This window comes from Hoyosella subflava DQS3-9A1, from assembly GCF_000214175.1.
Lineage (GTDB): Bacteria > Actinomycetota > Actinomycetes > Mycobacteriales > Mycobacteriaceae > Hoyosella > Hoyosella subflava.
In genome coordinates this window covers 3,897,744-3,955,414 of sequence record NC_015564.1, presented here as the reverse complement: position 1 = coordinate 3,955,414, position 57,671 = coordinate 3,897,744, and the positions used below count along the sequence as shown (strand labels likewise).

Genomic DNA, 57,671 nt, shown 5'->3' with positions numbered 1-57,671 from the left:
TGACGGATCTAAGATGAGGCGTGCGACTTCGTATTCGTCCTTGTAGGCCATCAGTTTGTATAGGTTGCGCACCACTGTCTCGGTCAGCACTCCTGCATGACCGGTGGTGGACTCCTCCGCGGTGCGGACTCGTTCGATGAACGCGGCGAAAAGCCTGGCGTAGTCGGTGTTCTGGTAATCAATCAGCTCGGCAATACGCCGCTCGACGATCTTACCCAGCTCTGAGCCTGTATTGGCCTGGACGATGCGCGCGATTTCTTGGACGTCGGCGGTCGGGCGGGTGGGCTCGCTGTTGGCCTTGCGGGTCGCGTTGATGGTCCTGGTCAGTGCCTCGGGATCGGCGACGACCTGGCGGCCGCGGCGGAATGCTTGCAGGTTCGTCTCGACCGCTGCGCCGTTTAGGGTGATGGCGTTTTCGATCGACTCGGCGCTGATCGGAAGCGATCCGGTCTGGTAGGAAGCTCCGACGAGGAGCATGTTTGTGAACTGCTCGTCACCGAACAGCTGGAGAGACAACTCTGCCGGGTCGAGATAGATGGAGCGGGACGCGGAGTCGTCGATTGCGTCACGGATAGTGCCCGGTGCAGGGAACGTCACTGAGGTGTCCACGACCATTTGTCCGGTCGGCACTTCGGTGGTTGAGACGACCGCGACTGTTTTGCCGGAGTCGGCAACCCGGAGGTTGTTGGGGTCGGTTGCCACTAGCGAATCGCAAGCCAAGTAAAGGTCACACCGTCCGGCTCCGATCTTGGGGGAGTGGTCCGAGTACGTGGAGGTAAGTTTGAGGTCCGAGATGACGGCTCCGCCCTTCTGTGCAAGTCCGGTCTGGTCGAGACTGCGCACAAACCAGCCGTCGAGGACGGCGGCGGTACCGAGGATTTGCGACACGGTCACCACGCCGGTGCCGCCAACGCCCATGATCCGCATACCAAAGTCATCCGCCCGCGTAGCAGAATTCGGTTCGTCCACGACGGAGGCGGGGATCTCAGGCACAGGATCGCGCTCTTCTGCGGTGCCCGGGGTGATCGTCACGAATGAAGGACAGTCGCCCTTGAGGCAGGAGTAGTCGAGGTTGCAGGACGACTGGTGGATCGTGGTTTTCCGACCGAACTCGGTCTCCGTCGGCTGCACAGACAGGCAGTTGGATTTCTCGCCGCAGTCACCGCACCCTTCGCAGATGCGCTCGTTGATCATCACCTTGGAAGTCGGGGTCTCAACCTTTCCGCGCTTGCGCTTACGCCGTTTCTCGGCCGCACATTCTTGGTCGTGGATGAGGACGCTGACGCCGGGAACGCTGGCCAGTTCCTGCTGTACCTTTACGAGGTCGTCACGGTCTCGGACCTCGACGTCTCTTGGTAGCTTGAATGCCTTGACCCGGTTGCGGTCTTCCGTGGTGACGACAATTTTCTTAGCGCCTTCGGACTTCAGCAGTCCAACGAGCCGGTCAAGTGGCATGGCGCCGACCGGGTCCTGGCCGCCGGTCATGGCGACGGTGGCGTTGTACAGCAGCTTGTAGGTGATGTTCTCGCCGGAGGCCACGGCGGCTCGAAGTGCCAGGCTTCCGGAATGCATGAAGGTGCCGTCGCCGACGTTCTGGACGAAGTGGTTCTCCTCGAGGAACGGGGCCATGCCAACCCACTGGGCGCCTTCGCCGCCCATCTGGGTCAGTCCGATGACCTCACCCACCTGCTTTTCGTCCATCAACATCACCATGGCGTGGCAACCGATGCCGCCGCCGATGAGGGTGTCGGGAGCGACCTTGGTGGAGGCGTTGTGTGGGCATCCGGAGCAGAAGTAGGGGGTTCGGGTGATGATCGGCAGCGAGATTCGGGAACGCTTCGGTCGCTCACGCCACTGGATGACCGGCTCGATCTGGAGCTCGTCGCCCAGTCGTCGGGCGAGGGCACCGGTGATGAGGTCGGCGTCGAGCTCGCCGAAATCGTTGACGAGTTTCCGTCCGTTCGGATCGGTCTTGCCCAGGACCCGTGGCGCGCCGGGCAGACCGTAGAGAATCTCGCGGATGGCCGATTCGATGAATGCTCGCTTTTCCTCCACGACGATGATCTCGTCGAGACCGTCGGCGAAGGACCGAACAATCTCCGGGTCGACCGGGAAGATCATACCGAGCTTGAGGATGCGGATGCCGTAACGCCGTAGGTCCGACTCGTCCAGACCGAGCACGGTGAGGGCTTCACGAAGGTCGAGGTAGGTTTTCCCGGCCGCGACGATACCCACTCGGTCGTCAGGCCCTCGTTGCACGATGTCATTGAGGTTGTTGAGCCGGGCGTACGCCAGGGCGCGGGGCAGACGGTCATGCAGCTGACTGCGCTCGAGTTTGATCAGGTTCGGCCCGGTAAGGTTCGCGTCCGGCCGGAAGGTACTCGCACCCAGGTCGCCGAATGTGGGCACGATCCGATCGGGATGAACGGTCGCGCTGCCGGCACCGTCCGCCAGAGCAGTGACGATCTTCATCCCTGACCACAGCCCGGTGAAACGGGAAAGATACGGTGCATGAATGCCGTAGTCGATAGCCTCTTGAGGGTCGGCGGGGTACAGAGTGGGAATCAGAAGGTCCGCCATCGCCACTTCGGAAGAACAGGCCAAACTGGAGGACTTGCCGCCCGGATCATCACCCACCAGGGCGACGGCACCACCGTTGGGATCGGTACCGACAAGATTGGCGTGGCGGATGGCATCAGAGGCCCGGTCTAGTCCAGGAGATTTCCCATACCAGTAGCCCGTGACCCCGTCTCCGCGCATCCGGCCAACCTGGGGGACCATCTGCGTGCCGAGAATCGACGTCGCAGCGAGCTCTTCGTTGACGCCGGGACGATGGACGATGTCGTAGCCGTCGAGCAGCCTGCGGCGGCGGACGATTTCAAGGTCGTATCCGGCCAGGGGCGAGCCCTCATAACCAGAAACAAAAGTGGAGATGTTCTGTCCGCGGCGTCGGTCGAGGACCGCTCGGTCCCGCAGGATGCGCACGAGTGCTTGAATACCGGTGAGGTAGATCGAGCCATCTTCGCGGACGTACCGGTCGTCCAGCGTGAAGTCCACAGACGATATCGACGTTCTCACCGGCGGGACGTCCGCGCGGCGAGCAGGCGTTTTCGCTGTGGGCGCGGAGGAAGTCGTAAGCGACATGAGTTTTCCTTCTACGGTTGATGCGTGTCAGGCCGGGTTGGGTCCCGGTCCGAGACCGGCGATGAGCTCTTCGAGCGAGCTGGCTGCATCGATGCGGTCGATGAAGGCGGACTCGTCCCGCTGCGCGGCGAGGCAGTGATCGACTACATCTGGTACGGCGGCGAACGGGATGATGCACACCCCGTCTCGGTCGGCGACGATGTAGTCACCGGGAGTGACAGCGTGGTCCCGAAGTGACACAGTTCCGTTGAGTTCAACTAGGTCATAGCGGTACCGGGCGGCCATCGGGCGGCGGGTGGCGCTCCAGACGGGCAGCCCGGCCTCCTCAATCGAGGCGGTGTCGCGGATCGGCCCGTCGACGATGCAGCCGACGATGCCGGCCTTGACCGCCCACCGCGCGGAGAGCGCACCGACCACTGCTCCGGAGCGTGCCCCGGAGCAGTCAAATACAGCAACGTCACCGGCCTGCCCCAGTCCATACAGGTCGCGGTCGCCGAAGACAGTGCCCTCTCCGTTCTCCCGGTTTCGGGCAGGAGAACCGGGGAGAGGCCGGTAGCGGAGGGTGACGGCCGGCCCACAGACCCGGTTGTCGGGCAGAATCGGGCGCAAGGACTCGGTATCGATATCCGCGCCCACGCCCAACTTGTCGAGGGCGTCGGCGACGGCCGCCGACATGTCGTCGAGTGCGAGCAGGGTGGTCGCGTGGTGCTCGTCGTATCGTGGGACATCGACGCGGCAGATCTTGGACGCGGGAACCGCCCCGGTCAGGCGGGCGGAGACGTCAGCCACGGTCGGCTCCGGGGGCGGGGACACGCCACGCGGTCGGCAGAGTGGAGCGTCGGTGGCTTTCGTAACTGTTGATGAGATCCACGTGTTCGAGGGTTAGAACGATGTCGTCGAGGCCGTTGAGCAGGCGCCATCGGGTATGTCCGTCGAGGACGAACTCGTACGTCGCCCCGTCGACCCGGATCTCCAGCTGTGCGAGATCGACGGTGATCTCCTCGTGGGGATGAGTTTCGAGAGACCTCCAAATCTGGTCGATCACATGTTGCGGTTGTTCAATTGTGAGCAGACCGTTCTGGAGTGAGTTTCCGCGGAAGATGTCCCCGAAGCGGGGAGCGATGATGACGCGGATCCCGTATCCCTGTAGGGCCCAGACTGCCCACTCGCGGGACGATCCTGTGCCGAAGTCCTCACCAGCGACGATGACGGACGCACCTCGGTACTCCGGGCGGCTAAGCACGAAGTCGGGGTTCGCTCGCCAGTCGGCGAACAGCGCATCGCCGAGGCCGTCCTTGCCGGTTCCCTCGCAGAATCGCGCGGGGAAAATCTGGTCGGTATCGACGTCGGTCACTCGCAGAGGAGCGCCGATGCCGGTGTGGGAGATGAACTTTTCCATCACTGGTCCTTGATGTTTATGGGATCGGTGATACGTCCGGTGACCGCACTCGCTGCGGCGACTGCCGGGGACACCAGGTGTGTGCGAGCGCCCTGCCCCTGGCGGCCCTCGAAATTGCGGTTGTTGGTAGAGGCCGACCGTTGACCGGGGCGCAGGCGGTCTTCGTTGACGGCGACGCACATGGAACAGCCCGAATGTCGTAGTTCCACTCCTGCCTCGGCAAAGACCTGGTCGAGACCCTCTTCGACTGCCTGCCTGCGCACCGCCTCTGAGCCGGGGACGAGGTAGACCTGCACTGTCGGTGAGACCTTGCGGCCCCTCCATACGTCTGCGACCGCCCGTAGATCTTCGATTCGGCCATTCGTGCACGAACCGATAAAGATCGAGTCGATCATGATTTCATCGGTACGATCACCAGGCTGTAGGTCCATGTACTGCAGGGCTCTTTCCGCCGCGGACACGGCCACGGGTGAGTTATAGGAGTTCGGTGTTGGCACGGCTTCGCCGAGGGGAACGGATTGCGCGGGAGTTGTGCCCCACGAGACCCGTGGACGCACGGCCGAACCGTTGATCCGCACCTCCTTGTGAAATACGGCGTCGTCGTCGGTCCGGAACGTCCGCCAGTACTCGACCTCCTCGTCGAACGCGGGGCCGCTCGGAACGTGGGGGCGTCCACGGAGATACTCGATGGTCATCTCGTCCGGGGCGACCAGGCCGGCGCGGGCGCCCGCCTCGATCGACATATTGCAGAGGGTCATCCGTCCCTCCATCGACAAAGAACGGACCGCCTCTCCTTGATATTCGATGACGTGCCCCTGACCCCCAGAGGTGCCGATGTGGGCGATTATCTCCAGGATGAGGTCCTTGGCGGTGACGCCCGGCTGGAGCCGGCCGTCGACCGTGACGCGCATGTTCTTCATTCGGACCATGGGCAGCGTCTGTGTAGCCAGGACATGCTCGACCTGACTGGTGCCGATGCCGAACGCCAGGACACCGAACGCCCCGTGGGTACTGGTGTGGGAGTCACAACACACCAGAGTCATCCCGGGCTGGGTTAGACCCAGCTCGGGGCCGATGACATGGGCGATTCCACGTTGCGGATCACGCAGGGAATACAGCTCTATCCCGAACTCGCGGCAGTTCCGCTCCATCAGAGTGATCTGGGCTTCGCCGGCCGGGTTCGTCATCTCACGTAGCAGATCGTCGGTGGGATTCTGGTGATCGATGGTCCCCAATGTCAGATCAGGTCGGCGCACCGCCCGTCCTTGCGTGCGGAGGTTCTCAAAGGCGACCGGGGTGTTGACCTCGTGCAGCAGATGCATGTCGATATAGACAACATCGGGTTCGCCATCGGCCTCGCGAACGAGGTGGTTGTTCCAGATCTTGTCGGCAAGTGTGTTCCCCATAGTTCGGCTCGCTCTCTTCTGCCCAGGCGGTACTGGCCATCTGTGTGACACACAACATACGAGCCTATGTGCCGGGTGTAGAGTCTGCGTGTGGAGATTGCTACCACATGCTCAGAACAGCTCCGGTAAACGGCTGCCAAATGCGCATATGGAGCAACTTTGCCCACTCGGGACCAACCTTTGGGAGTGCTAAAGTGCTGGATTTTGACAAGCTCGACCTGGACCTGCTTCGACTGATCGTGGAGGAGCCACGCGCCGGCGTGCGGGAGTACTCGCGACGGCTAAACATTGCACGTAATACCGCCCAGTCCAGGATCAACAAGCTTGAGAGTTCCGGGGTCCTCGTGAGTTGGCGTCCTCAGATCGACCTCGCCCCATTGGGGTACACCGTCATGGCGTTCGTTCACGTCCACATCGCGCAAAGCCACCTGGAGCCGACGCTGGATCGGCTGACTCGGATTCCGGAGCTGATCGAGGCGAACACCGTCTCGGGTGATGGGGATCTGCTATGTCGGTTCGTGGCCAGAGACAACTCACACTTCGGGGAAGTGCTCCAAGAAGTGAACGGAACCGAGGGTGTTCTCCGCACCCGTTCGGAGATCGTGCTCAGTCGAAGGGTGTGGCCACGCTCAATCCCGATAGTGGCGAAGTTGCGAACGGATCAAAATTCGGGGCGGATCAATGGCTGATCGAGGACCCTTCAATCGAGTTGCCGGTACAGTAAATCCGTGCGTCGTGATGCCAACTGCTCAAATTGAGCCGTCCCCCTGAGCCGCCTTTGAACACCTGGTGGATATTTCCTGGAGCGCGCTTGCCGGGGAGTGTGAGCTATACAACAGTCATCTGACAGTGATGAAGTTCACACGCCGAGAGGCGCTGGCCGTTCCAGGTAGGAGCCCCATGACCACCCAAGCACCAGATCCCGTCGCAACATCCACCCGGGAGCAATCTGATCCTGAGGCATCTTCCGGCACGGGAGGCAAGCCACCGACCGCCGACCGCCGGAGGCGGTGGCCGGTCATTTCGGGTATGCCGGCCGAGTACTTCCTAGTCCTCTTCGCCGTCATTGTGGTCGCTAGCCTCACTGGCACCCTCCCGACCTCGCTGATTGCCGGGTTTGCGGCCGCGATCGCCTTCGCCGGAATCCTTATGTGGATCGGACAGAAGGTTCCTTATCTGAGGGACTTCGGCCTTCCAGTCATTCTCTGCCTGTTTGTTCCGGCAACTCTCGTCTACTTGGGTGTGATGCCCGAGAGTACGATCGCCTTGTTCGACGCGTTCGTTGACGAACAAGGCGCGATGGACTTCATCCTCATTGTCATCATCGTAGGTGCCATCTTGGGGATGCCCAGAAAGTTGATCGTCAAAGCCGGGGTACGCTTCATCGTCCCCGTTATCGGAACGATCGCAGCAACGCTCCTACTGATCGGCCTCGTCGGCGCCGCAATCGGCTACGGATTCGGTCGGGCAATGTTGCTCATTGCTGCGCCAGTGATGGCCGGAGGACTGCCCATTGGGGCGATCCCCATGAGCGAGATGTATGCGCAAGCTGTCGGCGGAACGCCTGACGACTTCTTCCCCGCCCTGCTCAGCGCAGTCTTAGTTGCCAACATCGTCTGCATCTTCGCTGCGGCGATCTTCAGCGGAGTCGGTAAGCGACGCGGCAGGACGTGGGTCGGCTTCAACGGCAACGGCCAGCTCCTCCGAGTCAAGAGCAACGCTGCAGACCTCAAGCAACCCGCTCCAGTCACCACGGCAACCTTCACTGGCCTTACGCAGGGGCTGCTCATCGCCGGTGCCATATTTATCGGCGCTACTATGCTCTCGGCGCTGGTTCCAAATATTCATGCCTACGCCTGGGCTGTCCTGGTCACTATCGTCCTGAAAATCGCCAAACTCTTGCCGCTCGAACTCGAGACGGCCAGCTCGCACCTCGGTGACTGGTTCGTCACCGGCCTCGTTCCGCCGCTGCTAATTGCCTTGAGTACCACGAAGATCACCATCGCCGACGTCATTGCCGTCCTCGGCGACGGACAGTTCGTTTTCCTCATTGTCGCCGCGGTCGTGATATCCGGGCTCGCTGCAGGCTTGTTCGGCCTTCTAGTCAAGATGTACTTTATTGATTCCGCAATCGTTCCCGGCCTCATCATGGCAGACACCGGCGGTTCCGGTGACCTAGCAGTCCTGTCTGCGTCGGAGCGAATGAACCTTCTTCCCTTCGCGACGATCGCGACCCGGTTTGGAGGAACGTTGACACTGCTTCTCGTATCGCTTCTGACGCCACTGCTAGCAGCCACACTGCTCTAACCCCAGCCTCCCGCTGGACGCTCCGAGTGAGCGGTGCCCGGGTCTCTCTACAATTTGCGTGCTGTGGCCTCAAACTGCGGACCTGAAGCGTGGACTCAGCTCCAACCATCTTACGTTCCAAATGCCTTGTGCTCGATGCGACGTCGCGGCTCTTCGAGGTAGGCGGTGCCTCGATCACCTCGTCGGGGCTCGCTCTGGATCGCCACACGACCATGCCGATGAATAGCTGGAAGTGTTGTACAAACTCTGGGAGGGGTCATGGGAAGATGACGCGGTCGTGACGAGACCGTGAGCGTTACGGTGACGATCGCGGCGAAATTCTCGAGTTCGACCCCGAGTTTGGTTACGTAGCACAGGGTGTGGACGTCCGGCTGCGAGCTGCCGACCGGATTGACCGCTTCAGCACTTCACACGGGCAACCGATGTGCACAGCGCACGGCGCGCAGTCATCGACTTTTACCGTGAGTACTTTCCTAACGAGGCGTCCGAGGTGGAAAAGCTCGAAGCGATCGACTCGGATCCGCATTCGTGGCTGCGCGGGGTGGTGACTCCCACGGTCCGCAGGGCTGTCGGCACGACGAGCGGCGGCCATGCGGTGGCAGCTATTGGAGATGCGGCCATCGCGTTCGATCCGCTGGCGGGGCAAGGGGCACAGAACGCTATCGTGCAGGTCGCTGCTTTTGTTGCTGCGGCAGCCTCACACAAGGGCGAGTTCAGCGCCGACTGGCTCCGGGAGCAATTCGACAGACACTGGGAGGAGCGAGGCAATGCCTCGGCGGAAGTCACCAGGCTTTTCCTGGGCGATAGGAAGTACGCATCTCATTCAGAGTTGCTCTTCCCAGCCGCAGCTGTGAGCGAGCGTGTGGCGGCGGCGCTGTTTGGGTTCCTGTCTGAGCCGGACCGGCTCAAAGCCCTCAAGGACCGAGAAGATGTGCTGGCCCTCAACTCTGAGATAGCAGGTGAACCCAGTGACGAAGTCCTCTCACGCTTCGCGCCAAGCAGTGGATTCACCGCGTCACCGCTGGCTGCGGCGCGAGTATGAGCCGTCGTCTCTGACGAAAGAATGCGCCCCCGCACGGTATCTGGTGTGCGGGGGCGATTAATCGGTCCCAACCACGGGCATGCAGCAGGAGACAGGGTTGTCGTCAGAATGATCGGTATCCGCATCCAGTTTGTGGGAAATCTTCCCGCATCGGTTTGTGGAATGCTTTCCCACACCCGTATGCTTCCGATTCATGAAAATGAGTCGGAAGGGTGGCCGCTGGTCGGTCACCGCACGGTTAGTCGCTGTAGTCCTCGGTCTTGGGCTGGCCGTTTCCGGCTGTACCAGTGCGCATCAGAACGAAGGGGCAGCAGCTGGCTCCGTCGTCCGCGTGGGCATGTTCCCGAACGTCACGCACGCACCCGCGCTCGTTGGCGTGGAGAATGGCCTTCTCCAAGATGCGCTGGGCGACGACGTAGAACTCGAAGTGCACTATTTCAATGCGGGTGGCGAGGCGGCGCAGGCGCTCCTGGCTGGTGCGATCGACCTCACCTACATTGGGCCCAACCCGGCGATCAACGCCTTCCAGCGCTCAAACGGAGAAGCGGTGCGCTTGGTCTCCGGCTCCACCTCTGGTGGTGCATTCTTCGTTGTACGGGACGGCATCGACGGCCCGGAAGACCTTCAAGGTGCGACACTTGCTTCGCCGCAGCCGATTGGGAACACGCAGGATGTCGCGCTGCGCGCCTGGCTTGCCGAGCAGGGCCTCCAAACCGATACGCGGGGCGGCGGTGATGTGTCGATTAGATCGATGGCGAATGCGGACGTACTCCAGGCCTTTCAGCAGGGTGACCTCGATGGTGCGTGGGTTCCGGAACCATGGGCGACACGACTGATAGATGAGGCGGGGGGCAAGGTGCTCATTGATGAGCGTGACCTCTGGCCCAACGGGCAGTACGTTACGACGCACATCCTCGCGTCGACATCGTTCCTCGACAGCAACCCGGAGATCGTGCGAGCCATCCTTTCGGCTCACCTCGACGCGCTCGATTTCGTGAACGCCAACCCAGATGAGGCACAGACTATTGCGCTGGACGGAATCGAGAACGCGATCGGGACGCGACTGTCAGCCGAACTGATCGCAGCCGCGTGGCAGAACCTCGAGTTCACGCCAGATCCGATTGCGTCTTCCCTGCAGGAATCCGCGGACGACGCGATCGCGGCGGGATTGCTGGAGCCGGTGGATCTGGACGGGATTTACGACCTCGCGATTCTCAATGAACTCCTCCGGGAGCGCAGCGCACCGGAGGTGTCTGACTCATGAGCATCCTCGCGTCCGGCTCACGTGCGGCGGTGGTCGAACACGCTGGCGCAGCCGTCACCCTCGACCACGTCAGCAAGACGTACGGTCACGGAAAAACAGCTGTTCAAGCGCTCGACCGTGTCACTCTCGATGTCACAAAAGGCGAGTTCCTATGCCTGGTCGGCGCGTCTGGCTGCGGAAAAAGCACCCTGCTGAACCTCATTTCTGGGCTCGACAAACCAACCGACGGCTCGGTGCGCGTACAGGGCCGCGCAGCGCTTATGTTCCAGGAGTCCGCACTCTTCCCCTGGCTCACTGTGGCTGCCAATGTAGAGCTCGCGCTCAAGCTGCGCGGCGTGGGCCGCCGTGAGCGTAAACAGCGGGCACGGGAACTGCTCGCAGCGGTTCACTTGGACGCCTTCGTGGGGAAGCGCCCGCACGAGCTTTCCGGCGGTATGCGTCAGCGTGTCGCGATCGCTCGCGCATTCGCGCAGGATGCGGACGTGCTGCTGATGGATGAGCCCTTCGGGGCGCTCGACGCGATGACTCGTGATGTACTGCACGGTGAGCTGGAGCGCCTGTGGCGCGAACGGGGCCTCACCGTCATTTTCGTCACTCACAACGTCCGCGAAGCCGCGCGCCTTGCAGATCGAGTTGTGGTTCTTTCAAGCCGTCCCGGGAAGATTCTTACGACATTCGACGTCAATATCACGCGTCCTCGGCGAATTGAATCGCCCGAGGTGTCGACGCTGGCGTCAGAGATAACCGACGTACTCAAGGGGGAGGTGCGTCGCCATGGCCGCTGACATCGCACAACTCGATGAGGAGATTCAGGGCCTCGACAGCCTCGACACGCCCCAGGAAGAGAAGAAGCCTCTTCCAGCCCGTATATGGGCGGCGGTCTGGCCGAAGCTTGGGGCGATCGCGCTCGCGCTCGGAATCTGGCAGCTAGTCGTACTGTCAGGGTGGAAACCTGAGTATCTGCTCCCGGGTCCCGTTGACGTGTTCGCTGAACTTTGGCGCCGCACACTCGATGGCAGCCTGGTCGATGCTGCCTTTGTGACGCTGCAGCGGGGTGTGAGTGGCTTCGCGCTCGCGCTGGTGATCGGTGTCATCGTGGGGAGTCTCGTGTCGCGGATCCGAGTGCTGCGGGCCGCATTCGGTTCCTTCATCACCGGGCTGCAAACGATGCCTTCGGTCGCGTGGGTCCCGCTCGCTATCTTGCTGTTCCCGTTCAGCGGAGAGCAGGCGATCTTCTTCGTCGTCGTACTTGGTGCGGCACCCTCGATCGCGAACGGACTGATCAGCGGCGTCGATCAGATCCCGCCGCTGTGGTTGCGTGCGGGGCATGTTCTCGGCGCTCGAGGGCTGTCTCTCTATCGCCACGTGATTCTTCCTGCCGCGCTCCCGAATTTCGTGGCTGGGCTCAAACAGGGCTGGGCGTTCGCGTGGCGGAGCCTGATGGCCGGCGAACTGATCGTCACCGCTGCGGGCCAATCGTCGCTGGGGCATTCCCTTCAGATTTCCCGCGATCTCGGTGATGCCCACGGTTTGCTGGCCACGATGATCATAATCCTGGTGATCGGCATTCTCGTCGACAGCCTGGTGTTCGGTCAGATTGAGCAGGCGCTGCTGCGCAGACGCGGACTGCTCGAAAACAAGTAGCTAGTCACCGACAAGCAGGGCAGCGATGCGTGACACTTGCTGCCCTGCTACCCGGGCGAGTCGCGGAACGTCCTCGTCGGTGATCCGGACGGTAGGCCCCTGTACCGCTACGGCGGCGACGGCAGTACCGCTGTGGTGCAGAACTGGGACCGCGATGGCCCGAACACCTGGGTTTCGTTCTTCATCGTTGAGCGCCCATCCGCGCCGCCGCACGGCATACAGCTCTTCAGCCAGATCCTTCCGGCTGGTGATGCTCTTGACCGTTGCCCCGGCAAGCTCGCCGAGTCCGGCTAACTGGTCAGCGATCGATCCGCTATAGGCGAGGAAACACTTGCCCATGGCGGAGACATTGAGCGGCACGCGGGTTCCCGGTTCTTGATCGAACCGCAGCGGCTGCGGTGAAGCAGCGTGCAGCACGATCTGAACTTCGTTCCCTGTTCGTATACCCAGGTTGACGGACTCGCCCGTTTCTGCCGCCAGGTCGTCGAGGATTGGCTGGGCACGGCCATATCCAAGTTGCTCTTGCGCGTGCCGCCCGAGCATAACCAGCGTGGGGCCAAGCAGGTAGCGTTCGCCGCGTGCATCGTGCACAAGGAGCCCCTCGTGCGTCAGGACCCGGACGATTCGGTGGACTGTGCTAATTGTCAGTCCCGTTGTGTGTGCCAGCTCTGTGATTCCGAGGCTTTCTCTGGTAGACACGAAGCACCTCAGAATGGCGACGGCACGTTCGACGGCCTGGGCACCAGAACGGGGCGGTGAATCGGTCACAGCCGGATCCTTTCACATTCGGTGGGTGCGCCCGTCCAGCGTTCGCCACAGAAACTCGTAGGCAAGCGCAGATTTGTGCGCGAGCTGCGCATTGTCAGCGGCCCCGCCGTGACCGCCCTCGATGTTTTCGAAGTACCACACCTGGTGTCCGAGTTCCTCGAGCCTTGCCACCATTTTTCGGGCGTGACCTGGGTGGACGCGGTCATCGCGCGTTGATGTCATGATGAGCACCGGTGGGTAGTCCGCCTCGGCAACCACCGCCTGGTACGGAGAGTAGGTAGCGAGGAATCCCCAGTCTTCCGGGCTTTCCGGGTCACCATACTCAGCCACCCAAGAGGCACCCGCAAGTAACAGGTGGTACCGGCGCATGTCCAAAAGTGGCACCTGGCACACGATCGCGCCGAATAGTTCCGGATAGCGGGTAAGCATGACGCCCATCAGCAGGCCACCGTTACTGCCGCCCTGAATGCCCAGCTGCTTCGGTGTGGTGACGCCACTCGAAACGAGGTCACGAGCGACCGCGGCGAAATCCTCGAAGACTCGATGCCGATTCTCGCGCAGCGCCTGCGTGTGCCACGCGGGGCCGTACTCGCCTCCGCCTCGCGTGTTCGCGACCGCATAGGTGCCACCGCGCTCGAGCCAGCCGCGGCCAAGTACAGCGCTATATGCCGGTGTCAGCGAATTCTGGAACCCCCCGTACCCGTAGAGAAGCGTGGGCCCAGGCGGGGCGTCCTTCCGGCGCACGAGGAAGTACGGGACCTCTGTGCCGTCGTCAGAGGTCGCGAAATGTTGCTCAGTGACGATGTCATCCGCGTCGAAGAGCGGTGGCACCGCTTTGATGACGTCGATGGTTTCGCCGAGTGCGCCATGCCAGAGGGTTGCTGGGGACGTGAAACCACTGGTGCTGAGAAAGATTTCCTCGCTGTGATCGGGGTCGGTGTCCACGACCGCAACGGTTTCCAGGGGAGGCAGCCCCGGAAGTGCCTGCCCCGTCCAGCTTCCGGGCCGTAGCACAACCAGTTCGCTGCGGACGTCGCGCATCACCTCCAGCACGAGGTGTTCCGCGGTCCACGAGAACGACTGGAGAGAGGTGTGCGGATCGGGAGTAAACACCGTGGTAATTTCCCGCTGACCCGCGATGTAACTGTCGAAAGGCGCACTCAGGAGCGTGCCTGCGGGAAATTCGCTGCCGTTGATACTCCACGGCGAGCGCAAGTAGATCAGCAGCCACTCACGGTGGGCCGAGAGGCGCGCGTCAAGCGGAGCCTCGATCCAGACCGGACCGTCGTTCGTCAGCAGGAACCGCTCCGAGGTGTAGAAGTCGATTGCCCGCTCAGCAAAGCTCCGTTCGTAGCCTGGTGTGAGATCGCGCCACGCAGAGACAGCGACGTCTGTGGCTTCGCCTTCGAATACTGTCTCCGCTTCGGCGAGCGGCATGCCGCGCCGCCACAACTTCGCGATGCGCGGGTAGCCGGATGCTGTCAGCGACCCCTCCCCGAAATCCGTGCCGACGTAGAGACTGTCGTGATCGAACCAGCGCACGTCGCTTTTCGCCTCGGGCAGGCTGAAACCATTGACGATGAACTGTTTTGTCCGCAAATCGAATTCACGTACGACGGCCGCATCAGCACCGCCACGGGAAAGGCTGACCAGTGCCAGTTCATAGCCAGGCCGAAGCGCGGTCGCTCCTGCCCACACCCAGTTCTCGGACTCGGCTATCGCTAGTTCGTCGACGTTGAGGAGGATGTCCCACTGCGGCTGCTCGTGCAGATACTGATCTAGAGTCGTGCGGCGCCAGAGGCCGCGCGGATTCCGGGCGTCTCGCCAGAAGTTGTAGAGGTACTCGCCGCGGCGCCTGACGTAGGGGATGCGATCGTCCGTATCGAGCGCTCCGAGCAAGCGTGCCCGAGACTCCTCAAAGGCGTCATCCACAAACGCCTGTTCGGTGACGTCGTTGTGCTTGCGGGCCCACTCCAGTGCCGCATCGCCGGTGATGTCTTCAAGCCAGAGGTGAGGATCAGTCAGGTCAGCCACAGTTGCGATCCTTCCACACGTGCTGCCTCACCCCGGTCAGCATTGCATCCGCTACCGTCGCTATATGACGCACACGCCGATAAACCTGGCATCGCTTCGTCTCGCACCAAAAGTGCTCTTGCATGATCATCTTGATGGGGGATTGCGCCCTCAGACGGTTCTGGATCTCGCGCGGGACTGTGGTTACACGGACTTGCCTGCGGATAACCCGGAAGAACTACGGGTGTGGTTCCGCGATGCGGCGGACAGCGGTTCGCTGGAACTCTATCTGCAGACCTTCGGTCATACGGTCGCTGTTATGCAGACGCCGGCCGCGCTGGCTAGGGTGGCCCGCGAATGTGTCGAGGACCTCGCCGCCGACGGTGTCGTGTACGCGGAGGTGCGGTTCGCGCCCGAACAGCATCTCGACGCGGGACTGAACCTCGATGCTGTGATGGAGTCGACGCTTTCGGGCTTCGCTGAGGGAGTGCGGGCTGTCAGAGATCAATCCGGGCACGACATTGTGGTGCGCTGTCTCGTTACGGCGATGCGTCATGCGGCACGGTCACGGGAGATCGCTGAGCTGGCGGTGAAGTACCGCCACGATGGTGTCTGTGGATTTGATATTGCCGGTGCGGAAGCGGGGTTCCCGCCATCGAGGCATCTGGACGCGTTCGAGTTCCTGCAGAAGGAGAACGCGCACTTCACAATCCACGCAGGGGAAGCGTTTGGCTTGCCTTCGATCCACGAGGCAGTCGCGTTTTGCGGTGCTGACCGGCTCGGACACGGTGTGCGCATCATGGATGACATCGAGTTGGGGCCCGAGGGTACGTTCGGCGAGGCAAAACTGGGCTTGCTCGCCAACTACATTCGTGACAAGCGCATCCCACTTGAATTGTGCCCAAGCTCGAACGTGCAGACAGGGGCCGCGGCAAGCATCGCTGAGCATCCTTTCAATCAGCTTGCGCAGCTTCAATTCCGGGTGACCGTCAATACTGACAACCGGCTGATGAGCCACACCACGATGAGCGAAGAGATGCTCAAGCTCGTCGAAACATTCGGCTACGGCTGGAGCGACCTTGAACGCTTCACCATCAATGCGATGAAGTCTGCGTTCTACTCGTTCGACAAACGGCTCGCGATCATCGACGAGGTGATCAAGCCGGGCTACGCAGTCCTGATCGGGTAGCTACATGACGCGCAGGCGTGCTTCGAAGGCGTGGACGAGATCGCGCCAGGCTGCAGCCTCAGTCGTGAACGGTGCGCCCGGCGCCATGCGCGTTGGGTCCGGGCTGATCACGTACGAGACGTACCAGCCAAGTGGTGTTGTCCGGGCTAGCGCCTCCTCGACGCTGTCGTCGTCAGCGAAATCAGCAGCATCGGAGAGAAGTTCGACTGCCAAGTCCAGTTGCTCACTGTCGACTGACTCGGGCCCAGTAGCGATGTCGTCGACCAGTCCGGTCAGCACGTAGGTGTTGTCGTCCGTGACGGTGATGTCGAGGGAACCATCAGTGGCGGCTGTCGCGACTTCGGCAAACGTGGTGACCGCGGCGAGTTCATGATCGTGCTTGTCCGCGAGGTAACGTGCGAGCGCGCGTTCACTGCGGAAGGCGTAGATGGTGCCGTCCTTGCCGAGGAACACGGGCAGATCGTCGAGATAACAGCGCAATGTGTAGTACTCGTCGGAGCCCGTCAGAATCTTCACTGGGTCGATGCCGACCGCAACCCAGAAATCGTCGTGATCGTCATCCTCAGAGAGCGGCGCCTCGTCGAGTTCTTCCACATCATCGGCGCTTTCGGCGGCATCATCGGCTTCGACGTCGTTCTCATCGGCTGCGAGAATCTCAGCCTCGCAGAGTTCCAGCACCTCAGGGTCGACGTCGGGTGAGGCGACAATGTTGTCGATCGCGTCGAGTACTCCGTCCCAGCCGTCAGCGAGCGCTCTGCCGACCTTGTTCCAGAGTTCTTCGCCATCACTGCCCGCGAAGGCGTGGTGACCACCGGGAAGTGCATCGAGTTGAGGGTGGTTGTCGAAGAAGCGATTGACCGCGTCGAGGTCGCAGACTTCACCGAGTGTTCGCGCCATGTTCAGGGTGTCTTCGAGTTCTGCGACAGTGAGCGCGTCGGGTAGTCCCGCTGCGAGTTCCGGAGCCCCAACGAGGTCGTAACGGTGCTCTTCCTCTGGCTCCAACTCAGCCGCGGAGAGCGCTGCCACAACATGCCAGGTGGGATGTTCCACAAGGTCGTGGTCCTCTTCGGTGCGAATGAAGGCCGCGAGCTGCGCGATGGATTCGAAAGCGAAGAGGTCCTCGTCGCGCCCAAGGAAGGCCTGCCACTCATCGTCGCCTTCTCGCCAGCGTGGTGCCCAAAGGGTCACGACGTCGCCGTCAGTCAAACCGAGCTCAATAGGGACGATGTCACCTGCCATGCGCGCAAGCCTAACCAGTGCGGGCGCCGAGTGCACTAGCCATTGTGCTCAGCACCGCGCGTCGCGCGGATTCCGAAGCAGTCGAGGCGTTCTGCGCTGCCGTCAGGATGTGCCCGGCAACCTCCGTTGCGGAAAGTCGGGTAAGGGACTCGTGGATGACCAGGGACACGAGCGCACCTGAAGCATCAACCTCCGCCGTGACTTTGCCCTCAGCAGCGTGCCCACGTCCACGATGGCTGCTGAGTTTGCCGACCGCGTCTTCGAGAGCATCCCTCTGTCGTTGTACCCGCGCGAGCACGTCGTGGAACGTTTGCGGCGCGGTCACCTCGTGAACCCCCACTTCTCTAGTGTCGGCTCGAACGCCCGGCGGGCCTCTGCTGTCTCGCGCGCGGCGGCCAGTTCCGCAGCTGTCGGGACACTCAGTTCGGCGAGCGTCTGCTGCGACACTCCAGCTTGCTCGCAGTGTTCGCGGATCGCAACGGCCCCTTCGAGGGCGGCATCCCGACACTGACGAATGACCTCGTCCGCCACATGCGCCGCACCGTAGCGAAGAGCCTCTTTGCTGATGCTGAGGTGCACTGGAAAACCCTGAGGCGTGGCGCGGACCCTCACACCGCTCATGATGTCGGCCTGTAGAAACCGTAGAACGCCTGACCCATATTGTCGGTGCGGATTTGCGAGACACTCACCGGATTGCCTGCCTCCACCATTTGACCGTTGCCAATCACCATGGCGACGTGCCCATCCCACACGGCCAGGTCGCCCGCCATCAATTGATCAGACCTGACGGGCGTACCGACGTTCTGTTCCTGCGCGAGCCGGGGAATCTCTATCCCGGCTTGCGCATACGACCACTGAGTCAGCCCGCTGCAGTCGAATCCCGCACCCGGTGTTGTGCCACCCCAAACGTAGGGCACACCGCGCTGGCTGAGTGCGTTGCGCACCGCGTCGGCAGCCTGTGGAGTAGGGGCGGACGCGATGCTGCCGTCCGGAAGTTGGACTATCGCGCCGCCCCCGGAAGCGCTCGCGGTCTCAAATGATCCGTTCGCCGGCACAACATCGGACTGGGCGCCGAACGCGGCGGCAGCGGCAGATCCGTATCCCTGATCGGCGATACTCGGCCCGGGGGCTGTCGGGATCTGCAGGTCTGCCCCTAGCGTATTGAGTCCGCCGGCGTTCGATGACAGCTCGCTGCTTAGGCGGATGACAACGTCGAGGGCGCGGGACAGGTGATCGAGTGCCTCTTTCAGCAATGTGAGCTGGCCAAGTGGGTGTGCGAGGAGGGTTTCAGCATGCTGCAGAATGCGCATGAATGACGCGCCAATCGCCGCGAGCTCACCGACGCCGCGCAGCACCGACTCCAGTGCGGACAACCAGCTGAATCCCAGGCTTTGTCCGTGCGTGGCGAGCTGACCGGCAACGTTTCCGAAGTCAAGTCCCTTGGCCACAGCAGCATCCGCGGCGTGACCCCGCCACGCCCCTTCCAGTTGTCGCGCGGAGCTGAGTCCAAGATCGCTGACCTGGTTGAGCGTTCCCGCGACGTGCGTAAGTTGCCTCATCGGATCAGTCGCTGGCATCTGCCCGGTGCCTAGGGTTGCAGCGAGGTCGTCGAGGGGTTTCTTCAGCAGTGCAACATCGATCATTGGCCCGCCTCCTGCACCCGGCCCCCGAGCGCGGCGGAGAACGCTGCGTCGCGGGTCGTATAAGCCTGTGCGGTCACCGCAGCGGTGGACGACATCCCGCCGGCCACGTGAGCGAGGGAAGTCAGAGCTGAGACGTATCGCTGCCGCGCGGTGTTGAAGGCCGCGAGATAGTCACTGCCGATTAGTCCGAGCGCTGGCGCTAAGTGCGCAGGCTCGAGCGCAGCCACCGAGGCCGAGGCCAAGGTGAGACGTGTCCTTTGTTCCTCCGCGCACACCCCGAACCGGCGAATCTCCTCTGGCGCCGCAACCAGTTCGCTCAAAGCCGTCTCCCCTCTCCCGTCGGTCCATCTCGTCAGCCGCACATTTCTGCCGCTGAGAAGGTGGGACGCATCGCGACGGCCGAACGGTTCCATTCGGTGGCGAAAATCTTTTACCGATATGCTCGCGACTATGGACACGCTGGTTGTCGATCACCCTCTAGCCGCGGTACGCCTGACGTTGATGCGCGATGCGCGCAGCGACAGTGCAGTGTTCCGGAATTCGCTGCGCGAGCTGACGCAGATGCTCGTATATGAGGCGATGCGAACGGCGAAAGTCGCGGCGTTCGACGTCGCAACGCCAGTAGCGACGGCAACCGGCTTCCGGCTGCAGGACCCGCCGCTGCTTGTGCCTGTGCTGCGTGCTGGGCTGGGCATGGCTGATCAGGCGAGCGTCATGATCCCCGAAGCGCAGACCGGGTTCGTGGGTATGGCACGCGACGAGACAACGCACAAGCCGGTGCCCTATCTCGAGGCGCTGCCGCAGCGCCTCGAGGGCCGGCCTGTGTTCGTTCTCGACCCCATGCTCGCCACGGGTGGTTCGATGCTCTACACGCTCGAACTGCTCGCAGAGCGCGGCGCGTCAGACGTCACGGCTATCTGTGTCGTCGCGGCGCCAGAAGGGATCGAGGCTCTCGAACGTTCGGGGTACCCGGTACGCCTTGTGACAGCCACTGTCGATGCGGAGCTCAACGATGACGCCTTCATCGTGCCCGGGCTTGGAGACGCGGGAGATCGTCAGTTCGGTCCGCGCTATAGCTGAGCAGTCAAAGCGAAGCAGCGAACGTCCGGCCCGCATCGATCAGTTCGCTCGCCGCAGCGCGTGACGCTGGGGTGTTGTCGTCCATAGCCGCTTCGAGGTAGCACTTCAGCTTAGGCTCGGTGCCTGAGGGGCGAACGACGATGCGAAGGTGCTTGCCGCGCAACACGACCGCATCGGTCCGGCGCTGGCCGCGCAGCGTCAGCATGTCAGTCACCTCGATCTGCTCACCGCCGATTTCGGCGGGCATGGCACCGCGCAGCCGCGCCATCGCGTCGGCAATACCGGGAAGCGATGCGAAACGGCGGGAAACTTGGGCGGTGGTATGAACTCCGTGCTCGTCCATCAATGTGCTGAGCGCGTCGAGGAGGGTGCGGTTCGCGGACTTCAGGGACGCTGCGAGGTCACACGCGACGACGGCAGCGGAAATGCCGTCTTTGTCGAGAACTGTGTGGGGGTCGGCGCAGATGCCGATCGCTTCCTCATACGCGTACACCAGGCCTGAACCAGCTCGCACGAGCCACTTGAAGCCCGTCAGGGTCTCTGCATACCGCGCGCCGTACGAGGCGGCGATTTTGCCCAGCATCGAGGAGGACACGATGGTCGTTGCGACTAGCCGGTCCCCGGTCGTGTGGCGCAGCACGTGATCGCCCAGGAGCACGCCGGTCTCGTCGCCAGACAGCATCCGCCAGCCCCCGGGTGCAGGTACGCCAATGGCGCACCTGTCCGCATCTGGGTCCAGTGCCACCGCGATGTCGGCTTCTGCCTCAGCTGCGAGCGACAACAAGAGATCGGATGCGCCGGGCTCCTCAGGGTTCGGGAAGCTGACCGTGGGGAAGGCGGGATCGGGCTCGAACTGCTCACGCACCAGAGGGATATCGGTGAATCCGGCGGCCCGCAGCGCTGCGACGGCAGTTTCGCCACCGACACCGTGCATCGCGGTAAGCGCCACCCTGATGTTGCGTTGCGGTGTGCGAGGGAGCGTGGCAACGCGGTGAAGATAACTCGTCACGATCTCCTCACCTGATGCCGCAACCGGCTGCCGGGGCACTGATGCGGCACCAGGGGCAGCGGCGATCAACTTTTCGATCTCACGGTCCGCTGGAGCTACGAGTTGCGCGCCCCCATCGAGGTACAGCTTGTACCCGTTGTCCTCGGGAGGATTATGCGACGCGGTAATCTGTATCCCCGCTGCCGCGCCCAATTTGCGCGTCGCGTAGGCAACCAGTGGCGTCGGCAGCGGCCGTGGCAGAAGCACGACGCGAAAGCCCGCTCCGGCCATGACTTCGGCTGCGGCACGGGCAAAAGACTCAGAACCTCGGCGAGTATCGCGGCCTACGACCACTGTCGAACCGCCGAGGCAGCGCCCCTGCAGCCACGCTGCGATACCCGCGGTGGTGCGTGTGACCACCGCGATGTTCATTCCGTTTGGTCCTGCCCGGACTGGCCCGCGGATGCCCGCGGTACCGAATGCCAGGGGCGCAGCGAAACGTTCAGCGAGTAGCTCGGGGTCAAGCGCGCGTAATTCGTCTCGGGTTGCCGGGTCAGGATCAGCGTCGATCCATGCGGCAATGATGCCGGGATCGACTTGAGTCACAGTCGCGTCACCAGATTGTGCAGGAGCGTGCCCATCCGCTGCGCGGCGGTCCGTCCAGCTTCGATGACATCTTCGTGACTCAGTGGCTCCCCGGTCATCCCGGCGGCCAGATTCGTGACCAGCGAGATACCGAGGACGCTCGCACCTTCGGCGCGCGCGGTGATTGTCTCGTGAATCGTCGACATCCCGACCAAGTCGGCACCGAGTGTCCGCAGCATTCTGATCTCGGCGGGTGTCTCGTAGTGCGGACCGGGAAGTCCGGCGTACACGCCTTCGGCCAGGGACGGTTCGATTTGCTGAGCGAGTTCACGCAGCTTCGGTGAATACGCATCGACGAGATCGACGAATTGAGCGCCCGTCAGTGGTGAACGCCCGGTCAGGTTGATGTGGTCGCTGATCAGCACCGGCTGTCCCACGTTCATGTCGCCACGCAGCCCACCTGCGGCGTTTGTGAGGATGACGGTGTGCGCTCCGGCCGCGCAGGCGGTGCGGATAGGGTGCACCACCGTCGACAGCGGATGCCCCTCGTAGGCGTGTGCTCGGCCGAGCAGAACAAGGACATGAGTGCCATCTACGGCCACCGACCGGATCTCACCTCCGTGCCCAACCGCGGTGGGGACCGCGAAGCCAGGCAGCTCTGGCATCGGGATCGTGGCTGTCGGTGCACCGAGGACTGACGCCGCTGGCGCCCAGCCCGAACCGAGTACCACTGCGATTGGGTGCTCCGCGACGCCTGTTCGCGTCGCGATCGAATTCGCGGCGGCGCGGGCGAGGACGTGAGGATTGTCGATGTTTCTCACCCACACCACCCTAGCGGCACGGCAGCGTTTATGACTGCGGTGGCACGGTCATCAGTGGGGACTGGCAGGTGTGGAGCAGAGCACGGCTCGTCGAGCCGAGGAGCATGCCGGTGAAACCCCCACGCCCGCGATTGCCGACGACGACCAGACTAGCGGCGGCAGAAAGTTCGCTGAGGTATCTGACCGGCCGGTCCTGGATTACCACACGGCGAACCTCGACCTCCGGGTATTTCTCGCCCCAGCCTGCAAGCGACTCAGCGAGCCGGGCCTCTTCAGCTGTCACCATGTTTTCCCACGGCAGTCCTTGGTCGGAACGGAGGGCCTTCGGGAGTACGACGTCGCTCCATGCGTGCACGGCGATGAGTTGCGCCCCACGAACTGATGCCTCCGCGAACGCAAGGTCGATCGCGACCATGTTGTGCTCTGAACCGTCTACGCCCACGACCACCGGCGCCGAGGGTGCGGTGTCCCACCCGGGCTGGAGTTCCTGAATCACCACTAGGGGTGACGTGACGTGTGAAGCGACCGCGTGAGTCACCGAACCGACCATGCTCGCTTTGAAAGGGGAGAGCCCCCGCGAGCCGAGGACGAGCATGCGGGCATTGTGTGATTCCGCGATGAGATCCTCATGAGCGAACCCTGACAAGACGGCGGTTTCGACCTTTTCGATGCCAGCCTCCGCAGCGATGCGGGCGGATTGCTTCAACCGGGAAGCCGCGAACTGGCGGGCCTCCTCGAGGTAGGTCGTGGGGATCGCGAAGTCCCCCCAGACTTGTGGAGGTCCGTCGAGGGCGGAGACGATCCGCAGTGGCGCATCGTGGAGCACCGCTTCACGCGCGGCCCACCGGACTGCGCTTTCTGCCGCTGGTGAACCGTCTGTTCCGACAATGATCGGCTGGGTGAGTGACATTGTGGCTGCTTTCCGTTGCTCGACTGCATGGACTGTTCCAAGTGTCGCGCCTCTAGGCCGTCGTGTGCAGTGCCGAACGGCACCTCGCCCAGAGGACAGAGGTCCCTAACGAGTCGTCTGCCTGAGCTCAGAAGCCATGCCCTCAGCGCCTATCGCGTCCGCGTTTGTCGAGCCGCGTGGCGAGAATGGCAGCTTGAGTCCGGCGCTCTACACCGAGCTTCGCGAGGAGACGCGAGACATAGTTCTTCACGGTTTTCTCCGCCAGGAACATCCGCTCGGCGATCTGCCTGTTCGTCAGACCTTCACCGATCAGGGAGAGGAGCGTGTGCTCCTGTTCAGTGAGAGTGGGGAAGGGATCTTTCTCATCAGGTCCCGATCGGAGCTTGGTCATCAGCGCCGCTGCTGCGCGGTTATCGAGGAGCGACTTGCCTGTCGCGACGTCGATGATGGCTCTGGTCAGATCCATCCCGCGGATATCCTTAATCACGTAACCTGCGGCCCCCGCGAGTATGGCATCGACCATCGCCTGTTCGTCGGTGAAGGACGTCAAGATGAGGCAGGCTTGCGCTGGGTTTGCGGAACGCAACTCCCGGCACAACTCGATACCGTTCCCGTCCGGCAGCCGGACATCGAGCACTACGACGTCAGGTGCGGCCGCGGGCACACGCGCGAGAGCCTGCTCCCGGCTGCCAGCCTCACCGACCACAGAAAGTTGTGGGTCGGCGGAGATCAGGTCAGCTAGCCCACGCCGGACGACTTCATGGTCATCCACCAAGAACACTGTGTACATTCGGCCTCTCCTAGCTGTTCCTGCCTCGATCGTAGCGCTGATAGTCCTTACTGGCCGCAGCACAACGACCGTGCCGGTTGGGACTTTGGTCCCGGAACCTGCGACCCAGCGACTCTCGTGGCAGGAGCGTGCCGCACGGTTGGCTAGAGGTCACAACACCTCATAGAAAGGTACGGACCTATGGCACTGACCGAGGGATCTGTTCTCGTAACCGGTGGCGCGCGCGGAATCGGTGCGGCGATAGCGAGAAGTTTCTGCGCCGAAGGCAGAACGGTTGTAATTTCGGACATCTTGGACGAGGAGGGCGCGATGCTCGCCGAGGAACTCGGCGACCGTGCCACTTACGTCCCTCTCGACGTTCGCGACGAATCGCAATGGGCCGCGGCGATTGCGGAAGCCACCAAGAAAGAGCCACTGGCGGTCCTCGTGAACAACGCGGGGGTCGTGAAGTTCGGCGGAATCGAAGAACAATCGACCGAGGAATTCAGGTTCGTTCTCGATGTCAACCTCGTTGGCGCGTGGCTCGGCATGCGTGCGGCTGCCCCGTCGCTGCGAGCGAGCCGCGGTGTCATCATCAACATCTCGTCTACCGCCGGGATGGCAGGCTACAGCCAGGTCGGCTCCTACGTCGCGAGTAAATGGGCAATGCGTGGACTCACGAAAACTGCAGCACTCGAATTCGCCCCCGCTGGTATACGAGTGTTTTCCGTCCACCCCGGCCCGATCCGCACGCCAATGACCGCTGGTTTCGGTGAGGAAATGGTTGCGAACCAGCCAATCCCGCGCTTCGGTGAGCCGGACGAAGTTGCCGACCTCGTCGTATTCCTGGCACACAAGGCGACCTTCGCCACGGGTTCGGAGTTTCTTGTCGACGGTGGCGCACTCACAGGCGTTGTCCTGACGCCGCCGGAATGACCTCGTTGAGCCTGTGTGACCACGCCAAAAGGCCCTCTACTCCGGGAAGTAGAGGGCCACACCTTATGGCTCAGCGGGCTGAATCCCCGTTCGCGGACTTCAGTTGTCGGGTGACACTCGTATCCGCAAGATCTCTTCGACAGGACGTCGGCCAGTTTCGGGCGGGAGCCCGGTGGCAAGACGTTCCCCTGCGCGAATCACGACCTGCGGGTATCTGCGAACCTCTCCTGCGCGCTGCGCAGCGTCGCGAACGAGGGCGCGGCTGTCTTCGATTTCGGTGACGTGCGTGACGGGGCACGCACCCAGCCGAGACGCCGCCGCTCGCAGCAGCACAGCCGACATCGCCTCCCCGCAGCGCAGCCAGTCTTCAGCAGAGTCGCCCGAAGTGCTCATGATGAGGAGGCTTGCCCGGTCGGGCATATCCCGTTGTGGCTTGAGCGTGCCCGCAGGAAATTCACGGCCACTCGGTACCGCCCCGCGCTTCTCGAGTGAGGGGAGCGATGAGCGCGGGACGCCGTCAAAAAGCCGATAGTGGCCACTCCACCAATTCAGTTCACGATGGTACGGCTCGTCGGCGGCGCGTTCGCGCACTGCCAATTCGGAGGCTTCCTTCACAAGGTGTGCTCCGTCGCTGTCGAGGACGGTGATCGACACGAGATCATCGTGAAATGCTGTTTTGAGGATGTGTACCTCGTTGTCGGCCAACGGGCCGAGCGGACGTCGATCGCTGCGACGTATCTGTACGGCCTCACCGAGCACGCGATCACGCTCGTCGGGGAAAGTGACGGGTTTGATGGTGATTGTCGCGACGTGGAAGGCATCTGAGGGGTCGGGCATCCGAACGATGGCCGCCTCGTAACCCATGCCCGTGAGCGCGACCTTCGCGTGATGCAGAGCCGCCCCGCAGCTGATGACCATTTGCCTGCCACTGGGGTCCGCGACATTGACCATCCGTTCAGGATCGGCGAACAATTCCAGCGACCCATCCCGAAGTTCCCACAGCCAGGGTTGCGTATTGTGGACTGATGGTGCCCGATGAGCTCGCGCGACAGCGCGCCGCAGGGCCTGCTCTGGGGTAGGGCGGTCGTTGGACATCGGTGATCCTCAGGTTGATCTGGCGTGATGCCTTAAGCATCCGTCGAGTCCGGATCGCGCTATAGGGTCCACGGTCAGCGATCGGAGGGACGGAAGTCCCATTTGGTCCGGCGTCACACCCCAAAGAAGCAGAAACCAGGACTGCTGCGCAGGTCTGAGTCAGAGTTGTAGAGGTGGGATACCTGATCGGTTTCGCGCCGTGGATTGTCTACTGGATCCTGGTCGGTAACACGGGATTCATCCATGCGGTCGCTATCGCGCTGGCAATAGCGATCGCAGGACCGATCGTGCAGAGAATTCGTGGCGAGCGACTGCATTCGCTGGACGTGGGAACCGTGGTCGTGTTCGTCGTGCTCCTCGCGCTCGCACTGCTTCTCAGTGACGCGGTGTTAGAACGCTGGCTCCAGCCGGCCAGCAATGCGGGGCTGTTCCTGATATCGCTGGCAGGCCTCGCGGTAGGCCGGCCGTTCGTCCGTGAATACGCGGAGTCGGAAGTCGATGCACAGACCGCCGCGAGTGATGGTTTCCGGGTGATCACCACCGCGATGACTTGGATGTGGGTGGGCACGTTCGGCGTGATGACCGTTTCATCACTGATTCCTCCCATTGTGGACGGAGACGCCACGATCCGGGATCAGGGCCACCTGCTCTCCGTCATCTGCTACTGGGTGGTGCCATTTACCTTGGTTGGCATCGCTGGCCTCATCTCAGGGGTGTTTCCGCAGTGGTTCGACTCCCGATCGCGGTCGGTATCGGCGCGCGACGCAACGCTGCCGATACGCGAGCAGCCGGGCCCGCCGAAAGATGTTGTTGACGCACGGATTTCACTGTCCGTGCCGGACACCTCACGTCACGACACGCCGTTTCCTGTGCGCGTCGAGGGATGCGCCAGTGGCGCTGAGGTGCGAATTCAGACGAACGGCACCGATCTGTTCGGGCGGAAATGGCGGTCTGCCGCAGTTTTTACCGCCCCTGTGGCTGGACCGCTGGATCTCGCATCCGCGGCACCCGTGTCGGGCGACTGGGCGGTAGCTGATGGTGACGCACCCATCTGGGCAATGCGATCCGCTCCAGCTGAGGGGCTGTCAGGAATGTTCGTCGCGCCGGCCGGAGACTGGCTCGTCACCGTCGAGGCAACATCGGGCAACGCGGTGGTTCGGCGGACTGTCGTGCGCCACGCGGCACCATCCTCGGTGACTGTGAGCGGGGAGGACATCGACGGCAGGGCTGGCCTGCTCGCGTTGCCGTCCGGTCCGGCTCCGTCCGGCGGCTGGCCTGCTGTGGTCTGCTTCGGAGGGTCGGAGGGTGGATGCGATTCTCAACGCCAGACGATCGCTATGTTTGCCTCGCGAGGGTTCGCTGCCCTCGCGTACAACTGGCTTGACGAGGGTGCGCCGGTGGCGCGGATTCCGCTCGAACGGTTCGTCTCCGCAGTGAACTGGATGTCAAGCCGAGCCGATGTCGACTCTGACCGAGTGTCTGCGATCGCCATTTCTCGCGGAGCGGAAGGCTTGCTCGCTGCGGCTGTCAGCAGCCCGCTCATTGTTCGAGCGCTCGTTCTGGTCAGTCCCAGCGCGGTGTCCTGGCAAGCCGTTGGGCCCGACGGTGAAATCGCGGACACGCCGTCATGGACGCTATATGGCGAGGGCTTTCCCTACGCTCAGTTGCCAACAGGTGCACTTATGCCGCAGCTTGTGCGTAACGCCTGGCGTGTGCATCGCGACATCGCCGCGAGCAGGCCCAGCCTGCTGAAACTCTGCCCCGCCTATCAGGCCGGGCTAACCAGACCGAACGAGGAAGCGGTGCTGCACGCCGAGAACGTACGCTGCCCCGTGCTGTGCATTTCGGGCGCGGCAGACGCGGTCTGGCCGTCCGCGAGCATGGCGGAAATGCTGCTCAAGCGCCGAAGCGGCGTCCCTCATGACCGTCACATTGACTTCGCCGGCGCTGGACACCTATTCCGGTTCGGTCGCTTCCCCACAGACGCCTTGTGGGCCGAGGGTATTGCGTTCGGTGGCGAACGGCCCGCTCACGCGGCTGCGGAGCGTGAAGCCGCCGAACATGCCGTCCGGTTCGTCACCGAGGTCGCAGTTGAGGCGAGGCCGTTCAGGCCCGGTCAATGATGGGCCAGATTACTGTCCGTCAGTCGTGCCGGGCGTGCCGCCGACGGCGCCCTCTTCGCTGACGTGTTCTTTGGGCTGTTCAGGGTCGGTGCTGCCCTTCGCGGCGTCGAAAATCTTCTGCTGTTCGTCAAGATCGTCAGGTACTTCTCGGTCCATGGTGTCCTCCGTTTCCGGCGCAGTCACTTTCGCCCCACCGTACGCGGATTTTGTGGTGCGATGCGCTTGGGTGAGCTGAGTTGCGCGAGGCGTGGTTTTAGTAACCGTTCTGAATTGTCGCAATGCTTGCCGCAGCGCCCAGGAGCCGGCGCGGTGGTACGCAATGCCGATCACGATGCTCGCGACGAGCGCGGTCCACTTCCCGAACTCGTCGCGCACGAAGGGGAAGACCTGCCAGTGCGTCAGATAGATGTACAGGGAACTGTGCGCCACAAGCGCCGCACCCCAGACGACCGGTGCGGGCAGCCGGACTGACCGCACCCACAGTAGTAGGAGCACGCCAGCGAGGACGAGAATTCCGCGCCGAGTGCCATCGAAATAGGTGGGCAAGAAAACCACCGCGAGTGTGGTGACGAATACGCGCTCTTGCCAGGTCCGAGCAGCCCAGCCCGCCCAGCCCAAAGTGAACACCCAGAAGGTAAGCGGCAGATACACCGCGTCTTTCGGTGCGATCGGATCCCACGGCAGGCCGTAGCGAAAAGCGATTCCTACGACTGTTAGCGCCACCGGAAAGCCGAAAGGGTAGCGCCGCTGGAGCCGCGCGACCGCGGGAAAGCTAAACAGGACCGCTGCACTCACCAGTATCAGCGCGAGGATCTCGATGAACCACAGCACCCCAGATGTGCGCGTGTGCGGGCCGACGAGTTTGTTGACGAGGAAGAGGTTGCTGACCTCGTACCAGTCAGTCGCCATATAGACCGCAGCTATCCAGGCGACTGACGGGACGGCGACGCCACCAAGCGCCTTCAGGATTGCCCCGCCCCGGCCCTGGATTGACGATCCGCTGAGCGTGAAGCGCGCGAACATGTAACCCGCGACCGCGAGGAGAATGTGCGCACCGCCCAAGAATTTCCACAGGGGGACGTGCACCCCCACGATCGCGATGATTGCGACTGCGCGAAGCAGAATGGGTGTTTCGACGGTGCGAAGCCACGAGGATCGTGGTCGCATTGCTGTTTCCAGCTGCGCGATCGACAGCTCGTGCCAATTTCGCGGGAGACTGCCGAGGAGCTTTTCGAGCCGAACAGACATTGTGACGTAAGACAGCGAGTTGCCACCGAGCGTCGTGAAGCTGTCGTTCGGCGTGATCGTGCCACGGGGGATATTCAGCACACTGCTGAATAGGTCGGCCACATTCGACGCCTGAGGGGTATCCGAACGGAGAGCGAGCACGGCCGGGTAGTTAGGCTTGCCGTTTTCGAGCCGGGGCAGTTCGGTGACGTTCGCGACGGTGATCGTCCAGCCTGGGAGCTTTGTGAAGCTGGCGACGCGCTGACGAACCCGCTCCGCGGCACCGTTTGTGACGGCGACGACGAGGTGTTCATCGTTTGCCGCGGCGAGAGCGGCCACACCTTCCTCGCGGAGTGTCGCCTCGATGTGATGAAGGTCGATTCGCAATCCGAAGATCTTCGCGAATCGGCTGCGCCGTCCAACGATTTCATACAGCCCCTCCATCGTCCTTCTCGCGATGTCGCCGGTGCGTAGTTCGTCGATGTCACGTCCGCGGCTGAGGTCGGATGGGTGCTGGGCATAGCCGAGCATCACGTTGGGTCCGGTGTAGACGAGTTCACCTGTCTCGTGACCGTCAAACCCGTCACATTCAGCGAGGGTGAAAGCACCACCGGGAATTGGCACTCCGATTGCGTGCGGATGCTCGACGGCACGAGAAGGCGGCAAATACGCCATCCGCGCGGTTGCTTCCGTCTGCCCATACATCACGACCAGTTCCCAGCCTTGTTGCCGCCCGAGCAGGGAGTATTTGCGCACCAGGGCGGGATCCATCCGGCCACCTGCCTGCGTGACGTAGCGCAGAGTGGGCAACTCCATGTCAGGGAACCCCGCGCGTTCGAGAAGTTCGAAGGTGTAGGGAACCCCAGCCAGAGACGTCCCTCCGTGGCGCCGGAAGATGTCCCAGAACCGGGGCTCGGTGACTGAATCATCGGTGAGCAGGAGTCCCGCGCCTCGTAGCAGGTAGCTATGCAGGACGGAAAGCCCGTAGCAGTAATTCAGCGGCAGAGTGGTGACTGCACGGTCCGATGACCGTATCGCGAGATATTCGGCGATGGAGTCCGCGTTGGCGTCGAGATTGTCATACGACAGCCGCACAAGTTTGGGAGACCCCGTTGATCCTGACGTGCTCAGGAGAAGTGCGAGATCAGGGTGGAGTTCGTGAATGGATGCCGCGCGCCGGTCGACCCAGCCGGATTGCGCCGTGTAAACGCTGTCCGGGTCGTAGGCCCGCAGAATTCGTTCGAGTGAGTCTGGGGAGTCGGGAGAGATGAGAATCACAGGCTGGGCCGCCCACAATGCGGCTAGGTAGGCGATGATCGAGTCCGGTTCATTGGTGATAGATACAACAACGAGGCGGCGGCCACCAGCGAACCGCGCGGCCTCCTGAACGACGGCAGCAGCGAGTTCAGCGTAGGAAAGTGTTCCTGAACTGTGTGCTAGAGCTAGGTTTTCGCCGTAACCTGCCAGTCCGTGGACGATTCGCGACGGCCTTACGTCGGTGAGGTTGCGCACCTGTGTCTCCTGAGTTTGTGTTGCCGGGGAATTATGACGCCCTTACTTGGGGGCTCCACAAGTCCACTCGGGGTGTCGACGGCTCTCAGATCGCGGCGGACTACGCTCCTTCTATGCCATATGTCTCACGCGAGGGCGACGTTTTTGTTCTGAACCTGGGCGCCGAGGGCGAGCAGGCCGGCGAAAACCGGTTCCATCCGGATTGGATGGACGCGATTCATGCGAGCCTCGACGAAATCGAGGGATCCGAGGGGCCAGCTGCACTTGTCGTCACGTCGACCGGCAAGTTCTTCAGCAATGGACTCGACGTGGAGTGGATTTTCGGTCACCTCGACCAGTTGCCTGAATATCTCGATCGCACGCACTCCATCTTTTCTCGCTTGCTGACCTTTCCCATGCCGACGATCTCTGCGATCAGCGGCCACGCGTTTGGTGCGGGCGCAATGCTCGCTATTTCTACTGACCTCCAGCTGATGCGCGAGGATCAGGGGTTCTTTTGCCTGCCTGAAGTGGACCTGAACATGCCGTTCACTGTCGGTATGAGCGCGCTGCTCAACTCCCGTTTGCCCAAGCAAACTGCGATTGAAGCGATGACCACAGGACGCAGGTTCGGCGGTCCGGACGCGCTCGCAGCGGGGATTGTTCAGGCGACAAGTGACGCGACTGCGCTGCTGAGTTCGGCTGTAAGCCGGGCTGAGCAGTTGACGAGCAAGCGCGGCGCGAACTTGGGCGGCATCAAACGGAGTATCCACGGCGACCTGATTGGCGCACTGGAAACGAAAACCCGCGACACGGACTTCGCTTTCGGACAACAATAAGTGGCGAGACACCAGAGGAGCATGCGCAGCTGTGAGGGAGATGATCGGCAAGTGGCTAGTCGCACACCGGGACGATCTCGTCCGGTGGCGACGCGAGCTGCACCGGCACCCAGAACTCGCGCGGGCCGAATTCCGGACGACCGCCTACGTGGAGGACCACTTCAAGAAGGCGGGGCTGACACCCGTGCGGTTTCCGGGTGGCACAGGACTGTACTGCGATCTGGGGCCGCCTGACTCGGGTGGCAAGCGTCTGACGCTACGTGCGGACATGGATGCCCTCCCGATGCAGGAACTCAACGACGCCGACTACACCTCCGAAGTGCCCGGTGTTGCCCACATGTGCGGGCATGACGCGCACACCGCGGTTCTTCTGGGCACAGGGCTGGCCCTCGCAAGTCTGCCGTCGCTGCCCCGCGGCGTGCGGCTCTTGTTCCAGCCCGCGGAAGAAGTCATGCCAGGCGGCGCGCTCGACGTGATCGCATCTGGTGTGATGAGCGGTGTCTCGCGGATCTTCGCGCTGCACTGTGACCCCCGGCTCGAGGTAGGCAAGGTCGGGGTGCGCACTGGGGCGATCACGTCCGCCGCCGACCTCATCGAGATTGTGTTCTCGTCCTCTGGAGGGCACACGTCCCGGCCGCACCTCACCTCCGATCTCATCTACGCGATGGGTTCCGTGATCACTTCGCTGCCAGGCTTGCTCGGGCGCCGGGTCGATCCGCGTTCGTCGACGGTGATGGCCTGGGGCGCGGCTAAGTCGGGAGACGCCGCGAATGCGATCCCTCGGGTAGGCGTGCTTCGCGGAACCGTCCGCACCGGCGACCATGCAACGTGGGCGCTGCTCGAACCACTCGTGCGCGAAATCGTCGCGTCGACGATGGCGCCGACCGGCGTGGATTACGAGATCAAGTACCGGCGCGGGGTGCCACCTGTCATCAACGATCCTGAATCGACCGCCATATTCCGCGCGGCGGTTACGGACGGCGACCCCACCGCGATCACGGAGACCGAGCAGTCCGGTGGTGGGGAGGACTTCTCCTGGTACCTCGAGCACGTGCCGGGCGCTATGGGCAGACTCGGCGTCTGGTCGGGTAAAGGTCCGCAGCGTGACCTGCATCAGCCAACATTCGACATTGACGAGCGCGCCCTTGAAGTGGGGGTGCGCGTTTTCACGAGTTTGGTGCTTCAGGAAGATTTGGATAACCAAGCCTTATATAGGTTAGGGTAGCCTCGTCGTAATTGTCTGGTTGTAGATGAGGAGCCCAGCGTGATCACACGCAAGCGTTTTACGACAGTCCTCGCGGCTGTCGCCCTAGCGGTTCCCCTCGCGGCATGCGGCTCGGACGAGCCGACGACCGCCGCGCCTGAGGGTGAAACCAACGGAGCAGCTGAAGAAACCACTCTCGTGCTGTATTCGGGGCGCAACGAAGATCTCGTTGCGCCGCTGATCGAGGATCTTGAAGAAGCCACCGGTGTGAGCATCGACGTGCGCTACGGGAACACCGCGGAACTCGCTGCGCAGATCCTCGAAGAAGGCGCCAGCTCGCCTGCTGACGTGTACTTTTCCCAGGATGCTGGTGCGCTGGGCGCGCTATCGCAGGCAGACCTGCTCGCGCCGCTTGACGGTGAGACTCTCGAACTTGTGCCGGAGGCGTACCGCGCGGCTGACGATACCTGGGTGGCCACATCTGGCCGCGCACGCGTAATCGCCTACGACAGTGAAGCGCTCGACGAAGCAGCGGTGCCGGACACCATCGACGCTCTGCTCGAACCCGAATGGCGAGGCAAAGTCGGTTTCGCCCCGACCAACGCGTCGTGGCAATCATTCGTGACCGCGCTGCGCGTTTCGCGCGGGGAGGACGGCGCACGCGAGTGGCTTGAAGCTTTCCGCGATAACGAGCCGGTCAGCTACGAAAACAACAATGCGATTCTAACGGCGGTCAATGAAGGCCAGGTCGAGATCGGTCTCATCAACCACTACTACTGGTACAAGCTGGCGAAGGAAGAGGGCGCCGAGAGTCTCCGTGCGAACGTCAAGTACCTCGCGCCGGGTGACGAGGGTGCGCTCATCAACATTGCAGGCGTAGGCGTCCTTGCCAGTTCGCAGAACCAGGAAGCCGCTCAGGCACTCGTGGCCGCGATGCTCGCCGAGGACGCCCAGCAGTACTTCCTCGACGAGACGTCGGAGTATCCCGTCATTGACGGGCTTTCCGTAACCGACGAAGGCCGACCCCAGCTCGACGAGTTGCAAGGCCCAGATATCGACCTCTCCGACCTTGCTTCACTCGAGGCGACCCAGGAGCTACTGACTGAGGTCGGTCTCCTCTGATTTCGCTCGCTCGCAGGACCCAGCGCGGCCGCCCTGTAACCGGGCTGGCCGCGCTAGGTGTTGCGGCACTCGCCGCAACACCGCTGATCTACCTCGTCATTCGCGCGTTCGAACGAGGACCCGACGTTTTCTGGTCGGTCCTGACCCGTCAGCGAACCGCGGAGCTCTTCTGGCGCAGCTTCTGGCTTGCGCTCGTCGTCACGGTCGCGTGCATCATCCTCGGTTCGGTTCTTGCGTGGATCACTGTTCGCTCCGACCTGCCCGGCCGCCGATGGCTGGGCATCGCGTTCACCGTCCCGCTCGCTATTCCGTCTTACGTCTTGGGTTTCATCTGGATCGCAGAGTTCCCTCAGTTCGCCGGGTTCACTGGCGCGGTTCTGGTCCTGACGATCGCAAGCTATCCGTATGTGTTTCTCCCGGTTGCCGCCGCGCTTGCGGCAGCCGATCCAGCTGGTGAAGAAGTCGCGCAAACTCTCGGTAAAACACGGCTAGGCGCGGTCCTCTCCGTCACGGTCCGGCAAGTGTGGCCAGCGGCGACCGCTGGGGGACTTCTTGTCGCGCTCTACACACTCAGCGATTTCGGTGCCGTAGCGCTGATGCGATACGAGGCGTTCACCGTCGCGATCTACACAAGTTACCGCGGATCTTTCGACCGCACGCCCGCCGCCATTCTCGGACTGATCCTCGCCCTTGCCGCTATATTGCTGACCATCGCCGAGCGTCGCGCGCGCCGCGGGTATGCAGCGCGTATCGGGTCGGGAACACCTCGACGTGCCCAGCCCTTCACGCTCGGGACGGCGCGCGGCGCCGTTTTCGCGCTATCCGCAGTCGTGATCACTATCGGTGTCGTCCTGCCATTCGCCGCTCTCGGGCGCTGGATCTACCGTGCGCAGCAAGTCAGTCCGCAGTGGGACATGGTGATCTCGGCGGCCTGGTCGACGACCCGAATAGCCGGGATCGCCGCGCTGATTACCACCCTGGTGGCCTTGCCGGTCGGCGTTTACGCGGCCCGCTCGAGGTCGGCTGGGGCGCGGACCGCGGAGTCAGTCTCGTACGTTGGTTTCGCGTTGCCCGGAATCACGGTGGGTCTCGCGATTGTGTTTCTGGGCATTCGGGTCTTGCCGCAGTGGTATCAGCAGGTGCCGATGCTGGTGCTCGCCTATATTGTCTTGTTCCTTCCGCTCGCTGTCGGGGCGATCCGATCCGCCGTCGCCGCAGTCCCGGAGTCACTTGAAGACGTGTCAGCAACGCTTGGCGAGCGGCGGTGGCGCACCAACCTCCGCGTCGTCCTTCCGCTAGCGCTGCCCGGCGCAGCAGCGGGTGGAGCACTAGTTTTCCTCGCTGTGGCAAAAGAACTGCCCGCGACGCTTATGCTTAGGCCTACCTCAGTAGATACACTCGCTACCCGGCTATGGAGCCACACAGACGCACTTGCGTATGGAGCAGCCGCGCCGTACGCCGCTGCCCTGATCCTTGTAGCGGCGCTGCCGGCGCTGTTGCTCGGAAACGTGATGGGCTGGAAGTCTGCAGCACCACAGCTGCAGACAGAGATCGAGGCGCAAGCTAGCAACCGTCCGCCAGCACAGCGGGGGACGGCAGTGACAGAGGACGTGCACCAGTGAACGAGCGGCCAAGCGATCTGCAGGTGAAAGGGGTGACCGCGTCGTATGGCCGGTCACGCGTCCTTCACGATGTCTCGTTCGACGTCAGTGAGGGGGAGTTACTCGCGGTGCTGGGTCCTTCCGGCTGTGGCAAGACGACACTGCTGCGCGTGATAGCGGGTCTGCACCGCGCTGAAGATGGCCTCGTTAGTCTGGGCTCACGTGTCGTCGCGGACGGTAATGGGCGGCACATTGCGCCCGAGCGGCGTCATGTCGGCCTCGTGCCGCAAGAAGGCGCGCTGTTCCCGCACCTGTCCGTCGCGGGGAACATTGCATACGGCCTCGGGAACAGTCGTATGCGCAGTCTGGATCTCAAAGCGCGCGCGTCGCGTCGGGAACAGGTCACCGCTTTGCTCGACCTAGTTGGCCTTCCCGGGGCCGGGAAAGCGCGGCCTGCGCAGCTCTCTGGCGGCCAGCAGCAGCGTGTGGCACTGGCACGCGCCCTGGCGCCCTCGCCCGCGCTGGTCCTGCTCGATGAGCCGTTCAGTGCGCTCGACGCAGGACTACGGGCTTCCCTGCGTGCCGACGTCCGAACCTTGCTCTACGAACGGAAAATGACCTCGATCTTGGTCACGCACGATCAGGACGAGGCGCTCGGCATGGCTGACCGGGTAGCGGTGTTACTGGACGGCAGGATCGCTCAGATCGGCACGCCGGAGGACGTCTACCACAATCCGGTGTCACTCGAGGTCGGGCGCTTCGTTGGCGACTCAGTCGTCCTCGACGCGGATCCCTCGGCGGCGCCAAGCGGGTGGGTGCGTACTCCGATCGGGTTCATCCCCGTCCTCGGCACGCCGAGCGGTCGCGGCAAAGTACTGATCCGGCCTGAGCAAGTCGTATTCAGTCACGCCGCCGAACCCACCGGACTGACGGTCACAAACGTGCGCTTCACCGGTCCGTCCACACTGGTGACGGCCGCCACCGAAGACCGCAAGATCTGGGTGCGCGCTCATTGCGCTGGAGACCGCCAGTTCACTCACGGCGAGGAAGTCAGCGTCGACGTGACGTCGTCAGTACCGTTCTTCGCCGACTAGCCGAACGAGGTCCCCGGGCCAACGTTGCGGGCTTCACGAGTTCTTATCCATCGGACGTACTCAGCGGGTGCGCCTGCCTTCTCCGCCGCATCAGCCATGACACCGAGATATCGCGCAGAGGGAAGACCCCCCTCATAGGCATCCAGAACATAAAGCCAGGCGAGCGCAGGTTCGCTGCCATTGATATCCACACGTACGCGAAGTTTCCGGTGAATGCCCATCTCGGCACCCTCCCACCGGTCCATGCTTGATTCATCTTCATGCGTCACGTCGTAGAGGACGACAAAAACGCGCGAAGAGGGGTCTTCGACGACGGTGGCGAGGGCACCTTCCCAGCCGATATCGTCGCCGCCAAAGGTCAATCGCCAGCCGTACAACCAGCCGGTTCCCGCCATCGGCGAGTGCGGAGCACGGGACAACATCTGTTCAGGGTCCATGTTCGACCCGTACGCGGCATACAAGGGCACGGCGGCAAGCCTAGATCTTCTCGGTCAACATTTCAGCTGTCACGTCCCATCATCCCCGATATTGGTACCCGATTCGAGGCCGGGGTGCACGAGAGGTGTGACGACGCTATAGCGTAGGTGCCGATGACGAGGAACCCCGGGGCGACCTTGGGGCTTCCGCCCTTGGGAATGGAGGACGAACATGACCCGGATCGTGATCATCGGTGGCGGGCCAGCGGGCTACGAGGCCGCTCTTGTCGCAGCTCAGCACGGGGCCGATGTCACGGTGATCGACGCTGACGGCATCGGTGGGGCGTGCGTGTTGTTCGACTGCGTGCCGTCAAAGACGTACATTGCCTCGACAGGTGTGCGGACCGATATGCGCCGGGCAGCGGCTTTGGGCATTGAACTCGATCCCGCAAATGTCGGAATATCCGTTCCGCGGATCCATTCCCGCGTGAAAAGTCTCGCGCAGGCCCAGTCGTCCGACATCCGGGCTCGTTTGCAGCGCGAAGGCGTTCGGCTGCTCAACGGCACCGGTCAGCTCATGGACACCGGTAAAGGGCTCGCCGCCCACAAAGTCAAAGCGGATCTGGCGTCCGGCGAGGAACTGGTACTCGATGCTGACTTCGTTTTGATCGCGACAGGGTCGTCACCGCGAATCCTGCCGAGTGCCCGTCCAGACGGCGACCGGATCCTGACCTGGCGGCAAATATACGATCTCGACGAACTGCCGAAGCACCTCATCGTCGTCGGGTCGGGCGTCACAGGTGTCGAGTTCGTTAACGCGTACACGGAGATGGGGGTTCAGGTTTCCCTCCTCACAAGCCGCGATCGCGTGCTGCCCAGTGAGGACGCCGACGCCGCGATGGTCCTCGAGGAGTCACTCGCTGAACGCGGGGTGAACTTCATCAAGCACGCACGCGCCGATTCGGTGAAGCGCACCGATGAGGGCGTACTTGTCCACCTGAGTGACGGCCGTACCGTCACCGGCAGCCACGCCCTGATGACCGTAGGCTCGATCCCGAATACAGAGTCACTGGGTCTCGACGGTGTCGGCATCGAGGTGGATCCCGGAGGTTACATCCGGGTCGACCGTGTCTCGCGGACCAGCATCCCCGGTATCTACTCGGCCGGCGACTGCACTGGCCTCCTTCCGCTTGCATCGGTGGCAGCCATGCAGGGGCGCATCGCGATGTATCACGCACTCGGTGAGGGCGTGAACCCAATCAAACTGAAGACCGTCGCCTCCGCAATCTTTACACGCCCCGAGATCGCTACCGTGGGTGTCGCACAGACCGCGATTGACGAAGGTCAGGTGCCTGCGCGGACTGTGATGCTGCCGCTGAATACGAACCCGCGGGCGAAGATGATGGGTTTGCGCCGGGGCTTCGTGAAGATCTTCTGCCGCCCCGCGACAGGTGTGGTCATTGGTGGCGTGGTGGTAGCACCCGTTGCCTCAGAGTTGATCCTGCCCATCGCGATGGCCGTGCAGAACCATTTGACTGTTACCGACCTCGCGTCGACGTTCTCGGTGTACCCATCTCTCTCGGGGTCAATCAATGAGGCTGCCCGCCAGTTGATGCGCCACGACGACCTGGACTAGGGGCGCAACGTTCATGATGGATGCGTGAGTTTTACGCGGCGGGCACCCACAGCCTGGAGGGCCGCTGCTGGCGATGCGCTTCGTCAAGAGCCCTCCGTATGCGCTGGATAAGCCGATCAGGGTGGGCCAGGACCGCCCAGGTCCATCGGATCACGATCCAGCCCGCCTCGCGCAATGCATCTTCGCGCAGCTTCTCACGGAAAACGACGTCGGCGCTCGTCTCGCCAGGCCTCAGGTGCGAGCTGTATTTGACTCGGCCGTCGAACTCCCCGATCACACCCTGGTCGAACAGAAAGTCGACGCGCGCGAGCACGACGCCACGTTCATCGACGACACGTGCCTGCACGTGCATGCCCGGAAACTCGGTGTGTAACAGGGCCCGGCTTCGCGATTCACCGGTGTACGCGGTCCAGGGGCAAATCCCATATCGGCAACCCCCACATTGCCGCTGCGGAGACATGACTAACTACAGTCGACCGATTCTGCACGCTGTCGATCGCGTCAAATGTACGCAAAACGTGTTGGTGCTCAGGAGTGAGCATTTCCACACGTCGCTCCGCACGTAACAGTTGCGCCGCAACTGTACGAACTCACGTTTCCGCCGGTTTGCCCGCCGCTGCGACGACGTGAGATTTCTGACGAGGAGTCCCCTGTGCGGGTAGAGGTTCGATGTCACGCAGGCAATCTTGTATCAAATCTGAGTGTGACCCCGGAAGTTATCCACAGTTTTGGAGCCTTACTGCACGCCGCACCCGTTATCCACATGCCCCCGCACTAGTTGTGTGCAGCGGCGGTAGATATGACTACCGCGCGTGCCCGTTTCCCGCGCGGCTGGAGGCGGCTAGACCCAGCCGTAGGTCCGCTCCACCGCCTTGTTCCAGTCGGCGTAGAGCCGGGCACGTTTACGTGCGTCCATCGACGGTTGCCAGGCTTTGTCTTGCGCCCAGTTGGAGCGAATGTCCTCGACGTCGTCCCAGAACCCAACGGCGAGCCCTGCCGCGTAGGCAGCTCCTAACGCGGTCGTCTCCGACACCACCGGTCTGATCACGGGAACGTCGAGCATGTCTGCCTGGAATTGCATCAGTAGCTCGTTCGACACCATCCCGCCGTCGACCTTCAACGTGGTGAGGTCAACGCCGGAGTCGGCTCGGGCGGCTTCGAGAACTTCACGTGTTTGATAGGCGGTCGCCTCTAGAGCCGCGCGCGCGATGTGTCCCTTGTTGTGGAACCGTGTGAGACCGGCGATGACCCCTCGGGCGTCTGGTCGCCACCGTGGAGCGAACAGTCCAGAGAAGGCTGGAACGAAATACACACCCCCGTTGTCGTCGACGGACCGGGCCAGGGATTCGACCTCCGCTGCGGACGAGATGAGCCCAAGGTTGTCTCGCAGCCACTGCACCAGGGACCCGGTAACGGCGATCGATCCTTCCAGCGCATACACAGGATCAGCGGAGCCGAGGCGGTAGCACACCGTTGTCAGCAGGCCGTTTTCACTCTGTACGGGCGAGGTGCCCGTGTTCAGCAGAAGGAAGTTGCCGGTGCCGTATGTGTTCTTCGCTTCTCCAGGCGAGAGACACGCCTGGCCGAAGGTTGCGGCCTGCTGGTCGCCGAGGATCCCCGCGATCGGAACCCCGTCTAGGCCGCGTTTCGGCCGGGCACTGCCGTAGACCTCAGATGAGCTGCGGATCTCCGGGAGCATCGCGATAGGAACTCCGATGTCCGCACAGATCGCCTCATCCCACTCGAGAGTCGTGAGGTCCATCAGGAGCGTCCGCGAGGCGTTGGTGACATCCGTGACGTGAACGCCTCCATCCGGTCCACCTGTGGCATTCCACAACACCCAGGTGTCCATGGTTCCAAAGCACAGCTCGCCCCGCTCGGCGCGCTCGCGGGCCCCATCGACCTCGTCGAGAATCCATCTGATCTTGGGGCCCGAGAAATACGTTGAGAGGGGCAGACCGGTTCGTTCACGGTAGAGGTCGGGACCTTGCGATCCAGCAATTTCGCGGCACAGCTCTTCAGTTCGAGTGTCCTGCCAGACAATCGCGTTGTAGATCGGCTTTCCCGTTGCGCGTTCCCACACGACAGTGGTCTCACGCTGATTTGTGATACCAACAGCCGCGATTGAGTCCTTCGGGATATCAGCTTTTCCGATGGCTGCACCGACGACCTCACGAACATTTGACCAGATCTCGGCCGGATCATGTTCGACCCACCCCGCACGGGGAAAGATCTGTTCGTGTTCCTTCTGGGACACCGACACGATTCGTCCGGAGTGGTCGAAGACAATACAGCGGCTCGAGGTCGTGCCCTGGTCGATAGCGGCAACGTAGCGGGTCACAGTCACATGTCGCTCCAGTGTGTTCGTCCGGTGCTTCCTGGCCCAAGCTACTAGCCTGGGAATCACTCCGGCGTCGTTTAGGGGGTTCTCGTTGCGTCATCAGTCTGACACCCATGTTCTCGGTCCTGCCCGACGGAAGCAGGCCTGGGAAGACCTGACGACCCAGCAGTTCGATGTACTAGTGATCGGCGGCGGTATCGTCGGCGCCGGGGCAGCACTCGATGCGGCGACCAGAGGTTTGAAAGTGGGTCTTGTTGAGGCCCGGGATCTGGCTTCTGGCACGTCGAGCCGGTCGTCGAAGATGTTTCACGGTGGACTGCGGTATCTCGAACAGCTCGAATTCGGGCTCGTCCGAGAGGCGCTGAAGGAACGGGAACTCGCACTGAGCCGCCTCGCGCCGCATCTCGTGAAGCCCCTGGAGTTTTTGTTTCCCCTGACAAAGCGCTATTGGGAGCGTCCCTACATTGGTGCCGGAATCTTCTTGTACGACAGGATGGGTGGCGCGAAATCGGTTCCTGCGCAAAAGCAACTGACACGCGCGGGCGCCCTCCGGATGGCGCCGGGACTGCGACGGCAGTCGCTCATTGGTGGTATCCGCTACTTCGATACGGTGGTCGATGATGCTCGCCACACGATGACCGTAGCGCGAACCGCCGCTCACTATGGCGCTGTGGTTCGTTCATCGACGCAGGTCATTGACTTCCTGAAGGAAGCTGACCGTGTATCAGGCGTGACAATCCGGGATTGTGAGACCGGAGAAACTGGTGAGATCAAAGCTCACGTGGTGATCAACTGTACTGGCGTCTGGACGGACGAAATTCAGGCTCTTTCCGGCCAGCGCGGCAGGTTCCGTGTGCGCGCCTCGAAAGGGGTGCACATTGTGGTTCCGCGCGACAGGATCATCAGCGAAGCCGCGATCATCTTGCGGACTGAGAAGTCGGTACTGTTCGTGATTCCGTGGGGCCGGCACTGGATAATCGGCACCACGGACACTGACTGGCACCTCGACCTGGCCCACCCAGCTGCGACCCGCGCTGACATCGAATACATCCTCGCGAACGTGAATAAGGTTCTGGTGACCCCTTTGACGCCCGGCGACATTTCGGGCGTTTATGCGGGGCTCAGGCCGCTGCTTGCCGGTGAGAGCGATACAACTTCGAAACTGTCGCGCGAGCACGCTGTCGCGGAGGTCGCGCCGGGGCTCATTGCGATCGCGGGAGGGAAGTACACGACTTACCGGGTGATGGCGGCGGACGCACTTGACGCGGCTTCCGAGTTCATTCCTACCCGCGTAGCACCTTCCATCACGGAGAGAGTGCCACTGATCGGTGCGGATGGCTACCACGCGCTGATCAATCAGGCCGATCACCTCGGCGCACAGTACGGTGTCCATCCCTACCGTGTGCGCCACCTGCTCGACCGGTACGGCTCTATGGTGTACGAAGTGCTGGCGTGCGCAGAAAAGGCACCGCATCTCCTCGACCCCCTCGAAGCGGCGCCTGACTACCTGAAGGTCGAGATTGTGTACGCCGCCTCCGCTGAGGCGGCGCTGCACCTCGAGGACATTCTTGTCCGGCGCACCCGGATCGCTATCGAATACCCGCACCGGGGTGCAGATTGTGCCCACCAGGTCGCCGAGCTTGTTGCCCCGGTTCTTGGGTGGGACGACGCGGACGTCGATCGGGAGGTGAACCTCTTCCTGGCGAGAGTGAAGGCTGAGAAGGAATCCCAGGCTCGGCCGGACGACGCTTCAGCGGATGCTTTACGGGCGGCCGCTCCAGAAGCACGGCCGTTCATCAAAGAACCTGTCAGCGCTAATATTCCGCACTAGCATCAGCAGTTCGACGGGACCGGACGGTCAGCGAATCTGGCGTTGATGAAGTCAATTGATTCACCTATCCCCGCAAGGTAGGGCACCGCATGGTTAACGGCAAGCCCGGGAATTATTGGCGGGAGTTCGTTGGGTGACAACTGGACGGTGGCGTCCTGGCTGCACCATTCACGGGCCAACTGACGGACCTGATGCGCTGGCACGATGTCGTCGGCGGTACCGCTTTGAATAAGCACGGGTACGGTCGGCCTGATGCTACCGAGGCGCTGGTCCGCCAATATCGCACGCACTTCCTCATATCGATCGAGGATGACCGACAGTGGTTCACCTGAGCGCGTGTAGTCACGAGTTTGCTGGAATCCGAACCGCAAAGCGGTTTCCGCGACGCATTGGCCCGCCACCTCATTGAGTACTGAACGGCCGACCTCATTCACCTCGTTGTCGATGATCGGGCGGATTTCGGGATAGGCCTGAGAAAAACCATTGATGGCGTAGCCGATGACACCAGTCAAGATCGTGCCGTCGACGACCTGGAGCACTTCGGTGAGGTCGGCGGGCGGCGCCCCCACATATGCGCCCTTGATGTCGAGTTCCGGGGCATAACTGGCATGAAGCTCCGCTGCACTCGCGGACGCGCCACCACCCTGGGAATATCCCCAGAGCGCGACGGGGCCGTCACCACTGATCTTCGTTCCGGGAAGGCGCTGCGCCGCTCGGACAGCATCGAGGACAGCGCGGCCCTGCGCCTTGCGATTGACGTAGGTGTGATGCCCTGGCGTGCCGAGGCCTTGATAATCGGTCATCACGACAGCGATTCCCTGCGCGAGCATGGCGGTCATAAATGGCAGCTCATACTCGCCGCGCAGGTCGAGCGGATAGTCAAAATGGATCAGCTGACTGAGAAGTTTGGAAGGGGCGCATTGATCGCCCTGCCCCTGAGTGCCGGGGGCCATACTGATCAGCGGGCGTGGCCCAGGGCCGGGCCACGGTGCTGCTGGATCGAGATACGTTCCGGTGACGGCGATAGGGGCCCCATGCGTGTCCGTGGACTGGTACATGAACCGAGTCGCTTCGGCCGGGATCAGACCGTCGGGCGAGGGAATCTCCAGCAACAGCGGCGACGGCTCGGCGCGAATGATTTCACCCGGCGCGCTGGCCGCAAGAGGAGAGGGCGGCTCGTAGAAGCCGGGCGACGGAGCATTCTGCGCGACAGCCGGCGATCCGCCCGCGAGAATCACGAGTGCGGCCGAGCAGGCAAGCAGGACTCGACGGACACGGATTCTTGACATCACAAGAGGATTCTAAGTGATGGCTGTCACGATCCTGTGGAGGGGCTTAAATTCGGCTAAGTGCCGTTTTCAGATAGCCGGGGTATCGAAGGGGGTTGAGCAGGTTTCGCGGCGCGGATGCCGCAGCCTGTTGAGCATCGTGCAGGCGGGTCAGCGAAATATCACGGTGCCGACTGCGGCGGGGTACCAGTCCTCCCGGCCTGCTGTCACGCCCGATTTCTCCGAGGCATTCACGGGCGAGGTGCAGTCGCCGTCGGATCCTGCGGTCGCGCACGGCTCGAGCAAGGATGCGAAGCTCTTCCTGGACTGCGCGGAGTTTCTCGATATCAGTCTGCGTGAGGACGGGTGGCTCCGGCTCGGCGGACGTTTTTGGGCCCAGGCTATTCGAGGCGTGAGCGATGACCTTACGAGCCGGGGATAAGGCACCCTTTGCGGTTTTTCCGATATGTGCGGGCACTGCGGCGAGAGACCGCAGCGTGTCCGCGGGGGATGTCTCGTCGAGGAGGGGAAGTGGGGCAGTAGGGTGCTCGTGCTGGGTTCGCTGTGAGCGGCGAAAGTGCCTGCCTCCCAGTACAGATGGCAAGGGAACACGGAGCCGGATGCGCGTGTCAGATGCCGCCGCCTCCGACGGCATCTGATCGTTTTTCGGCCCGTTTCTCACACGACTGAGCCTACCGGTTCGACGGGTGTGAGCGCTCGGCTGAGGGCCGTCCATCGGGGCGGAGGAAAGTGGCTCGCGCGGCCAGCAGACCGGCGACCGCCCCCACAATGTCAGCCGCCACATCCAGTACGTCAGCAGTCCTGTTGCCAGGAAGCGCCCCTTGCAGCAATTCGGACAATACGGCGAAGGTGCTGACCCAGAGCAACGTCGGCAAGGCTCTTATCTGTGCAAAACACGAGGTGAGAGCGAGCGCGGCGAAAAGCACGAAGTGGACAGCTTTGTCGAGATGGGGGATCGGGCTCGGCGTATCGGGAGCGGGACCAAAGAGCATCACGCAGACGACCACGAACGTGATGACCAGTGGAACGCGCCGCCACATGGATCGTGTGAGAGACCTCACAGTCTTAGTTAGCGTCGCTAATGGAAAGTCCGAGGCCCGATTCACAAAAGCGGATGACCGCGTCGCGTGAGGTGCTAACAGCCGCCTCTTGGCCTGGACGATGCCAGGTCTCGACCACGGCAGACCGCTCTCCCGGGTGGACCGAGACCTCACCGAGCATCTCGCCAGTGGATGGTTCACACACCGCCCAGGTGTATCGAGTATCAGCGCCCCACTCGGCCGTGCACGTTTTCACGTACTGCACGGGATCGGTGAGCCCGTGGACGCGCAGGGCGGGACTATCATCGACGCGTTCATCACAGCGCAACGCACGCAGGTACCACTCGCCAGCGTTGATCTCGACAGGTTCCACTTAGCACTTTCCTGAGTTGTCATCCGAGCTGCCGAAACCGAAAAGCAGGATCGCGGTCACTGGGATCAGAAGAAAGAAGAGCCAGTTGTTCTGGAAGTCCGTGACGATGAAGAGAGTGAGCGCGACGAATGGCATGAGGGCCATGATGGGGCCGCGGGGAAGCTCCCGGCCGCTAGGTTTTCCAATCTGGGGATGCTGCTGGGCAGGGGGTGGCGCGGGCCCCACGCGTGTGGGAAGGAGCGGAAGATCTGCGAAAAGCGCATCCAGATCTCCGCGCGTAGTGGCAGCAACAGCCCGTGCGGACCGGTCATCGTATTCGGTGAGGGTGAGGCGACCAGCGGAGAAATGCTCGTTCAGCGCTGCTATGGCACGCTCTCGCTCCGCATGGCCAACGCGAATGTCAGGTACGTCCCCCATGGCGGCCATTCTAGATGCTCATGAGAACGCGGCTACTTGAGCTCGAGAAGTACGGTGCCTTGCGTAATCGCCGACCCAGGGCTGACCGTGAGGCCCGTGACAACTCCTGACTTGTGGGCGCTCACCGGGTTTTCCATCTTCATCGCTTCGAGTACGACGACGAGTTCGCCTTCTAGGACTTCCTGTCCCTCTTCGACGGCTACCTTGACAACGGTCCCCTGCATAGGCGCGACGACCGCGTCGCCAGAAGCGACGGCGCCTCCTGCGGCGCCACGCGTACGTGGCTTGGGCTTCTTGCGTACACCGCCAGTAGCTGCACCATTGCTGGCGACCGCGAAGTCGCCGGGCAGTGAAACTTCGAGGCGCTTACCGCCGACCTCGACGACGACACTTTGGCGCGGCATTGGTTCTTCCTCTGGCGCGACAGAACCGACATACGGTTCGACGCTGTTATCCCATTCGGTCTCAATCCAGCGCGTGTGGACGCTGAAGCCTGTTTCGTCTCCGATGAAGGCGGGATCCGAGACGACCGCACTGTGGAAGGGAATAACGGTCGCCATACCCTCAACGTGGAACTCAGCAAGTGCTCGACGGGACCGTTCGAGTGCCTCTTTTCGCGTCTGACCGGTGACGATGAGCTTCGCGAGCATGGAGTCGAACTGGCCACCAATGACGCTGCCGTTTTCGACCCCGGAGTCGACACGAACGCCAGGCCCTGACGGCACTTCGTAGCGCGTGATTGAGCCGGGCGCGGGGAGGAAATTGCGGCCGGCGTCCTCTCCGTTGATTCGGAACTCGAATGAGTGGCCGCGAGGTGTGGGGTCCTCTTTGAGATCGAGCACCTGGCCTTCAGCGATGCGGAACTGTTCACGGACGAGATCGACGCCCGAAGTTTCCTCAGTCACCGGATGCTCGACCTGGAGTCGCGTGTTGACTTCGAGGAACGAAATGAGGCCATCCTGGCCGACGAGGTACTCGACGGTGCCCGCGCCGTGATAGTTCGCCTCGCGGCAGATCGCCTTGGCGGAAGTGTGGATTTCCTCGCGCTGGCTGTCAGACAGGAACGGGGCCGGAGCTTCCTCAACGAGCTTCTGGAACCGCCGCTGAAGCGAACAGTCGCGAGTGCCGACGACTACGACGTTGCCGTGGACGTCAGCAAGTACCTGAGCTTCGACGTGCCGGGGGCGATCGAGATAGCGCTCGACGAAGCATTCACCGCGGCCGAAGGCTGCGACTGCCTCGCGGGTTGCGGACTCGAACAGTTCAGGCACTTCTTCGAGGGTGCGCGCAACCTTCATGCCACGCCCGCCGCCACCGAACGCGGCTTTGATCGCGATGGGGAGGCCGTGCTCCTCTGCGAACGTCACCACTTCGTCGGCGTCCTTTACCGGTTCTTTCGTTCCCGGGACCAATGGTGCACCTGCACGCGTGGCGATGTGCCGCGCGGTTACCTTGTCGCCCAGGTCGCGGATCGACTGTGGGTCGGGGCCGATCCAGATCAGGCCGGCGTCGATCACCGCCTGGGCGAAATCGGCGTTCTCCGACAGAAAGCCGTAGCCGGGGTGAATTGCATTCGCGCCGGAACGGCGCGCGGCGTCTAGAAGTTTGTCAAAAACCAGGTAAGACTCTGCAGAGGTCTGGCCGCCGAGTGCGAATGCCTCATCAGCCAGCCGAACGAACGGAGCGTTCGCATCTGGTTCGGCGTACACGGCGACGCTAGCGATACCTGCATCCCGTGCCCCGCGTATCACCCGGACAGCAATCTCGCCACGATTGGCGACGAGAACCTTTGTGATGCGTGCAGTCGTCTCGCTGGGCACGGGGCCTCCTGTTTTCGCCCTAAGTCGTTGCCTCCGGTTCTAGTCGTGTTGAGCCGGGGAACGATGAACTTCCACGTTGTGTCGAAGGTGAGTCTATGCAGAAGGGTTGCCACAGCGTAAGCCGAGGGTGCCCGTTTGCTGACTTCCTGTCTCTCCACTGTCACAGATTACCGATGGGTAACCCAACAGCGACGCGACCGGATCACCAGCGGAAAGCCGCGATTTGATCACATCTTCTCCCGCAGCTTCCGTTTGATGCGCGCGAGCATCGCCGACATACCGCGCAACCGAAGCGGGCTCACCACGGAACTGAGACCAAGATCTGCGTAAAAGTCGTCTGGAACGTCGAGGATCGCGTCCGCGCTCTGACCGTCGAGACCCTGATGCAGTATCGAGGCGAAACCACGGGTCGTAGGCGCTTCCGGCGGAGCGCTGAAGTGGAGGCGGACACTCCCACGATCAGTGGTATCGACGGCAAGGAACAGGGGAGATTGGCATTCCGGAACGGGTTCCATGGCCGCTTCCTCCAACTCCGGTGGAAGCGACGGCAGTTCCCGGCTGAACTCCAGCAGCAGTTGGAGTTTGTCCTGACCGTCAACCGATCTGAAGTCCTCGACGATGTCCCCGAGTGACTCTGGAAGTGATCCCATCAGCTATCGAACCTCACGATGCCCGCGAGGGGGCTTCACCTGGCTCCTCGCCCTTAGCGATCGGCACACGCACAGTATTTCCCCACTCAGTCCACGATCCATCGTAATTGCGAACATCCGTGAAGCCGAGCAGGTACGTAAGGACAAACCACGTGTGGCTCGAACGCTCCCCGATGCGGCAGTAGACGATCGTGTTGCCGTTCGGGTCGAGATCACCGTAGATCGCGTCGAGTTCGGTGCGCGACTTGAACCGGCTGTCGTTGGCGGCGGCCTTCGCCCAGGGGATGCTCGCTGCGGTCGGGATGTGACCGCCGCGCAGTGCGCCCTCCTCGGGATAGTCCGGCATGTGGGTGCGCTCGCCGGTGTACTCGGCGGGTGAGCGCACGTCGATGAGGGGCCCTGAGCCGAGGTGGAACAAAACTTGATCGCGGAACGCGCGAATCTTCGAGTCGTCCCGGGCCACGACCGGATAATCAGCTGCGGGCAGTTGTGGGACGGAGAAGCTCATGTCGCGTTCTTCCGCGATCCACGCATCCCTGCCGCCGTCGAGGAGACGGACATCGGGGTGACCGAACAATGTGAAAACCCACATTGCGTACGCCGCCCACCAATTCGACTTGTCGCCGTAAATGACGACTGTGTCGTCACGGTTGATGCCCTTGCGGCGCATCAGGTCGGCGAACTGCTGGCCGTCGATGTAGTCACGCGTGACGGGGTCGTTGAGGTCTAGATGCCAATCGATTTTGATCGCGCCGGGAATGTGGCCGATGTCATAGACGAGCACATCCTCGTCTGACTCCACGACCTTGAGCCCGGGAGCGCCGAGGTTGGCGGAAAGCCATTCGGTCGAGACCAGGCGCTCTGGATGTGCATATGCGGCGAAGGCTGCGTTCTTCTCCGGAGGGACTGGCACGGCGTCAGCTCCTTTGTGGTGCCTATGGAAATGTTGTCACGTCAACGTTAGCGGTTCTTTGCACGCTGCGGCATGCAGCAACAATGCACAGCGCCGCGCGGAAGCACAATCAAGTGCTGTGACGTCACCTGCGCAGCAATTCATCGAACAGGGCCACTGTCTCGAGAGCGGTGTAGACGGAGCCGTAGCTGACGTCAGCGGTCACCGTGGCCCGGCCCGTCCGCACTGCGGGCAACTGCCCCAGGAAAGGATGATCTACCAGGTAATCAGGCTCGAGTTCGGGATCATCGCTGGAGACGAGGATGCGGTCGGCTTCCGTGAGCGCTGCCGCTGCCGCGTCGGGATCTGCCGACGCCTCGGGCTCCGTTGTGAAGCGGACAACGGGGGCCCCGAGGTCCTCCACAGTGACTCCCGGAATAGTGGGGGTGTGACTCAAGTCCGAAATAGTGCCGTCTGTGGCGATCCCCACAACGGCGACACTTTCGCGCAGGTTCTCGCCGTGGCGGCTGCGCACGCGCTCGATACGATCCTGGTAATTCTTGATGGCGGCGTCTGCGACGTCCTTCCGGCCGAGCCACCCGCCGATCGTCGCGAGATTTGTCTGCCATGGGGCGCGGGGGTCGACCGGAAGCACCGGCGCCACCGAGCTGAGTTCCGGCGTGAGCCAGAACGGACTTTCGATGTTCGTGCAGATGATGAGGTCGGGATCGATCCGGACCAGTTCGACGACGTTGACCGGCGAGCGCAGCGATTCAGGGTCTCCGCGCAGTGGAACCCACGGCCGAATGATCGGGGAGGTATACCCTGCGACGGGCAGACCCAGCGCGAGAGCGATCTCGAGATCTTGACGGCTGTCAACGGCGACGACGCGTTGCGGGTCTCGCGGAACGGTCACCGTGCCAAGAGGTGTGGTTACGGTAGCTGTACTCGCGGCGCCTGAATCACCCTCCTCCTCGCCGCCGCAGGCAATCAGTGCCGCCCCGCTCGCGCACATGAATGCGCCGAGGAATGCTCGACGAGAGAGCCGAGGTGTCATCGAGTGTGGCTCCAAAGGTCGGAGATACTAATCCCCAGTCTGGCGAGCAGGGATCGCACCAGAGGCAGCCCGATCCCGATGACAGACGAGGGGTCGCCTTCGATACGGTCGATAAACCAGCCACCGAGTCCGTCCAGGGTAAACGCGCCAGCGACGTTAAGGGGTTCGCCGGTCGCGAGATACGCGTCAAGGTCCTCGTCGCTGGGATCGCCGAAATGAACGGTGGTCGTGCTACAGCCCGATGCTTCGCCCACCACAACGCCATCACGAACGTGAATGGCGCAGTGCCCGGTGAGCAGATCACCGGTGCGCCCCATCATGCGCGCCCACCGCTGTCTGGTCACATCGGTGGTGAGCGGTTTTCCCTGTAACTCACCACCGATGAACAACATCGAGTCGCATCCCACCACCACGCAGTCGGTGAGCCCAGCAGCGTTGCCCTCACCCGCCCATTCGGTCCTTCCCCCAGCGATTTCCTCAGCCACCCACCGGGCTTTCGCCTGAGCCAGCACAGTCACGACTTCGTCGGGGTATGCACCGGGGCCCAGATCTTCCGCGATCGCCTCTTCGTCGACTCCGGAGACTCGAACCAGCGGCTCGACACCGGCAGCGCGCAGGACAGCACGTCGCGCCGGTGATGCCGAAGCGAGGACAAACCGGGCCATGCTTTTACTGCCAGTACCGCTGGTTGACGAACGCGCCCGGCGGGAGGGGCGGCTGGTGGCGCAAGTTGTCGACAACGTTTCCCCACATCTCCCGCGGTCGCGGATCTGGGGCTGGATTCGCAGAAGCCGCCGCGGCAGCACCGGCGAAGACGGCGACGAGCGCGGCAAGTTCCTCATCCGTGACGCTTCCGCGCTCTACCTGGAGAAAGGTGGGGGCTGGTGTTGGGTCTGACTCGCTCACAGTGGAATATTCCCATGCTTCTTCGGTGGAACGTTGACGACCTTCCGTTCCAGCAGTCGCAGCGCAGTGGCAACCTGCCAGCGTGTGTGCGACGGCGGAATCACCGCATCGAGGTACCCGCGCTCCGCAGCCATGTAGGGGTTGACGAGAGTGTCCTCGTACTCCTGCTGCAACTGCAGCCGCAGCGCGTCGACGTCTTCCCCGTTCTTGGCGGCCTCGAGCAGACGGCGCCGGTACACAAACCCGACCGCGCCGGACGCGCCCATCACGGCGATCTGTGCCGTCGGCCAGGCAAGGTTCACGTCGGCGCCCATGTGCTTGGAGCCCATCACGTCATAGGCCCCACCGTATGCCTTGCGGGTGATGATGGTGATCTTGCCGACTGTGGCCTCACCGTAGGCATAGAGGAGCTTCGCTCCTCGCCGAATGATGCCGTTGAACTCCTGGTCCGTTCCGGGGAGAAAGCCCGGCACATCAACAAGGGTGAGGATTGGCACGTTGAACGCATCACAGGTGCGGACGAACCGCGCTGCCTTTTCCGACGCAGCAATGTCGAGCGTGCCCGCGAACTGGGTGGGCTGATTTGCGACGATTCCCACGCTGCGGCCCTCGACGCGCGCGAACCCGCAGAGAATGTTCATGGCGCGCTGCGCTTGTACCTCGAGGAACTCGCTGTCGTCGACGATTCGCCTGATGACTTCATGCATGTCATACGGCTGGTTAGGTGAATCGGGGATGATTGTGTCGAGTTCGAGATCATCAGCAGTCAGGGACTCTTCCGCGCTGCCGTGCAGCGGGGCTGGCGACGGGAAGCGCGGCGCCTCGCCCCGATTGTTGCTGGGCAGGAAGCTGAGTAGTTCTTTGACGTAGTCAAGCGCGTCGTCTTCGCTATTCGCGACGTAGTGCGCGACACCGGACTTGACCATGTGCGTGTGTGCGCCACCCAGTTCCTCCATCGTGACCTCTTCGCCGGTGACCGTCTTGATGACGTCCGGCCCGGTCACGAACATCTGGGACTTCTGGTCCACCATGACGACAAAGTCGGTGAGGGCAGGGGAATACACGTGTCCGCCCGCGGCGGGCCCCATGATGAGGGAAATCTGGGGAATGACGCCCGAGGCACGAACGTTCCGGTGGAAGATCTCGCCGTACAGGCCGAGCGATACAACGCCTTCCTGGATGCGCGCGCCCGCGCCCTCGTTGATTCCGATCAGGGGACGTCCCGTCTTGATGGCGAGGTCCATGACCTTGACGATCTTCTCGCCGTAGACTTCGCCGAGACTGCCGCCGAAGACGGTGACGTCCTGGCTGAAGACGCACACCTCACGCCCGTCGATTGTGCCGTAACCGGTGACGACCCCGTCGCCGAGCGGACGATTGTCGGCCAGCCCAAAGTTCGTGGAGCGGTGCCGCGCGAGGGCGTCGAGTTCGACGAAGGACCCGTCGTCGAGAAGTTGCTCGATCCGCTCGCGGGCGGTGAGTTTCCCCTTGTCGTGGACTTTCGCGACCGCAGCTTCACCTACCGGGTGCCGCGACTCCTCGAGGCGCCGCCGAAGGTCAGCAAGCTTTCCCGCTGTGGTGTGGATGTCGATTGTCTCTGCGGCTTCGCTGTTCCCGCCCGGCGTTGCTTCTGGCGCTTCCGGCGAGGTCTGCTCTGGCTCGGTCACACTGGTCATGGGCGCGAGTGTATCGAGAAACTCCCAGAAAGATGTGACCGAGTACCCATTACACGCCAGGCCCCGTCGTAGTGTGAGGCCATGGCACACGCGCAATCCGGCCCTCTCAGCGCACAAGATATCCGCTCCCAACTCGAATCTGAGTGCAGTAAAGCGTCGGACTTCTGGCGGACAATCGACGTCGTTTCCGAGACTGGCTCGACGAACGCGGACCTCCTCGTGCAGGCGGCGAACGGGACGGACCGCGCGGTTCTCCTTGCTGAACAGCAGACTGCCGGGCGGGGCCGGCACGACCGTACCTGGGTTACCAGACCGGGCTCGGGCCTCATCATGTCGGTGCTTTTCCGGCCGGTCGGCGTAGAACCCGCGCGGCTCGGATGGATTCCGCTGCTCACCGGCGTTGCGGTTGCGCGCGCACTGCGTGAGGCAGCAGGTGTCGATGCGAGGCTGAAGTGGCCGAACGACATCTTGGTAGGCGAGCGCAAGATTGCCGGGATTCTCGCAGAAGTTGCCTCTCAGCCAGGCACTTTAGGGGTAGTAGTGGGGTTCGGTATCAACGTCTGTTTGGCCGAGAACGAACTTCCCGTACCCACCGCGACGTCACTGATGATCGAGGGCGCGCCCAGCGTCGACCGCAACGTGCTTGCTGCCGCCGCCCTGAAGGAACTCGCTACACGGCTCGACAACTGGATGGCTTTGGGCGGGCGCGACCCAGAAGTCGCCGCGGAGTACGTGACGTGGTGTGTCACGCTCGGTCAGCAGGTCCGAGTGTCGTTGCCAGGTGACGAGTCGCTGTATGGCCGTGCCGAGCGCATCGACGCATCTGGCCGCCTGGTAGTGCGCCCCGATTCTGGCGGCGAGGTTGTTTCGGTATCAGCTGGTGACGTGACTCATGTGCGTGCAGCTGAATAGCGACGCAAAATAGGAGAATGTCTTTTCTGGGTGGCCCCTTCCGTGGGGGACGATCTCCAGCACGAGAAGAACTCGTGCTGATGCAGCGGCACCCGCATTGGAAGATGCTGCTCGGGCCCGCTGCGTGGATGATCGCTGCGACTGCGATCGCGGGTGCCTTGATCGGGCTGATCGAAGTGAGTGCCCCCTCAGGCATCCGGGGCATAGCGATCCTGTTCGTGGTTTTCGTGTGGCTGCTCACCGTGATCACCAAGTTTTTCCGGCCGTACGTCAGCTGGTGGCGAACGGTGCTGATAATCACTGACCACCGGATCGCGGTGCGTGAAGGCCTGCTGTCCAGACGCGGATTCGATATTCCGCTGCAGCGTGTGGCGGGCGTGCGATTCCGCTGCGGGTTTACGGATCGTCTGGCGAAAACAGGGACACTGATCATCTCACCAGTCGGCGAGCCACCGTTTGAGTTCGCGCACCTGCCTGCCGTCCGTGACGCACACGCCGTGCTGTACGAACATATTTTTGGTGCTGGAACGGCCCCTAAGGGGCGACGTTTCTTTGGACTACTCAAAGCCAAGTAGGCCACGTAACGCGCTGAATCCGCGCAGAAACTCTAACCTGGTGTTCGTGAGATCCGTGCTGCTCGCCGAAGATGACGAAGCAATCGCCGCGCCGCTGTCCAGGGCGCTTGAACGCGAAGGCTACGAGGTGCGTATCGCCCCCAACGGCGACGATGCGCTGGAACAGGTGCTGACAGGTACCTGGGACCTGCTGTTGCTGGACCTTGGCCTCCCGGGAATGGATGGCCTTGAGGTTTGCCGGCAGATCAGGTCGAACAAGCTCGATGTGCCGGTGTTGATGCTTACCGCGCGCACGGACGAGGTGGACTTTGTTGTGGGCCTCGATGCGGGTGCCGACGACTACGTGGGCAAGCCATTCCGGCTCGCTGAGCTCCTCGCGCGAGTCCGCGCATTGCTGCGCAGGCATGGCGGGGCCAGTGATGAAGCGTCCATCGAGATCGGTGGTCTGCTACTCGATAAGCCCGCACGCCGTGTCCTGCTCGAGGGGAAAGAGCTCTCCCTGGCAAACAAAGAATACGAGTTGCTGAAACTCCTGATGGAACACGCAGGTGAGGTCGTCTCCCGGGATCAGATTCAGCGGGAAGTCTGGGGAGACGTCGACCTCCGGGGCTCCAAGACGCTCGACATGCACATGTCGTGGCTGCGCCGGAAGATCGGTGATGAAGGCCGGGAACTGGGCCGCCGGATTTCGACCGTCCGTGGTGTCGGATTCCGGTTCAATGCTGACTAGCCAGCAGGCGGAAGACCAGTGAATCGCCGCATTTTGCTCTCCACTGTCGCGGTGGTCGTTGTAGTGGCGATGCTCCTCGGAGTGCCCTTGTTGCTCAGCGCATGGCGGATCGTCGAAGAGTTCACCCGAGAGGACATGAAGGTCCGTCTCGACCAGATGGCAACAGAGGTGCTCAGCCAGCAGGGGCAAGAGGGCCTGATCCAGGGTCGGCTCGACACGGAGCCGCTACGACTGGTGGTGCCACCTGGCGGCAGGCTCGAGGTCATTTATCCAACGCCGTTGGACAGCGCCTCACGCGCTTCCGTGGGTGAACAATTTGTGGAGCAGGCGATCGTCGAGTCGCTGTCTCTGGGGGTGTCGGGCTCGCTTCGCCTGGAAATCCCGCCGGACGAGATGCGGGCTGCGCAATGGCAGGCTATCGCGGTCGTCGGGGGTCTGCTCATTCTGTCGATCGGTGCCGGGTCTGTAGTGGCCCAACTGACTGCCCGCAGGCTGTCTGACCCGCTCAGTGACGTCGCGGCCCGCGCCGCGCGACTTGGTGCAGGTGACTTCCGTCCAGACCCCCGCCGCCACGGCATCCCCGAGCTCGACAGGGTCTCGGAGGTGCTGGATGCGGCCAGCGTCGAAATAGCGGAACGGCTCCAGCGCGAGCGCACGCTCGTTGGTGATGTGTCCCACCAGCTCCGCAGCCGTCTGACCGCGATCCGCCTGCGCCTAGATGAACTCGCTGAGCACCACGACTCGTACGTCGTCGCGGAAGCAACCGAGGCGCTGGGACAGGTCGACCGGCTCTCGCAGGCGGTGGACGATCTCGTCCGGGCGTCGCGAGACCACAGTCTCGACGATTCAGCGCCCCTTGAGGTGGTTGAGGAACTCGGCAAGCTCGTGTCGGATTGGTCCGCACCGTTTCGGAAAGAACGCCGCCGCGTCACCCTCGAGGGCAGCCCAGGTGTCACGGCGAGGGCTACCGCATCACGGCTGCGCGAGGCAGTCTCGGTGCTGATCGACAACTCCCTCAGGTACGGGGCGGGCACATGCACGATCCGCGTCCGCAATGTGCGGTCGTCCGGGGACCGTCGCGAGATGGTGGTCGTCGAGGTTGCCGATGAAGGGCAGGGAATCCCCGATGACATTGCCCCCCGTATTTTCGAAAGAGGATTCTCCGGAGGCGGTTCATCCGGCGTTGGGCTCGCCCTTGCCCGTGCGCTGGTTGAAGCCGACGGTGGCCGCATGGAACTGCAACAGCGCAAGCCGGCCGTATTTGCCCTTTTTGTCGAATCCGGAGCTGAGCAACGTCGCGAGAGGGTGGTTCACAGCACGGGCGGCGAACCTCGCTAAGCGTGGCCCAGCTCCTCCTCGAACAAATCTTCCGGCGTGGGCAGAATAACTGCGGATCCAGCGGTGGCGACGAATTCGTCGGGAAAAACGTACCTACGCATCGCCCAGAAACGGAACAGCATCTGGAGGATATTTCCGATCAAGTATGCACTTATGAAATCCGCGATGTTTTCGGTCGCCAGGGAGACGTTGGGCACCCTGAGTTCGAGGACGTAGGACGAGACCCACAGCGGGATGAACGCGATCACGACGCCGATGCCGCTGACCACGAAGAAGAGGAAAGCTTCGTGGTGCCGCTCGCGCCCGCCGCGGTTCTTGAACGACCACTCGCGATTGAGTACGTACGACAAGATGACCGCCATCACACCTGCGATGATCTTCGCGGTGACTGGGTTGTCGGCGAGGATCGTTAACTTGAGGGTGTAGAAGATCGCCATGTCGAATATAAATGTCGTCCCGCCGACGATCGCGAACTTGATGAATTCGCGGTGCTGAATTGCGAAACCCCGAAAAGGGTGCGGAATTCGCGAGATGACGACGTCTGCCAGGGACACAAGATCGCAGTCTACTGAATGACCTCGCGGGCTAGCCCGGTTCGGTGTGTGACGTCACGGAATTACTCTCACCGCGGCTCTTCTGTCACCATGGACAATCGTGGTAACAGACCAGTTCAGCCAGCCGCGTGCTGATATCGCCTACCAGCGTCAGAGTTCCCAGCTTCCAACCGTACTGATGGTCGGAGGCGGACAGCTTGCACGAATGACCCACCAGGCGGCGATCGCCCTCGGTCAGTCGTTGCGCGTCCTCGCCGCGTCACCAGAGGAGTCGG

At 62.6% G+C, this 57,671-nt stretch carries 55 protein-coding genes (2 of these 55 cut by a window edge); 23 read left to right on the top strand and 32 right to left on the bottom strand.

What is annotated here, in order from left to right; genetic code table 11:
* The 4 genes in view from AS9A_RS18595 to leuC are tightly spaced (at most 27 nt apart) and all read right to left on the bottom strand, a layout consistent with a single transcriptional unit that may run on beyond the window.
* On the bottom strand, positions 1-3,144 hold the 5' portion of the coding sequence (locus AS9A_RS18595) for an indolepyruvate ferredoxin oxidoreductase family protein (protein ID WP_013808669.1). Its footprint begins 456 nt before the window's first position; the window shows 3,144 of its 3,600 coding nt (coding positions 1-3,144); it begins with the start codon at positions 3,142-3,144; its stop codon lies beyond the left edge, outside the window.
* Between the two features lie 27 nt (positions 3,145-3,171).
* Complete coding sequence (locus AS9A_RS18590) at positions 3,172-3,933, bottom strand: RraA family protein (protein WP_013808668.1); 762 nt, start codon at positions 3,931-3,933, stop codon at positions 3,172-3,174.
* Positions 3,926-4,543, bottom strand: coding sequence for a 3-isopropylmalate dehydratase small subunit (leuD, locus tag AS9A_RS18585; protein WP_013808667.1), 618 nt, complete (start codon positions 4,541-4,543; stop codon positions 3,926-3,928). Before leuD ends, AS9A_RS18590 begins: the two co-directional genes overlap by 8 nt.
* Positions 4,543-5,949 (bottom strand): 3-isopropylmalate dehydratase large subunit, encoded by a 1,407-nt coding sequence (gene leuC, locus AS9A_RS18580; protein ID WP_013808666.1) that lies wholly within the window; start codon positions 5,947-5,949, stop codon positions 4,543-4,545. Before leuC ends, leuD begins: the two co-directional genes overlap by 1 nt.
* A 194-nt stretch (positions 5,950-6,143) precedes the next feature.
* Here leuC and AS9A_RS18575 point away from each other — a divergent pair, with 194 nt between their 5' ends.
* The 6 genes from AS9A_RS18575 (at position 6,144) to AS9A_RS18550 (ending at position 12,206) form a co-directional block, all read left to right on the top strand.
* Positions 6,144-6,638, top strand: coding sequence for an Lrp/AsnC family transcriptional regulator (locus AS9A_RS18575; RefSeq protein WP_013808665.1), 495 nt, complete (start codon positions 6,144-6,146; stop codon positions 6,636-6,638).
* Positions 6,639-6,849: 211 nt separating this feature from the next.
* Complete coding sequence (locus AS9A_RS18570; protein WP_158307385.1) at positions 6,850-8,256, top strand: 2-hydroxycarboxylate transporter family protein; 1,407 nt, start codon at positions 6,850-6,852, stop codon at positions 8,254-8,256.
* Between the two features lie 424 nt (positions 8,257-8,680).
* The gene (locus AS9A_RS18565; protein ID WP_013808663.1) at positions 8,681-9,298 is read left to right on the top strand and encodes a putative monooxygenase; all 618 of its coding nucleotides are present in this window, start codon (positions 8,681-8,683) and stop codon (positions 9,296-9,298) included.
* 193 nt (positions 9,299-9,491) lie between these two features.
* Complete coding sequence (locus AS9A_RS18560) at positions 9,492-10,562, top strand: ABC transporter substrate-binding protein (protein WP_013808662.1); 1,071 nt, start codon at positions 9,492-9,494, stop codon at positions 10,560-10,562.
* Positions 10,559-11,347: an ABC transporter ATP-binding protein gene (locus tag AS9A_RS18555; RefSeq protein WP_013808661.1), complete on the top strand. Its 789-nt coding sequence runs from the start codon at positions 10,559-10,561 to the stop codon at positions 11,345-11,347. The genes AS9A_RS18560 and AS9A_RS18555 overlap by 4 nt, the downstream gene beginning before the upstream one ends.
* Positions 11,337-12,206, top strand: coding sequence for an ABC transporter permease (locus AS9A_RS18550; protein ID WP_013808660.1), 870 nt, complete (start codon positions 11,337-11,339; stop codon positions 12,204-12,206). The genes AS9A_RS18555 and AS9A_RS18550 overlap by 11 nt, the downstream gene beginning before the upstream one ends.
* On the opposite strand, the gene AS9A_RS18545 is transcribed toward AS9A_RS18550, so the two are convergent.
* Together AS9A_RS18545 and AS9A_RS18540 are read right to left on the bottom strand one after the other, a co-directional pair.
* Positions 12,207-12,974 carry an IclR family transcriptional regulator gene (locus AS9A_RS18545; protein WP_013808659.1) on the bottom strand — a complete coding sequence of 256 codons (768 nt, stop codon included), beginning with the start codon at positions 12,972-12,974 and terminating at the stop codon, positions 12,207-12,209. It abuts the gene before it with no gap.
* 12 nt (positions 12,975-12,986) lie between these two features.
* Positions 12,987-15,008, bottom strand: coding sequence for a prolyl oligopeptidase family serine peptidase (locus AS9A_RS18540; RefSeq protein ID WP_013808658.1), 2,022 nt, complete (start codon positions 15,006-15,008; stop codon positions 12,987-12,989).
* 64 nt (positions 15,009-15,072) lie between these two features.
* On the opposite strand from AS9A_RS18540, the gene AS9A_RS18535 reads away from it, so the two are divergent.
* Entirely contained in the window at positions 15,073-16,176 is a 1,104-nt protein-coding gene (locus tag AS9A_RS18535) for an adenosine deaminase (protein WP_013808657.1), read from the top strand.
* On the opposite strand, the gene AS9A_RS18530 is transcribed toward AS9A_RS18535, so the two are convergent.
* The 5 genes from AS9A_RS18530 to AS9A_RS22885 are packed head-to-tail and all read right to left on the bottom strand — an operon-like array spanning position 16,177 to position 19,378.
* Positions 16,177-17,415 carry a hypothetical protein gene (locus AS9A_RS18530; RefSeq protein WP_013808656.1) on the bottom strand — a complete coding sequence of 413 codons (1,239 nt, stop codon included), beginning with the start codon at positions 17,413-17,415 and terminating at the stop codon, positions 16,177-16,179.
* 10 nt (positions 17,416-17,425) lie between these two features.
* Positions 17,426-17,755 (bottom strand): YbaB/EbfC family nucleoid-associated protein, encoded by a 330-nt coding sequence (locus tag AS9A_RS24215; RefSeq protein ID WP_158307384.1) that lies wholly within the window; start codon positions 17,753-17,755, stop codon positions 17,426-17,428.
* Complete coding sequence (locus AS9A_RS24210) at positions 17,737-18,036, bottom strand: hypothetical protein (protein ID WP_237707839.1); 300 nt, start codon at positions 18,034-18,036, stop codon at positions 17,737-17,739. Before AS9A_RS24210 ends, AS9A_RS24215 begins: the two co-directional genes overlap by 19 nt.
* The gene (locus AS9A_RS24815; RefSeq protein ID WP_013808652.1) at positions 18,033-19,058 is read right to left on the bottom strand and encodes a C40 family peptidase; all 1,026 of its coding nucleotides are present in this window, start codon (positions 19,056-19,058) and stop codon (positions 18,033-18,035) included. Before AS9A_RS24815 ends, AS9A_RS24210 begins: the two co-directional genes overlap by 4 nt.
* Positions 19,055-19,378 carry a type VII secretion target gene (locus AS9A_RS22885; RefSeq protein WP_013808651.1) on the bottom strand — a complete coding sequence of 108 codons (324 nt, stop codon included), beginning with the start codon at positions 19,376-19,378 and terminating at the stop codon, positions 19,055-19,057. Before AS9A_RS22885 ends, AS9A_RS24815 begins: the two co-directional genes overlap by 4 nt.
* A gap of 130 nt (positions 19,379-19,508) precedes the next feature.
* On the opposite strand from AS9A_RS22885, the gene upp reads away from it, so the two are divergent.
* Positions 19,509-20,138 carry a uracil phosphoribosyltransferase gene (gene upp / locus AS9A_RS18505; RefSeq protein WP_041452201.1) on the top strand — a complete coding sequence of 210 codons (630 nt, stop codon included), beginning with the start codon at positions 19,509-19,511 and terminating at the stop codon, positions 20,136-20,138.
* Positions 20,139-20,142: 4 nt separating this feature from the next.
* Here the strand turns inward: upp and AS9A_RS18500 are convergent, their stop codons facing one another.
* The 4 genes from AS9A_RS18500 to AS9A_RS18485 all read right to left on the bottom strand — a co-directional run bounded on the left by AS9A_RS18500 (position 20,143) and on the right by AS9A_RS18485 (position 24,232).
* On the bottom strand, positions 20,143-21,732 hold the full coding sequence (locus AS9A_RS18500) for a phospho-sugar mutase (protein WP_013808649.1): 1,590 nt from the start codon (positions 21,730-21,732) through the stop codon (positions 20,143-20,145).
* Positions 21,729-22,523 carry a purine-nucleoside phosphorylase gene (locus AS9A_RS18495; protein ID WP_041452200.1) on the bottom strand — a complete coding sequence of 265 codons (795 nt, stop codon included), beginning with the start codon at positions 22,521-22,523 and terminating at the stop codon, positions 21,729-21,731. Before AS9A_RS18495 ends, AS9A_RS18500 begins: the two co-directional genes overlap by 4 nt.
* Positions 22,524-22,560: 37 nt before the next feature.
* Positions 22,561-23,442, bottom strand: a complete 882-nt coding sequence (locus AS9A_RS18490) for a universal stress protein (RefSeq protein ID WP_013808647.1) — start codon at positions 23,440-23,442, stop codon at positions 22,561-22,563.
* 142 nt (positions 23,443-23,584) lie between these two features.
* Positions 23,585-24,232, bottom strand: coding sequence for a response regulator (locus tag AS9A_RS18485; protein WP_013808646.1), 648 nt, complete (start codon positions 24,230-24,232; stop codon positions 23,585-23,587).
* A gap of 180 nt (positions 24,233-24,412) precedes the next feature.
* Between AS9A_RS18485 and AS9A_RS18480 the strand changes: the two genes are divergently transcribed.
* Positions 24,413-25,147 (top strand): SDR family oxidoreductase, encoded by a 735-nt coding sequence (locus AS9A_RS18480; RefSeq protein WP_013808645.1) that lies wholly within the window; start codon positions 24,413-24,415, stop codon positions 25,145-25,147.
* Positions 25,148-25,246: 99 nt separating this feature from the next.
* On the opposite strand, the gene AS9A_RS18475 is transcribed toward AS9A_RS18480, so the two are convergent.
* Entirely contained in the window at positions 25,247-26,242 is a 996-nt protein-coding gene (locus tag AS9A_RS18475; protein WP_013808644.1) for an Acg family FMN-binding oxidoreductase, read from the bottom strand.
* 173 nt (positions 26,243-26,415) lie between these two features.
* On the opposite strand from AS9A_RS18475, the gene AS9A_RS18470 reads away from it, so the two are divergent.
* Positions 26,416-28,365 carry an acyl-CoA thioesterase/bile acid-CoA:amino acid N-acyltransferase family protein gene (locus AS9A_RS18470; protein WP_013808643.1) on the top strand — a complete coding sequence of 650 codons (1,950 nt, stop codon included), beginning with the start codon at positions 26,416-26,418 and terminating at the stop codon, positions 28,363-28,365.
* Positions 28,366-28,374: 9 nt separating this feature from the next.
* Here the strand turns inward: AS9A_RS18470 and AS9A_RS18465 are convergent, their stop codons facing one another.
* Positions 28,375-31,104, bottom strand: coding sequence for an AMP-binding protein (locus AS9A_RS18465; protein ID WP_013808642.1), 2,730 nt, complete (start codon positions 31,102-31,104; stop codon positions 28,375-28,377).
* A gap of 113 nt (positions 31,105-31,217) precedes the next feature.
* Between AS9A_RS18465 and AS9A_RS18460 the strand changes: the two genes are divergently transcribed.
* The 5 genes from AS9A_RS18460 to AS9A_RS18440 all read left to right on the top strand — a co-directional run bounded on the left by AS9A_RS18460 (position 31,218) and on the right by AS9A_RS18440 (position 36,943).
* Positions 31,218-31,922 carry an enoyl-CoA hydratase-related protein gene (locus tag AS9A_RS18460; RefSeq protein ID WP_013808641.1) on the top strand — a complete coding sequence of 235 codons (705 nt, stop codon included), beginning with the start codon at positions 31,218-31,220 and terminating at the stop codon, positions 31,920-31,922.
* A 40-nt stretch (positions 31,923-31,962) separates the two neighbouring features.
* The gene (locus AS9A_RS18455; protein WP_049793783.1) at positions 31,963-33,147 is read left to right on the top strand and encodes a M20 family metallopeptidase; all 1,185 of its coding nucleotides are present in this window, start codon (positions 31,963-31,965) and stop codon (positions 33,145-33,147) included.
* Positions 33,148-33,186: 39 nt separating this feature from the next.
* Positions 33,187-34,248 carry an iron ABC transporter substrate-binding protein gene (locus AS9A_RS18450; protein WP_013808639.1) on the top strand — a complete coding sequence of 354 codons (1,062 nt, stop codon included), beginning with the start codon at positions 33,187-33,189 and terminating at the stop codon, positions 34,246-34,248.
* A gap of 83 nt (positions 34,249-34,331) precedes the next feature.
* Positions 34,332-35,870: an ABC transporter permease gene (locus AS9A_RS18445; protein ID WP_083826597.1), complete on the top strand. Its 1,539-nt coding sequence runs from the start codon at positions 34,332-34,334 to the stop codon at positions 35,868-35,870.
* Positions 35,867-36,943 (top strand): ABC transporter ATP-binding protein, encoded by a 1,077-nt coding sequence (locus AS9A_RS18440; protein WP_013808637.1) that lies wholly within the window; start codon positions 35,867-35,869, stop codon positions 36,941-36,943. The genes AS9A_RS18445 and AS9A_RS18440 overlap by 4 nt, the downstream gene beginning before the upstream one ends.
* Here AS9A_RS18440 and AS9A_RS18435 read toward each other — a convergent pair.
* Positions 36,940-37,410: a gamma-glutamylcyclotransferase gene (locus AS9A_RS18435; protein WP_041451207.1), complete on the bottom strand. Its 471-nt coding sequence runs from the start codon at positions 37,408-37,410 to the stop codon at positions 36,940-36,942. The two genes, AS9A_RS18440 and AS9A_RS18435, sit on opposite strands and share 4 nt — an antisense overlap.
* 181 nt (positions 37,411-37,591) lie before the next feature.
* On the opposite strand from AS9A_RS18435, the gene AS9A_RS18430 reads away from it, so the two are divergent.
* On the top strand, positions 37,592-38,995 hold the full coding sequence (locus tag AS9A_RS18430; protein WP_013808635.1) for an NAD(P)H-quinone dehydrogenase: 1,404 nt from the start codon (positions 37,592-37,594) through the stop codon (positions 38,993-38,995).
* A gap of 31 nt (positions 38,996-39,026) precedes the next feature.
* On the opposite strand, the gene AS9A_RS18425 is transcribed toward AS9A_RS18430, so the two are convergent.
* Positions 39,027-39,347, bottom strand: a complete 321-nt coding sequence (locus tag AS9A_RS18425; protein WP_013808634.1) for a hypothetical protein — start codon at positions 39,345-39,347, stop codon at positions 39,027-39,029.
* Between the two features lie 489 nt (positions 39,348-39,836).
* The gene (gene glpK / locus AS9A_RS18420) at positions 39,837-41,336 is read right to left on the bottom strand and encodes a glycerol kinase GlpK (RefSeq protein ID WP_041452195.1); all 1,500 of its coding nucleotides are present in this window, start codon (positions 41,334-41,336) and stop codon (positions 39,837-39,839) included.
* A gap of 91 nt (positions 41,337-41,427) precedes the next feature.
* Between glpK and glpD the strand changes: the two genes are divergently transcribed.
* On the top strand, positions 41,428-43,167 hold the full coding sequence (glpD, locus tag AS9A_RS18415; protein ID WP_013808631.1) for a glycerol-3-phosphate dehydrogenase: 1,740 nt from the start codon (positions 41,428-41,430) through the stop codon (positions 43,165-43,167).
* A gap of 2 nt (positions 43,168-43,169) precedes the next feature.
* On the opposite strand, the gene AS9A_RS18410 is transcribed toward glpD, so the two are convergent.
* Positions 43,170-44,456 (bottom strand): alpha/beta fold hydrolase, encoded by a 1,287-nt coding sequence (locus tag AS9A_RS18410; protein WP_013808630.1) that lies wholly within the window; start codon positions 44,454-44,456, stop codon positions 43,170-43,172.
* 19 nt (positions 44,457-44,475) lie between these two features.
* Between AS9A_RS18410 and AS9A_RS18405 the strand changes: the two genes are divergently transcribed.
* Complete coding sequence (locus AS9A_RS18405; RefSeq protein ID WP_148262506.1) at positions 44,476-44,877, top strand: hypothetical protein; 402 nt, start codon at positions 44,476-44,478, stop codon at positions 44,875-44,877.
* 250 nt (positions 44,878-45,127) lie between these two features.
* On the opposite strand, the gene AS9A_RS18400 is transcribed toward AS9A_RS18405, so the two are convergent.
* The 10 genes from AS9A_RS18400 to AS9A_RS18355 form a co-directional block, all read right to left on the bottom strand.
* Positions 45,128-45,517 carry a VanZ family protein gene (locus tag AS9A_RS18400; RefSeq protein ID WP_237707838.1) on the bottom strand — a complete coding sequence of 130 codons (390 nt, stop codon included), beginning with the start codon at positions 45,515-45,517 and terminating at the stop codon, positions 45,128-45,130.
* 4 nt (positions 45,518-45,521) lie between these two features.
* A complete protein-coding gene (locus AS9A_RS18395) occupies positions 45,522-45,869 on the bottom strand; it encodes a GNAT family N-acetyltransferase (RefSeq protein WP_013808627.1) in 348 nt (115 codons plus the stop codon).
* The gene (locus tag AS9A_RS18390) at positions 45,870-46,286 is read right to left on the bottom strand and encodes a DUF1707 SHOCT-like domain-containing protein (protein ID WP_041452193.1); all 417 of its coding nucleotides are present in this window, start codon (positions 46,284-46,286) and stop codon (positions 45,870-45,872) included.
* Between the two features lie 32 nt (positions 46,287-46,318).
* Positions 46,319-48,106, bottom strand: a complete 1,788-nt coding sequence (locus AS9A_RS18385) for an acetyl/propionyl/methylcrotonyl-CoA carboxylase subunit alpha (protein ID WP_013808625.1) — start codon at positions 48,104-48,106, stop codon at positions 46,319-46,321.
* A gap of 227 nt (positions 48,107-48,333) precedes the next feature.
* Positions 48,334-48,756 carry a SufE family protein gene (locus AS9A_RS18380; protein ID WP_013808624.1) on the bottom strand — a complete coding sequence of 141 codons (423 nt, stop codon included), beginning with the start codon at positions 48,754-48,756 and terminating at the stop codon, positions 48,334-48,336.
* 13 nt (positions 48,757-48,769) lie between these two features.
* Positions 48,770-49,669, bottom strand: coding sequence for a sulfurtransferase (locus AS9A_RS18375; protein ID WP_013808623.1), 900 nt, complete (start codon positions 49,667-49,669; stop codon positions 48,770-48,772).
* Between the two features lie 124 nt (positions 49,670-49,793).
* Positions 49,794-50,705, bottom strand: a complete 912-nt coding sequence (locus tag AS9A_RS18370) for an ABC transporter substrate-binding protein (protein ID WP_013808622.1) — start codon at positions 50,703-50,705, stop codon at positions 49,794-49,796.
* The gene (locus AS9A_RS18365; protein ID WP_013808621.1) at positions 50,702-51,370 is read right to left on the bottom strand and encodes a Maf family protein; all 669 of its coding nucleotides are present in this window, start codon (positions 51,368-51,370) and stop codon (positions 50,702-50,704) included. Before AS9A_RS18365 ends, AS9A_RS18370 begins: the two co-directional genes overlap by 4 nt.
* 4 nt (positions 51,371-51,374) lie before the next feature.
* Entirely contained in the window at positions 51,375-51,611 is a 237-nt protein-coding gene (locus AS9A_RS18360) for an acyl-CoA carboxylase epsilon subunit (protein WP_041451205.1), read from the bottom strand.
* Positions 51,608-53,287: an acyl-CoA carboxylase subunit beta gene (locus AS9A_RS18355; RefSeq protein WP_013808619.1), complete on the bottom strand. Its 1,680-nt coding sequence runs from the start codon at positions 53,285-53,287 to the stop codon at positions 51,608-51,610. The genes AS9A_RS18360 and AS9A_RS18355 overlap by 4 nt, the downstream gene beginning before the upstream one ends.
* 81 nt (positions 53,288-53,368) lie before the next feature.
* Here AS9A_RS18355 and AS9A_RS18350 point away from each other — a divergent pair, with 81 nt between their 5' ends.
* The 4 genes from AS9A_RS18350 to AS9A_RS18335 are packed head-to-tail and all read left to right on the top strand — an operon-like array spanning position 53,369 to position 56,842.
* On the top strand, positions 53,369-54,199 hold the full coding sequence (locus tag AS9A_RS18350) for a biotin--[acetyl-CoA-carboxylase] ligase (protein WP_013808618.1): 831 nt from the start codon (positions 53,369-53,371) through the stop codon (positions 54,197-54,199).
* Between the two features lie 17 nt (positions 54,200-54,216).
* Positions 54,217-54,774, top strand: a complete 558-nt coding sequence (locus AS9A_RS18345; RefSeq protein ID WP_083826596.1) for a PH domain-containing protein — start codon at positions 54,217-54,219, stop codon at positions 54,772-54,774.
* Between the two features lie 46 nt (positions 54,775-54,820).
* Positions 54,821-55,504, top strand: coding sequence for a response regulator transcription factor (locus tag AS9A_RS18340; protein WP_041452191.1), 684 nt, complete (start codon positions 54,821-54,823; stop codon positions 55,502-55,504).
* A gap of 18 nt (positions 55,505-55,522) precedes the next feature.
* Positions 55,523-56,842: a sensor histidine kinase gene (locus AS9A_RS18335; protein ID WP_013808615.1), complete on the top strand. Its 1,320-nt coding sequence runs from the start codon at positions 55,523-55,525 to the stop codon at positions 56,840-56,842.
* On the opposite strand, the gene AS9A_RS18330 is transcribed toward AS9A_RS18335, so the two are convergent.
* Positions 56,839-57,396 (bottom strand): GtrA family protein, encoded by a 558-nt coding sequence (locus tag AS9A_RS18330; RefSeq protein ID WP_013808614.1) that lies wholly within the window; start codon positions 57,394-57,396, stop codon positions 56,839-56,841. The genes AS9A_RS18335 and AS9A_RS18330 overlap by 4 nt on opposite strands.
* A gap of 136 nt (positions 57,397-57,532) precedes the next feature.
* Between AS9A_RS18330 and AS9A_RS18325 the strand changes: the two genes are divergently transcribed.
* Positions 57,533-57,671, top strand: the 5' end (the start) of a protein-coding gene (locus AS9A_RS18325; RefSeq protein ID WP_049793952.1) for a 5-(carboxyamino)imidazole ribonucleotide synthase. It continues 1,106 nt past the right edge of the window; only the first 139 of its 1,245 coding nucleotides appear in the window; its start codon is at positions 57,533-57,535; its stop codon lies beyond the right edge, outside the window.

Excerpts from the sequence above, each read along its gene's own strand:
- AS9A_RS18390 (WP_041452193.1), bottom strand. The coding sequence starts at position 46,286 with ATGGGGGACGTACCTGACATTCGCGTTGGCCATGCGGAGCGAGAGCGT.
- AS9A_RS18345 (WP_083826596.1), top strand. The coding sequence starts at position 54,217 with ATGTCTTTTCTGGGTGGCCCCTTCCGTGGGGGACGATCTCCAGCACGA.
- AS9A_RS18530 (WP_013808656.1), bottom strand. The coding sequence starts at position 17,415 with ATGGCAGGTGACATCGTCCCTATTGAGCTCGGTTTGACTGACGGCGAC.
- AS9A_RS18455 (WP_049793783.1), top strand. The coding sequence starts at position 31,963 with ATGATCGGCAAGTGGCTAGTCGCACACCGGGACGATCTCGTCCGGTGG.
- AS9A_RS18380 (WP_013808624.1), bottom strand. The coding sequence starts at position 48,756 with ATGGGATCACTTCCAGAGTCACTCGGGGACATCGTCGAGGACTTCAGA.
- AS9A_RS24815 (WP_013808652.1), bottom strand. The coding sequence starts at position 19,058 with ATGATCGATGTTGCACTGCTGAAGAAACCCCTCGACGACCTCGCTGCA.
- AS9A_RS24210 (WP_237707839.1), bottom strand. The coding sequence starts at position 18,036 with ATGAGCGGTGTGAGGGTCCGCGCCACGCCTCAGGGTTTTCCAGTGCAC.
- AS9A_RS18485 (WP_013808646.1), bottom strand. The coding sequence starts at position 24,232 with ATGTACACAGTGTTCTTGGTGGATGACCATGAAGTCGTCCGGCGTGGG.
- AS9A_RS18535 (WP_013808657.1), top strand. The coding sequence starts at position 15,073 with ATGACGCACACGCCGATAAACCTGGCATCGCTTCGTCTCGCACCAAAA.
- upp (WP_041452201.1), top strand. The coding sequence starts at position 19,509 with ATGGACACGCTGGTTGTCGATCACCCTCTAGCCGCGGTACGCCTGACG.
- AS9A_RS18560 (WP_013808662.1), top strand. The coding sequence starts at position 9,492 with ATGAAAATGAGTCGGAAGGGTGGCCGCTGGTCGGTCACCGCACGGTTA.
- AS9A_RS18460 (WP_013808641.1), top strand. The coding sequence starts at position 31,218 with ATGCCATATGTCTCACGCGAGGGCGACGTTTTTGTTCTGAACCTGGGC.
- AS9A_RS18475 (WP_013808644.1), bottom strand. The coding sequence starts at position 26,242 with ATGTCCAACGACCGCCCTACCCCAGAGCAGGCCCTGCGGCGCGCTGTC.
- AS9A_RS18405 (WP_148262506.1), top strand. The coding sequence starts at position 44,476 with ATGGCTGTCACGATCCTGTGGAGGGGCTTAAATTCGGCTAAGTGCCGT.
- AS9A_RS18410 (WP_013808630.1), bottom strand. The coding sequence starts at position 44,456 with ATGTCAAGAATCCGTGTCCGTCGAGTCCTGCTTGCCTGCTCGGCCGCA.
- AS9A_RS18425 (WP_013808634.1), bottom strand. The coding sequence starts at position 39,347 with ATGCACGTGCAGGCACGTGTCGTCGATGAACGTGGCGTCGTGCTCGCG.
- AS9A_RS18370 (WP_013808622.1), bottom strand. The coding sequence starts at position 50,705 with ATGACACCTCGGCTCTCTCGTCGAGCATTCCTCGGCGCATTCATGTGC.
- leuD (WP_013808667.1), bottom strand. The coding sequence starts at position 4,543 with ATGGAAAAGTTCATCTCCCACACCGGCATCGGCGCTCCTCTGCGAGTG.
- AS9A_RS18570 (WP_158307385.1), top strand. The coding sequence starts at position 6,850 with ATGACCACCCAAGCACCAGATCCCGTCGCAACATCCACCCGGGAGCAA.
- AS9A_RS18480 (WP_013808645.1), top strand. The coding sequence starts at position 24,413 with ATGGCACTGACCGAGGGATCTGTTCTCGTAACCGGTGGCGCGCGCGGA.
- AS9A_RS18550 (WP_013808660.1), top strand. The coding sequence starts at position 11,337 with ATGGCCGCTGACATCGCACAACTCGATGAGGAGATTCAGGGCCTCGAC.
- AS9A_RS18350 (WP_013808618.1), top strand. The coding sequence starts at position 53,369 with ATGGCACACGCGCAATCCGGCCCTCTCAGCGCACAAGATATCCGCTCC.
- AS9A_RS18430 (WP_013808635.1), top strand. The coding sequence starts at position 37,592 with ATGACCCGGATCGTGATCATCGGTGGCGGGCCAGCGGGCTACGAGGCC.
- AS9A_RS18365 (WP_013808621.1), bottom strand. The coding sequence starts at position 51,370 with ATGGCCCGGTTTGTCCTCGCTTCGGCATCACCGGCGCGACGTGCTGTC.
- AS9A_RS18555 (WP_013808661.1), top strand. The coding sequence starts at position 10,559 with ATGAGCATCCTCGCGTCCGGCTCACGTGCGGCGGTGGTCGAACACGCT.
- AS9A_RS18490 (WP_013808647.1), bottom strand. The coding sequence starts at position 23,442 with ATGTCACTCACCCAGCCGATCATTGTCGGAACAGACGGTTCACCAGCG.
- AS9A_RS18355 (WP_013808619.1), bottom strand. The coding sequence starts at position 53,287 with ATGACCAGTGTGACCGAGCCAGAGCAGACCTCGCCGGAAGCGCCAGAA.
- leuC (WP_013808666.1), bottom strand. The coding sequence starts at position 5,949 with ATGGGGAACACACTTGCCGACAAGATCTGGAACAACCACCTCGTTCGC.